This window comes from Photorhabdus sp. S10-54 (genome assembly GCF_963878145.1).
Lineage (GTDB): Bacteria > Pseudomonadota > Gammaproteobacteria > Enterobacterales > Enterobacteriaceae > Photorhabdus > Photorhabdus kayaii.
On sequence record NZ_CAWNXG010000005.1, the window covers coordinates 2,442 to 60,112 of the forward strand.

Below are 57,671 nucleotides of genomic sequence, written 5' to 3' on the forward strand. Positions count from 1 at the left end.
TTATTGGTTATTTTTTATTTAATTCATTGTTTTATATTAATATTTTAATTATAAGGATATTCGCTGCCGGGATATGCTGGAATGGGTGCCCCAATTGGTGGAACTCCTGAATGCAGGGTATAATACAGCCGAGCAGCGCAATGTAGTGTTACGCTATATTTTACTGAATGGACATACGCTGGATCTCTCCCAATTTGTCCATCAACTGATTGAACAATCTCCGGAGCATGAAACGATGTTGATGACTATTGCAGAACAGCTTGAACAAAAAGGGCTTGAGCGAGGCCGAGAGGAAGGTATTGAACTAGGCCGAGAGAAAGGTAAAGTGGAAACGGCTCAAGCCTTATTACGGCATGGCGTCAGCCTGGATATTATTGTCACCAGTACCGGACTGAGCCGGGATAAAATTGAAGCGTTAAAGCATTAAATTAATCTTCTCTTCATACAGCAAAATGCCGATATTCAAAATCGGCATTTTTGTTCTTATTTATACCCTATGGATTTCAAGATGCATCGCGGCGGCAAGGGAGTGAATCCCCGGGAGCATAGATAACTCTGCGACCGGGGTGAGTGAGTACAGCCAACAAAGAGGCAACCTGAAAGATAACGGGTATAAATCCTTGAATTAATGAAGGGCTTATGGTTGCTCCCCTTGTGTTTCATTTATCCTTCAAAAAAGCAAACCATAGGCTCAACACGATCTTCTCTATTCACTCTTTTGATCATCAATTAATCGATGAAAGAAAAATAGCCAAATAACCTCATCCCTGATATTCCTAAAACCAAATAAAATCGCGCCAATACCTAAAATGGTTAACCTCTGCCATACCAACTAATAATTACCCTTCATTATTAATTAATATTCCCTCCAAAGATTCATTGCTTATAATCATTCCGCTTTATTAAATGCGAACTAAATAATCGCGAAATAAACTTTTTCAGCATAAATAATAACCGCCACAAGGCTGGTTGCTGCGGTAGCTATACCCATAATTCATGACTAATAAAAATAGTTAGCCAGGGAAATACGGCAATCCCAGTTTTTATTGGTCGTTTCTCACCGAAAAAAACCAGCGCAACGCCACAAGCAACACACATTTAATCGTCTGCCCTGAACAATTGAGCTCTATTCTAACTTTTTGCTCTTCTNCGGATTGTATTAATCAATTTCTTATGATCGAATTCAATATAATAACAATTATTTATCTGTTGATTGGCCGATTACCGATAAATAAAATTAAATCACCTAACAAAAAACAAGCAATAGAAAATGCTAATACATAAAATCACCAATACTGACTATATCAATTAATATCTATCATTATCATTAATTAATATTCCCCCCAAAGATTCATTGCTTATAATTATTCCGCTTTATTAAATGCGAACTAAATAATCGCGAAATAAACTTTTTCAGCATAAATAATAACCGCCACAAGGCTGGTTGCTGCGGTAGCTATACCCATAATTCATGACTAATAAAAATAGTTAGCCAGGGAAATACGGCAATCCCAGTTTTTATTGGTCGTTTCTCACCGAAAAAAACCAGCGCAACGCCACAAGCAACACACATTTAATCGTCTGCCCTGAACAATTGAGCTCTATTCTAACTTTTTGCTCTTCTTTCTTATTCATATTAACCTCAACTAACATCTGTTAAATATGCATAAAACTATCAATCGAAGTCTAAAAAGTCACACTTCAGGTGGAGAAAACATTAAAACAATAAACCTCGATACTATATTCCCTATAGAGGAACTGTACCATCGCGGCAAATACTTCTGACCGTCATGAAAACCTCCGAGGCAGGTGAACATACTTGATTTCCCCAGGAATAAGCTCTATTTCGTAATGCTTCCAATGATCTCGGATGTGGGTAGTCACGAGTCTCCGTGATATAGCAAGCCATTGCTTGAAGTTCCATTTCTAGAGTAGATGTAATATCTACCCATGTATCAGGAATGAACGTTCGAGGGTAAGCCCATTCCGTACTACTTGCAGTGTCAAAGGCAAAAACTGCTTTTATATACTCCTCAATGGGCCTTACTGCAACCAAAGTGGCTTTAAATAGAAGTTCATGATCATAATTTATATCACCACCATATTGGCAATAAATGATTGTCGGGCGTATTTCTTTGATTATTTCCTCCAATGGCCGGATAATTTCAATGAGATTAAATTGATCTAACCGCTGATCAGGAAAATTCAAATAACGGATATCTGTTACTCCCAATTTATTAGCTGCATTTTGTGCAAAAGAATACATATCAATCTCTTGGTCAGTGTAACGTAATGATACCCCTTCACAAAAAATCACACTTGTTACTGAAATACCCATTTTACGATACAGAGCAACTGTTCCTCCACATCCTAGAATCTCATCATCAGGGTGTGCTGCAATAACAAGAACTCTAATATTTTTATTGACTAATTTCACAGAAAAAATTCCTTGGGAAATTTGAATGGTAATATTTATAAATTAATAATTTTTTATTTTGTTACCGATTAATCAGATTTACCTATTCTTAAATTAATATTTCATTAATCTAATTCATATCATAGACTATACAAAATAGATATATTCATATTCAAATAGGCCATATATGATGTAACATTTGACATTAACAATCAGTATTAAGAAAACTATGTAAAAGCAAGGTTTAGCCCTCTATTCATACAGATAAGAGTATCCTAATAGGATATTTTCAGATCACCGATGTAGAAAATAACAGGATTTCATTTGGTAATAAATATATTACCTTAACGAGTTATTTATAGGAGTCTAAATATTTTATTTCCTTATCAAAAACACGTTCCAAAGAGATTATAAGTTCATTAATACTACCTTCAAACTGCAAACCAAATTTAGTCATATTTTTCTGTACTCAATTCCATCCTGATAGTATTTCGTCTCCATTCTCTGGTGTTGTCTTGCTCCTGAAATGACGCTCTCTCGCCATGAGAATCCCTCTAAAACAACCATAAAATTTTCTAAATATGTAATGATTTTTTAAAAGTAATTTATCAAATTTATTTTCCTTCATATATAAAATCTGTTTCTTCGCATGATTAAAAACAATAATATATTCTTTCATATAATCCTTACTCAAAAGATAAGGAATTATCATTGAATTATTTATTTTATACCCCGTTCTAGATAGATAAAAACCGTTGATTTTAAATTTATCTCTGTTATGCAAGTCTGAAATAAATGAAAGAATGGTTTCATTATCATAAGGGTCCCACATTAGCAATTTATTTATCCCAACCCGTTTAGACACAACATATTTGGTATGATCAAATTTCTGATAATAGTCCAATTCATTTGAAAAAAATATGAATTAGATTCTAAAATAAAAAGTTCATTTAATGGAATTTCATTTAATTCTTGTAGATAATATACAGTTGTATCTATATGAAAAAACTCTTTTAAAAACATAAAAAATATATGTGGCGCAGCACTTCCAGAAAATATTTCTGTAGGCAAATGATAAGAAATATCTACGTTAAAAGTATGAAGTTCATCAGTACATATATTGTGATATTCCATCCAATAAACAAGTGCATTAAAGAAACAATCGTATGGACCTAAGTGTTCAAAATAATTACCTATAAAATCAATATGCTTACTCATCTATCCACCCTGAATCTTCATTTCATTCTGCTAAGTTAATATACACTTGATCGTATAATCTCCCCATTATATGACGATCAAAAGTTGCTCCGCGCTTTCTGGCATTTTCTCCCATTTTCATACGCAGAATCTCATCTTGAATAAGAAGTTGACAAAAATCTCTTGCCTGTTTATATCCAGTACATAAAAAACCAGTTTCTCCATGAATAATCTGTTCTGAATTTCCCCCTTTTTTTTCAGCAATAATTGGAATACCTGAAACCATCGCTTCTGAAATTACATTAGCAAACCCTTCTAAACTATCATCAGGTGTAAGATAAAGGAATATATCACATATAGAAAGCATTTCTCTTATTCTACTTCCAGGCCAAATATTAATCATATTTTGCGCTTGGCAGATCATTATTTCTTCATTTAATTTATCAATAAGAATAGGATCACCATCACCAACTATAATAAAAGTTGCATCTAGATTGAAATCGACTAAATTAGCTATATAGTTTTTTGGTATCTTATTTTCATAAATAGTACTATGTCGCCCAATAATAATTCCTTCCGTTTTTTGTCTATTTAAAATAAATTGTTGCACATCAATATAACTTTTAATCACAATTCTTCTGTTTCTTCCGATATGCTCCTGAAATCTGTCAATAAAATCGCTTCCTGAAACATAAACATCTGCTTGAATATCTTCAACTGGCGCAGGATCTTGTACTGTTACAATAACATGACAGTTATGAGGTATCCGGCTCTTAGGTATCATCTTAAATCCGGGCCACCAATGGTAATGAATAATATCAGGTAACTCCTCTATGATTATTTTGATAAGATTTCTTTGTGCGTAATCTATGAATTTAATCTGTAACTCCTCAAGCTCAGATTCATACTGGTTTAAAGTACTAACCACTATATATTCAAAGCATAACGATGTAGATCTTATGATATTAATGAGAGCTCGTTGAGCCCCTCCAACCTTCATATGTTGTATTAAATGTAGTATTTTCAATTTTTTAGGTAAAATTTTTTCTTCTTTCTTCATTACAATTCACCTTTTTATCTAATCATCTTATAATAAGTTCTCTTAGATTTTTCCACTTCTGTTCGAAAGCCATTTTCTAAAGATAAACAAAATCCCTCCAAACTAATTTCTCCAAACGTAAATTCTTTATAGATGACAGGGACAATTGTTGGATATTTTTTCATAAAATATTCAAAATTCTTATTAATATCTCTTATCCTGTCATTTCCAACTATATGCTCCAGATGATATACTACCGCGTCAGATCTATATTTATAACGATTACCATGTAAAGCTAAACGATACCCTAACTCAACATCTTCTATTCCCCATCCTATAAAGCCTTCATCAAATCCACCGACTTCTACTAGATCACTTTTCCGTGCTGAAACATTACGTGCTACAAAGCAAATCCACCTAGCCTGATCATTCTTTTGATATTCACTATCAAACAATCGTAACGTTTGTTTTCCATAGAAATCTCTGCGAGCTTGTTTCAATAACCCTTCCATATCTCCATGTAATGCCCTAACAAGAGAATACCTTACTGAATCTCTCATGAGATTGGACCAATACACATTATAACGATCACCTACAACAACTAAGCTCTCTTCATTACGATGCTCATAAATATGTGCTCTAACAAATGTAGAATTCACGATTACATCATCATCTGTAAGAATGATAACTTCACCTTTTGCAGCATGGATACCAACGTTTCTAGCGACAGCAATTCCTTGATGTACCGTTTTTATATATTGAATTGCCAGATAATTTGCAAACTTATCTATTATTACGCGTAAGTCAATATCAGAGCCATCATCAATAATAATGACCTCAAATGGGACCTCAGTTGGTTCTTGATTTACAAGGGACTGTAACGTAATTTCCAGACGCTCTGGCTTATTCCTCGTAATAATAAGAACACTTGCATATATTTGATACATTATACATCCCTCCTTTCTCAACTACCTGTGCTGGAATATGATTTTAATCCCAATCGCCAAATTATCCTTGATAGAATTAAGAAAAAAATCGAAATGAAAACTGACATTATCCCTAATTCCCATCCAATATTTCCAATTAACGCCATAGCAGCAGGATTCGCAATTAATGCCAGAGGAACTATTATCTTAAAAATAAAACCAAACCCTCCATTAAAGATATCAATAGGAAAACGAGCAATAATAATATTATTTAAAAACAAGGAATCTCGGTGTTCATTACCAGGCCACCAAAACGAAGTAACAGTCCAAATAAACCAGATACTGTAATACGTTATCATTCCAGTCAGTAACAGCAAAATATATAGAAGTAAATCGATAAAATGAAAACTCACTGAAGCAGAATAATATCCATACACGACAATAAATACACCGCTGATTGTGTTTGTTAATTGTGGAAAATCAATTCTCCTAAAAGATGCATAAAATTGAGAATCAATTGGCTTGGTCAGATAAGTATCAAGTTTTCCTTCTATAATATCATCCTGGAGCTCCCCCATATTGTTTATCAATAATCCCATCATCACAGAATCAATAATAACGTAGGTACCCAGTAATATAATTATATCTTCCCATGACCAACCTACAATACTATCAACATGTCCATAAATGGCTTTAAAAAGAATAATAGGAACTGAAATCCATAATAATGACGAAAAGACGGCAGCCACAAAATTAGGACGAAATTCCATATCTTGTTGCAGACTTAACACAAGAATCTTTTTCATCAGCTTTAAATATCGAAACATATTACCCTCCTACCTCTACATACTTTTTCAATCCTTGCTTCCAAACTATTCTTCCTAAAAATAAGAATATAAGACACCAAATAGCCTGTGTAAATAATCCGAATATCACATTAATTTCATCCATATCAGTAAGTAATACTCTTAGTGGGAAGTATGCAAGATATGGAAAAGGAGTTTTATCAATGATTGTAACAATATGTGAGGGCAGAATATCTATTGGGAAAAATATTCCAGCCAAACTCATAATAATTATTTCCTTCACAAACAAAATCATATCTGCTTTTTGAGTCCAAAAGACATAGCAACCAATCGTCCAAGATACTAAGAACCACAATATACAAGACAAGATAATAGACAAAAAACCAGAAAATAGATTATAAATAGATATTTGGAAATCAAAATAACTTCCAAATATAACCGTCAACAATACGAGTGGAACAACGCCTAAAATAATATTAACCAATCGATCCCCAATCATTTCCCAAAAATAATAAAGTTGCACATCTACAGGCTTTAGTAATAATGTACTAAGGTTTCCTTCGTGAACTTGTTCATGCAACTTCCAATCAATTGCATACCATACAAAATAATTAATAAGCCTGGCACCGATAAAATACATAACCAGCTCAGAAAATGTATATCCTTCTAATGTGTCACCATTTTCATAAATAGCCTTCCACAAGAAAATCATTGCAATAGCTGGAATTAACGCTTCAATAATCATATAAAATACACTAAAACGATATTCAATACCCTTTTGACAAGTGATATAAAAAACCTGTAAATATTTTTTTATCGACAATTTATTAACCATATAGACCTCCATCTCAATTCTTGAGGTTTTTTATTTTCATTCTTCTTTCGAATACACCTTAGCAATGATATCTTCCATTGATAACTCTTCTACATTCAGATCTTCAACTAAGAATTTTTCCAGAATATTTGCTACTGTTTGTGACACCCTTTCACGATCAATTCTCAGTGTAACTTCTAAATCCTCCTGATTCGTAATTTCACCGAATAGTTCAAGCTCTCCATTAGTGACCGAGCTCTTTAATTTCATCTTTATATATTTATAGCGACTAAATGCATTAATGATATCAATCGTTTTCCCATCATAGATAATATTTCCCTGATGAAGAATAATCAATCTATCACACAATTCTTTTATATCTTCAAGATAATGACTCGTTAACAAGATCGTCGCCTGGTAGGTCTTATTATACTCCCGTAAAAAAGATCTAATATTTTTTTGCGCAAAAATATCTAAACCAATTGTTGGTTCGTCCATAAACATAATTTCCGGATTATGCAATGTTGCACCAATTAATTCCATTTTCATCCTTTCTCCTAACGATAGTTTTCTCGTTTGTATTTTTAGCAATTCTGTAACATCCAATAATTCTGAAAGTTTATTTACTCTGTTATTAAAATCATTTGTAGAAATATTATAGATATCTTTAATCAGACCAAAATAGTCCATAGGCGGCAAATCCCATATCAATTGAATTTTATTTCCCATCACCATAGAGATTTTATTCCGGTATTTCAAAGAACGTTCCCAAGGTATTTCCCGCCAAACTGTAGCCGTTCCACTTGTTGGTGTAAGTAATCCACTTAACATTTTAAGTGTAGTTGTTTTTCCAGCTCCATTGAGACCAATTAACCCTACGAACTCACCTTTGTTAATTTTTAAAGAAATATTATTAACAGCATTATTATATTCATATTTCCTATTAATTAGTGACTTAATTGAACCAACAAAACCAGGTTCTTTCTCATGATACTTATACACTTTGGTTAAATTTTTTACATCTATTATTGTCATGATTTCTATAATGAATGTTTCTCGTTTACAAAACTGCCGTTAATGTTGACATTGACGAATAGGTTGTAACCCTATCATCTGTAGCATGACCTCTTACGAACCTTGATGAAATCTTCTAACTCACACCTTTATTTATCTGACGAGTTTTAATCCCACCAAAAACAAGTCCCGGTCTTACCTATCTTTAACACCATCTACGGCTGATCATGAAACTTTCCTGCATTCACCCTTTATTAAGTGTTAATGTTTACCTGATATCAGATTAAAAGATTCTAACATCGACGTTATCTTTCTGATACATCTAAAGTTATGGGTAATGATCTTCCATACTATTCTCCCTGATTTATTGCCATCTATTGTGAGCGATTGTAGATTATACCTATTAAATAGAGCCATCTGTTAGCAAAACAGGCTAATTAGCTGTTCCAAATAATAAATCACATAAAGAGAACCAGTCCGAATTGTGTGATCTGGCTAATCGCAAAATCAAAGAAAATTACTAACAGGAAAACCAACGACTCTTGATGCAAAAAACGATTCATAAAACCCAGGATAAACACCATCATGATGATATCCTGTACCAATGTAGTACAAAATATCCGGTTTTTATGAAGGTGAAGCGGACATTCATCTTCCCTCAAAATCAATGCTAACTAACAGTTGCATGGACAACAGAAATGCATCCCTCTAGGAAGATTCAGAATGATTTATCAGCCAGTATATTCGCCATAGGGTAACCGTGTTGAACAGCTGTAACAAACATTCTAAGATAATTATCCAGAATCATCAGTGTCGCACCGTGTGGCATATTCCAATGTACCACCTTGGAGCAAAATATTTTTTGAATCAAAGCCATAATTCATAAGTAAATCGAATATTGATAGATTAGGAATAAACCCCTTATTCTCATAGCATTGTGTATAAATGGGACAATTCCATTCTATTGGCCTTATACTTATACCGTTCTTTTCAAAAAGTTTACGATCTAAGTAATTTTCATATCCATATTTACCCGCAATATATTCTGTTGCTCCTACGATCTTACAAATATCAATTAACAAATCGTTTTTCATACTATAGAATCTCAGTTCTGAAGATTTTATAACCTTTACATTTGATTTCAAAAAACCAATAACCCATTTCAGCATCGCATAATTTATTTCAGATACATGTATCCACTCTCTTCGGTATATCTCCTCTAAAAACGGAAATATATCATCAAAATACATTGCTGAATTATAGTTATAGTAAAATCCCTTTAGATGTTTATCTCTCCACCTATCGCCATAAATAGATATTTCTTTAATTATCTTGCCACTTTTTTTCTTTATAGGAATCGTCAGAAGAAAAGATCCATTAGCATTCTTTAATTTATTTCTATTTACCCAATCATTCTTGGAATAATTAATATGGTCTAAAAAAACAAATACCTCACTAGTTATAATTTTATAAATCAATGGCAACCAAGGGAGGTAATGTGGCTGATGTATTGATATACGCATTTTTCTAACACTTTCTAATTTTCATTACATTTTCTTTCAATATAAACAACGAGACCATGAAAAGAACCAATTAAATTAACGCTTAATTCCTCATCAGGAATCTGAATATGAAATTCTTGTTCTATTCTAACCAATAATTCCAATGCTGCAATAGAATCAATATTAAATTGCTCTATTAAATTATCTACTTTTATTTCAGGAATACTTTCTATCTCAAGAATTTCTTTAAGCATTTTAGCAAGTTTTAATTCAATATAATTTTTTGTTATCATAATAATCACCTGTCTTCATTTAATTTTTCTTAAAATTTTTCCCATTGAAGAAGTTGGTATTGAACTTCTCACTTCTATATTTTGGGGTATCTTATGTATTGATAATTTTTCACGACATAAAGCAAATAACTCTTTCTTATCAATCTCTTGATTAACTGTCACAAATGCAATAGGGACCTGACCTCTCTTTACATCTAATATTCCATATACAACCGCTTCATTTACATTAGGATGTTCTTTCAGCACAAATTCAATTTCAAACGGGTTAACCTTTTTTCCTCCAACATTGATTGTTAAATCTTTCCTTCCCACAATACAGAATCCAGCTTCATTTATAACTGCCAAATCTCCAGTCGGAAACCATTGACCAAAATAGTTTTCTGTAACTTTTCCATTATCTATTATACAAACACATAAAGCATTTGTTTTAACCAAGATCTCATAAGCAAATTGTCCTCTAAAATCATATGATTCACTATAATCTAGTTTTATTTCTACTCCCGTAATAAGGCGATAGGGATACGTAAATAAATTCCCATCGTTGTATTTATTATTCTCAATCATGATCGCACCTGTTTCAGACATACCATAGACATTGCTTATTTGAATATCAAGCAATTCTATTTTATTTTTCTCCTCTAATGACATGGCCGAACCACCTGACAACGCAACTCTAATATTACTAAATTTCTGATTACTATACTCACATAACAACCGATAGTGGGTAGGCAACCCAATAAAAATCGTACTGCTTTTCAGCAAACGCTCTAACTTGGAGACCAATATAATTGGATCTGTGTAGGTTATTTCACAACCATTCAACAGAGGCTCTATCATTCCAAACATGAAACCATACGAATGACATAATTGGGCAGAACAAACAATACGGTCACACTCTTGGATTCCTAATGTAGAAACTATTTGTTCTGCTTCCGTCAATATTTGTTCTTCTGTTCTCATAATTCCTTTTGGACTACCAGCTGAACCCGACGAAAAAAACATCACACTTCCTTTTATATCATGCTTATAACCCGTTTGAAACATCGTAGATTGGCGAAAGTCAGTCAAGTACATGCCAAAATATCCATCATGATCAGTCAAAGAAAAAGTATTATCTGTTTTAAAAAAATCATTTTCATCAAAAATAATATATTCTGGTAAAAATGAGCCTATTTTATGATATTCTTGGGCAGTCATCTTAGGATGAAATAACATCATTTTTGCCTTTATATTTGATAACGCAAGCACACTAATTACATTTAATATGCTATTTACCAGAACAAGGCCCACAGATGTATCTCGAGTAATTCCATGATAATTTAAATATCTTGCCAATTTATTTACGTATTCATTCAATTGACCATAAGTCATAGCTCCTTTTTTGCTATTAATAGCAATTCTATTATATCTAACACTAGCAACTTTTAAAAAATGTTGATATATATTATTGTTCTCATTCATCAATAAACCTCTTTATATATTCAAAAAGATCATCAGGTTCATTAATAATGATCGTTTTCATTTTCCCCGGTGATTGTAATAACCCTTGATTCCAACTAACCAAAATAGATGAAACATTTAGCTTATTAGCAATCTCTATGTCAGTTAATGTGTCACCTATGTACAAACTTCTTTCATTACCCCCTTTTAACTCTTCAATGGCTTTTATCAAGCCTTCTTCAAATGGTTTAGGACGAACCACATCATCAGCTGTTATAACACTTCGAAAATAACGAGTAAGATTTTTCTTTTCCAACAAGGCCATAGTGGTTTCTCTTTTCCTGCCTGTAAATAACCCAACTTGACTACCCCTATGGTTTAAGAATTCCAATATTCTATCTATTCCCTCAAATTGCTCTACTCCATATAATTTAAGATTAGCGATAAACTTCACAGTGTAGAGCTTTAACGCCTTACCATTGTCCACCTTCCCTAATAAAGCAGTTAATGTTTCCATTTCGGTCACTTTATTTGCACGAATAATATCTAATTTCCTATATTGTTTTCCTGTTACTTCTAATAAAGTCTCATAACACGTCTTCAAATGAATATTCCACGTATTCACTAACGTTCCGTCCAAATCAAATACAATACACGGTTTGTCATTCCTACTATTCATTCAATACACCTTATAACCCTTATAGTCTTACCTACCATTAACAGAAAACCCCAAATAGAATATTTACGGCTGAGATTATAAGACACCCGATATAAATTAAATATTGTATTTATAGTCTGTTCCCAACTAGCGAGTATTTTCCCCCGCATCAGCTTCGCTTTTAACGTATGATAAAATTTACATCACTGCATTATTATAACAAACATCCCGTAATACTCATTGGACAGACCGTACTGTAGGGGCTACGTCCTCAATTATTGGGTAAAATCATATATTTTTGTCTTCGGCTTTAATTTCAGAATCACGAATAGTCGCTGATTTTAAATACACAGCACAAGCAGATTCAATGAGAGGTAAAGTAAGTCCAGCTCCTGATGCTTGCCCTAATCTCATCCCCAAATTTAGCAAAGGTGATTTCTTTAATTCTTGTATTACATATTTATGACCTGGCTCTGCAGATAAATGCGATATAATCATATATTCTGACACAACTTGTGACATTCTATAGGCAAGGAGTCCAGCTACACTGCTAATAAATCCATCAACAACAACGGGGATCTTATTAATCGCAGCACCCAATATCACACCGACGACACCAACAACCTCAAATCCCCCTAATTTAGTAAGAATATCAATTGGATCATCAGGATTTGCCATATTAATCAGTAGACTCCTTTTTACAATATCTATTTTGCGATCTTGAACATCCAAAGCTATTCCTGTTCCTTGTCCTACAGTTTCCTCTGGAGACATCCTACACAACACACTTGTCATTGCACTGGCTGATGTCGTATTCCCTATACCAATCTCCCCTACTGCAATAATATCACTGTGAATGAGCAATTCTGAGGAAACAAGTTGGATTCCCTTTAAAATCCCCTCAATTACTTGTTCCCTATGCATAGCAGGTCCTTTGGCTATGTTATTCGTAGCATATCCCAACTTCATATTAAGGATAGTCGAACATGATTTAACAATCTCAGTAACCCCCATATCTACAGGTACCAAAGATGCACCTACAGTATCAGCAATCGCATTAATGGGAGCCTTTCCTTCACCAATTTTCTGTAATAATTTTCCTGTGACACTTGATTTAAAAACGGAAATGGACTCTTCGGCAACTCCATGATCGCCAGCCATAACAACAATAGATTTTTTAAAATTATATGGATTTATTTCTTCCTTAATTGATAAAATCTGCTTAGCAATTATGTCGAGAAGCCCTAAACTACCAGATATCTTTAAAGACTTTGCTTCTTTTAACATAACTCTTCTTTTAGCCATATGATCAACAGATTTTATCTGTTTCACATAATCTTTCACCATATTTTCTTTTATCATTCAATCATACCTGGCAATTTTTTATATCTTTCGTTTAGACAATAACTTATTACATACATCCATAATCCCATTAACAAAAAAAGTATTATTGAAATTTTTCAACACTCTCTCCCTCGCGCTTTTAGCCATTTTTCTGGCCAAATCTGGCTCTTCAATAAAACGTAGAATTCCACGAAAGATATCTTCTGGGTCCAATATTCGTTTTCCGTCCTTCAAATACACTGGTATCTTTATCCCATCTATTCCATCCCTAACTAGCTCATTTAATGAATCAACGCTTGTACAAACAATCGGTTTACCAATCCCCATAAATTCCGCTGCTACATAACAAAACGATTCCCATATAGATGGAACCACTGCGATGTCTGCTATCTTAAAATATACCAAGGTATCTTTTCTTGGTATATCACCCAAGAATATAACTTGTTCATCTAATTTAAATTGATGAACTAATTCCTGTAGATAAAGGAGCTCTGGCCCAATTCCGATAATTAACAGCCTTATATTTGAAACCTTTTGTTTCAATAGATAAACTGCCTCAATCAGATAATTCATTCCTTTTACAGGTACTAAGCGACCACATGCAACAATCAAAATTTCTTGAGCGCTGGCTACCTTCTTTCTCTTTTTTACATACTCCTCTACAGTTAATGGAGCCATTTCCTCAAACGTAATTCCTAAATAAACTACACTTTGGTTATTAGATTCAAGATTGTAACTTTCATTTATGCTATTAGATATTGAGTTACTAACAAAGACGTTATAATCCGACATTCGTAACGACTTTTCTTCCAAATCAAATAAACTATTGTGACTTGCTGATGTTGCATTTGAGACCATATGAAATGTGTTTTTATCATATAGAGTAATTTTCCTAAAATCTTGTGATAGAATATTAACAATTGGACAATTATATAACTTTGACATTATCCTTGCTTCTGGGAAACAAAACAAATCTGGTAATAGTATTATATCAGGCACACCCAATTTACTTACTAAATAATTCGCTCCTTTTAAAAGGCGATGATGTGATCTGATAATGGTATCCGATAAATTTGAATGATTTGTATATATTTCTTCATTCGCTACTCTATAGATATGAAGATTATCATATATTTCATAAGAATTAATTTCTTTTGTAGTATTCGTTATGACTCCAACTTTCACATTACACGATGATGAAATACCTTCAGCTAAAGAACATGCAACGATACTGGTTCCACCTATTGTAAAAGGAGGATACTCTCTTGATAAAATGAAAATAGTCATCAGTTTTTTATTCATTCAACCGTTCCTTCTGTTCCAATAAATCAAAATACATTTCTATTTGTTTATTAGATACCTGATATGCGTTTTCACCTTGATACACATGCTTATACCAAGCAACCGCTTCAAAAATCACTCTTTTAAAATCAAAATACGGTTTCCATCCAAGCTTTAAATTCGCTTTATCGGTGTTTAAATGTAGGATATACTTCTTCTTACAAATTATTATCTTAGTATTATATTTAAATTAAATTCCGCAATTATTGCTTATTGAAAATATAAAAAGTTAGATAATTATTAATACTTCTTCCAATATTTATATAATAAATTATTAAAATTAATTAATATGCAGAATGAATGACAAAAGCTGTTACTATGATAATAGTATTGTCAGCACAGTGAAAATTGCAGACTAAAACCAGAACAATTTAAATAATATTATTTTATTTAGAGGAAGTGTATCTCAGACGAGGAGACTGTAATTTAAATTGTCTAACAAACTGCCTCTCTCTCAATCAAATTACAGGTTCCAAACTATGATGAAAAATCGGGCAATACAAATTCCCTTTCTCAAGGAACCAACACTTATTTTTTTCTTATCATTGTACAATACCATTATGCCTAATTATATCTATTGAATTTATAGAGTATAATCATTGGATAATTTCTATAGTTAATTATGACTAATCATAATCGACTGTATTAAAAATATTTCTCCATTAATAATTTACAAATAATGAACTTTTCTTTTATAAACAAAGTGAGCTCATACCTATACTTAACATTCATAACATTCATAACATTCATAACATTCATAACATTCATAACATTCATAACATTCATAACATTCTCTTAGAATACAAGATATTCCATATTCAGAATCAACAATAAGGTATTTATCATCTACAACACATAATATTAAGGCTGAAACTTTATAGAATTTTCTTGATTCTCCTTTAAAAACACTTTGAAATTATATTTTAATGATAACTCATTAAAAGATCGAGATTATTAAACTGTTAACGCTACCGCCCTTGCTAACTAAAGCATTCCTAAAAATACCCAAAGATTTCTTACTCTCTTGGAATTTTTTTATTTCAAAGACAATAATTCTGTTCTTATCCATATATTCTTCTTCGAGATATTATCGAAATTTAGAACACTTTTAATATAGTAAATTATTATCATTTATTAAAAACCAATGCAATAACTCTACTTGGTTATAAATTTCACATAAAATGGGTTTTAAGTGCTAGATAGTGCCACTACAATATATCAATGCTTGAAATCCAATAACGGTCAAAGCTGGCTCTTAACTTTCTTATTCACTCCTTTCATTACTGTGCTACTAGCTCAGGTAAACTAATATCTGCTCCTAACATCCCTTATATACAACATTCATTGCCGGATTGTATTAATCAATTTCTTATGATCGAATTCAATATAATAACAATTATTTATCTGTTGATTGGCCGATTACCGATAAATAAAATTAAATCACCTAACAAAAAACAAGCAATAGAAAATGCTAATACATAAAATCACCAATACTGACTATATCAATTAATATCTATCATTATCATTAATTAATATTCCCCCCAAAGATTCATTGCTTATAATTATTCCGCTTTATTAAATGCGAACTAAATAATCGCGAAATAAACTTTTTCAGCATAAATAATAACCGCCACAAGGCTGGTTGCTGCGGTAGCTATACCCATAATTCATGACTAATAAAAATAGTTAGCCAGGGAAATACGGCAATCCCAGTTTTTATTGGTCGTTTCTCACCGAAAAAAACCAGCGCAACGCCACAAGCAACACACATTTAATCGTCTGCCCTGAACAATTGAGCTCTATTCTAACTTTTTGCTCTTCTTTCTTATTCATATTAACCTCAACTAACATCTGTTAAATATGCATAAAACTATCAATCGAAGTCTAAAAAGTCACACTTCAGGTGGAGAAAACATTAAAACAATAAACCTCGATACTATATTCCCTATAGAGGAACTGTACCATCGCGGCAAATACTTCTGACCGTCATGAAAACCTCCGAGGCAGGTGAACATACTTGATTTCCCCAGGAATAAGCTCTATTTCGTAATGCTTCCAATGATCTCGGATGTGGGTAGTCACGAGTCTCCGTGATATAGCAAGCCATTGCTTGAAGTTCCATTTCTAGAGTAGATGTAATATCTACCCATGTATCAGGAATGAACGTTCGAGGGTAAGCCCATTCCGTACTACTTGCAGTGTCAAAGGCAAAAACTGCTTTTATATACTCCTCAATGGGCCTTACTGCAACCAAAGTGGCTTTAAATAGAAGTTCATGATCATAATTTATATCACCACCATATTGGCAATAAATGATTGTCGGGCGTATTTCTTTGATTATTTCCTCCAATGGCCGGATAATTTCAATGAGATTAAATTGATCTAACCGCTGATCAGGAAAATTCAAATAACGGATATCTGTTACTCCCAATTTATTAGCTGCATTTTGTGCAAAAGAATACATATCAATCTCTTGGTCAGTGTAACGTAATGATACCCCTTCACAAAAAATCACACTTGTTACTGAAATACCCATTTTACGATACAGAGCAACTGTTCCTCCACATCCTAGAATCTCATCATCAGGGTGTGCTGCAATAACAAGAACTCTAATATTTTTATTGACTAATTTCACAGAAAAAATTCCTTGGGAAATTTGAATGGTAATATTTATAAATTAATAATTTTTTATTTTGTTACCGATTAATCAGATTTACCTATTCTTAAATTAATATTTCATTAATCTAATTCATATCATAGACTATACAAAATAGATATATTCATATTCAAATAGGCCATATATGATGTAACATTTGACATTAACAATCAGTATTAAGAAAACTATGTAAAAGCAAGGTTTAGCCCTCTATTCATACAGATAAGAGTATCCTAATAGGATATTTTCAGATCACCGATGTAGAAAATAACAGGATTTCATTTGGTAATAAATATATTACCTTAACGAGTTATTTATAGGAGTCTAAATATTTTATTTCCTTATCAAAAACACGTTCCAAAGAGATTATAAGTTCATTAATACTACCTTCAAACTGCAAACCAAATTTAGTCATATTTTTCTGTACTCAATTCCATCCTGATAGTATTTCGTCTCCATTCTCTGGTGTTGTCTTGCTCCTGAAATGACGCTCTCTCGCCATGAGAATCCCTCTAAAACAACCATAAAATTTTCTAAATATGTAATGATTTTTTAAAAGTAATTTATCAAATTTATTTTCCTTCATATATAAAATCTGTTTCTTCGCATGATTAAAAACAATAATATATTCTTTCATATAATCCTTACTCAAAAGATAAGGAATTATCATTGAATTATTTATTTTATACCCCGTTCTAGATAGATAAAAACCGTTGATTTTAAATTTATCTCTGTTATGCAAGTCTGAAATAAATGAAAGAATGGTTTCATTATCATAAGGGTCCCACATTAGCAATTTATTTATCCCAACCCGTTTAGACACAACATATTTGGTATGATCAAATTTCTGATAATAGTCCAATTCATTTGAAAAAAATATGAATTAGATTCTAAAATAAAAAGTTCATTTAATGGAATTTCATTTAATTCTTGTAGATAATATACAGTTGTATCTATATGAAAAAACTCTTTTAAAAACATAAAAAATATATGTGGCGCAGCACTTCCAGAAAATATTTCTGTAGGCAAATGATAAGAAATATCTACGTTAAAAGTATGAAGTTCATCAGTACATATATTGTGATATTCCATCCAATAAACAAGTGCATTAAAGAAACAATCGTATGGACCTAAGTGTTCAAAATAATTACCTATAAAATCAATATGCTTACTCATCTATCCACCCTGAATCTTCATTTCATTCTGCTAAGTTAATATACACTTGATCGTATAATCTCCCCATTATATGACGATCAAAAGTTGCTCCGCGCTTTCTGGCATTTTCTCCCATTTTCATACGCAGAATCTCATCTTGAATAAGAAGTTGACAAAAATCTCTTGCCTGTTTATATCCAGTACATAAAAAACCAGTTTCTCCATGAATAATCTGTTCTGAATTTCCCCCTTTTTTTTCAGCAATAATTGGAATACCTGAAACCATCGCTTCTGAAATTACATTAGCAAACCCTTCTAAACTATCATCAGGTGTAAGATAAAGGAATATATCACATATAGAAAGCATTTCTCTTATTCTACTTCCAGGCCAAATATTAATCATATTTTGCGCTTGGCAGATCATTATTTCTTCATTTAATTTATCAATAAGAATAGGATCACCATCACCAACTATAATAAAAGTTGCATCTAGATTGAAATCGACTAAATTAGCTATATAGTTTTTTGGTATCTTATTTTCATAAATAGTACTATGTCGCCCAATAATAATTCCTTCCGTTTTTTGTCTATTTAAAATAAATTGTTGCACATCAATATAACTTTTAATCACAATTCTTCTGTTTCTTCCGATATGCTCCTGAAATCTGTCAATAAAATCGCTTCCTGAAACATAAACATCTGCTTGAATATCTTCAACTGGCGCAGGATCTTGTACTGTTACAATAACATGACAGTTATGAGGTATCCGGCTCTTAGGTATCATCTTAAATCCGGGCCACCAATGGTAATGAATAATATCAGGTAACTCCTCTATGATTATTTTGATAAGATTTCTTTGTGCGTAATCTATGAATTTAATCTGTAACTCCTCAAGCTCAGATTCATACTGGTTTAAAGTACTAACCACTATATATTCAAAGCATAACGATGTAGATCTTATGATATTAATGAGAGCTCGTTGAGCCCCTCCAACCTTCATATGTTGTATTAAATGTAGTATTTTCAATTTTTTAGGTAAAATTTTTTCTTCTTTCTTCATTACAATTCACCTTTTTATCTAATCATCTTATAATAAGTTCTCTTAGATTTTTCCACTTCTGTTCGAAAGCCATTTTCTAAAGATAAACAAAATCCCTCCAAACTAATTTCTCCAAACGTAAATTCTTTATAGATGACAGGGACAATTGTTGGATATTTTTTCATAAAATATTCAAAATTCTTATTAATATCTCTTATCCTGTCATTTCCAACTATATGCTCCAGATGATATACTACCGCGTCAGATCTATATTTATAACGATTACCATGTAAAGCTAAACGATACCCTAACTCAACATCTTCTATTCCCCATCCTATAAAGCCTTCATCAAATCCACCGACTTCTACTAGATCACTTTTCCGTGCTGAAACATTACGTGCTACAAAGCAAATCCACCTAGCCTGATCATTCTTTTGATATTCACTATCAAACAATCGTAACGTTTGTTTTCCATAGAAATCTCTGCGAGCTTGTTTCAATAACCCTTCCATATCTCCATGTAATGCCCTAACAAGAGAATACCTTACTGAATCTCTCATGAGATTGGACCAATACACATTATAACGATCACCTACAACAACTAAGCTCTCTTCATTACGATGCTCATAAATATGTGCTCTAACAAATGTAGAATTCACGATTACATCATCATCTGTAAGAATGATAACTTCACCTTTTGCAGCATGGATACCAACGTTTCTAGCGACAGCAATTCCTTGATGTACCGTTTTTATATATTGAATTGCCAGATAATTTGCAAACTTATCTATTATTACGCGTAAGTCAATATCAGAGCCATCATCAATAATAATGACCTCAAATGGGACCTCAGTTGGTTCTTGATTTACAAGGGACTGTAACGTAATTTCCAGACGCTCTGGCTTATTCCTCGTAATAATAAGAACACTTGCATATATTTGATACATTATACATCCCTCCTTTCTCAACTACCTGTGCTGGAATATGATTTTAATCCCAATCGCCAAATTATCCTTGATAGAATTAAGAAAAAAATCGAAATGAAAACTGACATTATCCCTAATTCCCATCCAATATTTCCAATTAACGCCATAGCAGCAGGATTCGCAATTAATGCCAGAGGAACTATTATCTTAAAAATAAAACCAAACCCTCCATTAAAGATATCAATAGGAAAACGAGCAATAATAATATTATTTAAAAACAAGGAATCTCGGTGTTCATTACCAGGCCACCAAAACGAAGTAACAGTCCAAATAAACCAGATACTGTAGTACGTTATCATTCCAGTCAGCAACAGCAAAATGTACAGAAGTAAATTGATAAAATGAAAGCTCAATGAAGCAAAGGTTTTGTTGCTTCCTAAGTAACATTTCAAAATAATAGATCATCTGAAGGGAATTCAGTTAAATTTTTGCGTTCTGAACATCCAATATTAACGTAAATATAAGCAATCGATGTTTTGATAAAATGGTTATTATTATGCGAATGTAAGTTAAATACTGATTTAAATAAATAACTTTCATTGAGTAGTTGTTGTAAATATAATATTTTCTCGTTTTTTATTTTCTAGTATTTTATTCTTTAGGCGCTTATATTAATGCATTCGGTAAAGATTTGCCTGAGGAAATCTGAAACAATGTTTTTTGTAACTTGGTAGAAATACTATACCTTGACAATGAGTGGTAATGACTAACTGATAAGACAGAGAAACAGATTGTGGCAAAGAAAGAAAAACAGCCTCACCATGACGCGTTATTCAAACATTTTTTAACGCAGCCCGATACGGCCAGGGAGTTTTTATCCCTTTATCTGCCCGAAGAGGTCCAGTCGTTGTGTGATTTAGCCACATTGAAACTGGAGCCCGGCAGTTTTGTGGACCGGCATTTACGTCAACTGCACAGTGATGTGCTGTATTCGGTTGAAACGGTCCGGGGACAAGGTTATATCTATTGTCTGATTGAACATCAGTCCACCCCTGACCCACTGATGGCCTGGCGGTTGATGTATTATGCCATGTCAGCCATGGCGGCTCACCTGAAAAAAGGCCATACTGAGCTCCCTTTGGTGGCGCCTCTGCTGTTTTATCATGGTGAGGTTCGGCCGTATCCTTATTCAAACCGGTGGCTGGATTGTTTTACATTGCCTGAACAGGCTGCTCGCTTATACCGCCAGGCATTTCCGTTGGTGGACGTCAGTGTGCTCAGCGATGAAGACATCCTGACACATAAAGGGGTTGCCCTGATGGAGCTGGTGCAAAAACATATTCGCTGCCGGGATATGCAGGAATGGGTCCCCCAATTGGTGGAACTCTTGAATGCGGGGTATAATACAGCCGAGCAGCGCAATGTTGTGTTAAGCTATATTTTACTGAATGGACATACGCTGGATCTCTCCCACTTTGTCCATCAACTGATTGAACAATCTCCGGAGCATGAAACGATGTTGATGACTATTGCAGAAGAGCTTGAACAAAGAGGGCGCGAGCAAGGTATCAAGCAAGGTATCAAGCAAGGTATTGAGCAAGGCCGAACAGAAGGCCGAACAGAAGGTAGAGAGGAAGGTAAACTGGAAACGGCTCGTGCCTTATTACGGCATGGCGTGAGTTTGGATATTATTGTCACCAGTACCGGACTGAGCCGGGATAAAATTGAAGCGTTAAAGCATTAAATTAATCTTCTGTTTCACAGTAAAATGCCGATATTCAAGATCGGCATTTTTGTTCTTATTCAAGGTGATGGCTGTACAGGGGACTTTTACGTTTGCCCGGCGAAGCTGAAACTGGTCAGACTGAAGCAACTATCTCCGAAGCATGAAACGATGTTGATGACTATTGCAGAAGAGCTTGAACAAAGAGGGCGCGAGCAAGGTATCAAGCAAGGTATTGAGCAAGGCCGAACAGAAGGTAGAGAGGAAGGTAAACTGGAAACGGCTCGTGCCTTATTACGGCATGGCGTGAGTTTGGATATTATTGTCACCAGTACCGGACTGAGCCGGGATAAAATTGAAGCGTTAAAGCATTAAATTAATCTTCTCTTTCACAGCAAAATGCCGATATTCAAGATCGGCATTTTTGTTCTTACAGGATGATGACTATACAAGGGACTTTTACGTTTGCCTGGCGAAGCTGAAACCTATCAGACGGAAGCAACTTTATCGGGGCCCTAAGAGCGTGGGGAACGCGATTAAGTGAGTTGTTTGCGGAAACAAATGACTCATTCTGTTTCGTTAAAACCTCAATGTTCATATGCCTGATGTGACCGTTTATTACTGATTTTGGTATCCAAACAGAGTTCATGAATTCCTTTGTTGTAAGGTATCAAAATTTACAAATTCTGGTACCGGGGAATTTGCTACATAATGCAATATTAAAAGCCATGATATTCTGAAGTTGTTATTGCGACTTTAAAATGTCACTTCTGGAATAAAAGAGTGGGGTGATTGGCTTTATCTTCTGAGGCGACCCCTTGTTGTTTTAATGGAGACTGTAATTAATCTTTATGGAGTTTTATTTGCTGTGGTTATTTCAATGCCTATTGCACTTTTCTTGATGTCAGTTAACTTATTTATATTTATGAAGAAATATAAAAATATAGCACATCGTGATAAATATTTTTCTGATTATGTGGATTGTTTTCTTTTTATATTATGATGAAATTTAGTGTATATTAATCAGATTGCTTACTTATTGGGATGTTTAGATAATGACAAAACAGAAAATAGAGGCATTATTAATGATAAAGAGTGGATTTAATTCTCGTGAGATAAACTTAATAAAATCAGTTGAAAAAAGAGATGGAATACCGATAGCAGATGAAATTAATTTGTTAGGGAATAGGTTTTATACCCTATGGATTTCAAGATGGATCGCGACGGCAAGGGAGTGCAGCCAACAAAGAGGCAATTTGAAAGATAACGGATATATAAGTCGTTTATAAATAAGGTTTCATAATTCCGCTACACGTAGCTTCCTTCAACCCATTGTTATACATAGGGTTGTTAGTAGATAAGGTGTAGCACCATTTTGGAAAGTTATTTATTTATGAAAAGATATAAACGACTTATACCTTAATCTTTTATTCGTTATATGAATCATATGCTGACTCGCTTATTGGCTTGACCGCAAGGTACCCCCATTTTGAAATAATAATCACTGCTTCTATTACGATCTCTGTTTAATATGAAGTCCATCTTTAATAAGCCATTTCATCCCAAATACTATATCCACTTGTGCGTGTAGTTTGATCCTGGCAAGCCAGAGTTTGATATTTAAAATGGTTTTTCCTACTGTTTTTAAACGTCATTTCAGAGATGGAAGTTAACTAATTTAATTAATAGACAACCTTATGACCATAACTTTCCAAAATGTTTTTCACTCTCTCCATTGTCTCTTTTGCTGGCGGTTTTACACCTTCCAACTGATATTTTTCCCCCATAGTTGTCCATTTATGTTTACCCAGTTCGTGATAAGGCAGAAGCTCGATTTTTTCAATATTTTTCATATCTTTGGTAAATTCACCTAGCTTATGAACGGATTCATTATCATCGGACCAACCCGGAACCACAACGTAACGAATCCAGGTTTTCTGGTTACGTTTAGCCAGATAGCGGGCAAACTCCAAGGTGCGATGATTGGAGACACCGACTAATTTCTGATGAATCTCATCATTAAGTTGCTTCAAATCGAGCATAACGAGATCTGTGGCATCCATTAATTCATCAATAACCGGACCATAGCGGCGGACAAATCCATTAGTGTCAAGACAAGTATGAATACCTTCGGCACGACAGGCTCGGAACCAGTCACGTACAAATTCAGTTTGAAGAACGGCTTCACCACCCGATGCAGTAACCCCGCCACCGGATGCGTTCATAAAATGACGATAGGTTGTCGCTTCTTTTATCAATTCTTCAACAGTCACGTCTTTGCCGCCGTGGGTATCCCATGTGTCGCGGTTATGGCAATAGAGACAACGCATCAGGCAACCTTGAAAGAAAACAATAAACCGGATACCGGGGCCATCAACGGTGCCACAGGATTCGAAAGAGTGGATACGACCAAGTACGGACATAACAGGTTTACTCCAAAACTGGCAGGATAAACGAATAGAGGCCCTAAAATTCAGGGCCTTTGCTAACAAATTATTACATAGATTGGGTAAAAGTACGGGTAATTACATCCTGTTGTTGCTCTTTAGTCAGTGAGTTGAAACGTACGGCATAACCTGATACCCGGATGGTGAGCTGAGGGTATTTCTCAGGGTCTTCCATGGCATCGAGCAGCATGTCACGGTTCATCACATTGACGTTCAAATGCTGACCACCTTCAATTTCTGCTTCATGGTGGAAATAACCATCCAGCAAACCAGCCAGATTAGTTTTGCGTGTTTCATCATCTTTGCCTAACGCGTTTGGTACGATAGAGAAGGTATAAGAGATACCATCTTTTGCATAGGCGAAAGGCAATTTAGCCACAGAGGTCAAAGAGGCGACGGCACCTTTTTGATCACGACCATGCATTGGATTGGCACCGGGTCCAAATGGTGCGCCAGCACGACGTCCGTCAGGGGTGTTACCGGTTTTCTTACCATATACCACGTTAGAAGTGATAGTCAGAACGGATTGTGTCGGTACCGCGTTGCGATAAGTATTCAGTTTCTGGATTTTTTTCATGAAACGTTCAACCAAATCACAGGCGATATCATCAACACGTGAGTCGTTGTTACCGAATTGTGGATATTCACCTTCAATCTTGAAATCAACCGCTAAACCATTTTCATCACGAATCGGTGTCACTTTGGCATATTTGATGGCAGACAATGAGTCAGCGGCGACAGATAGACCGGCAATGCCACAGGCCATAGTACGGTAAACATCACGGTCGTGCAGTGCCATCAGTGCCGCTTCATAGCTATACTTATCATGCATATAGTGAATGATGTTTAGTGCAGTAACATACTGTTTTGCCAGCCAATCCATAAAGTGATCCATGCGGGCCATAACCTTGTCGTAATCCAGCACTTCATCTTTTATTGGCTCTTCTTTCGGGCCAACCTGCATTTTCAGCTTTTCATCTACACCGCCGTTAATAGCGTACAGCATCGTTTTAGCCAGATTTGCGCGGGCGCCGAAGAATTGCATCTGTTTACCCACAATCATAGGGCTGACGCAACAAGCAATAGCGTAATCATCGTTGTTGAAGTCAGGGCGCATCAAATCATCGTTCTCATATTGCAAAGATGAGGTATCGATGGAAACTTTTGCCGCGAATTTTTTGAAATTTGTCGGCAGTTTTTCGGACCATAGGATGGTCATGTTGGGTTCTGGTGATGGGCCCATTGTGTATAGGGTGTTCAGGAAGCGGAAACTATTTTTAGTCACCAGCGTGCGACCATCTATTCCCATACCTGCCAGAGATTCTGTTGCCCAGATTGGGTCACCGGAAAACAGTTCGTCGTATTCAGGTGTCCGCAGGAAACGAACCATACGCAGTTTCATCACCAGATGGTCAATTAATTCCTGAGCTTCAACTTCTGTCAGCTTACCCGCTTTCAGGTCACGTTCGATGTAGATATCCAGGAAACTGGAAACGCGACCGAAGGACATTGCGGCACCATTTTGAGACTTAACCGCTGCCAGATAAGCGAAATAAGTCCACTGTATCGCTTCCTTAGCGTCAGTGGCGGGGCCAGAAATATCATAGCCGTATTTAGCCGCCATCTCTTTAATCTGGCCCAGAGCGCGGTGCTGTTCAGCGATTTCTTCACGCAATTGAATAATCATTGCCAGATCTTCACCGTTTTCCAGTTTTTCCTGCAATGAATTGAACTGAGCTAATTTATCATCACGCAAGAAATCGATACCGTATACTGCAACACGACGGTAGTCACCAATAATGCGACCACGGCCATAGGCATCAGGCAGACCTGTCAGAACACCAGATTTTCGGCATTTAAGAATATCTGGTGTGTAAACATCGAAAACGCCTTGATTATGCGTTTTGCGGTATTCAGTGAAAATCTGTTTCAATTTAGGATCGAGTTCACGGCCATAAACTTTACATGATCCTTCTACCATTTTGATGCCGCCAAATGGGATTAGGGCACGTTTTAATGGGGCTTCCGTTTGCAGGCCAACAATGGTTTCCAGATCTTTTTCGATATAACCTGCGTCGTGGGAGGTAATAGTAGCAGCAACATCAGTATCAAAATCAACCGGCGCATGAGTGCGGTTTTCGATTTTGATACCTTCCATGACTTTTTCCCATAAGGTATCGGTCGCTTTTGTCGAACCTGCCAGGAAAGATTCATCACCCTCATATGGCGTATAGTTTTTTTGGATGAAGTCACGAACATTGACTGCGCTTTGCCAATCACCCAGGTTAAAACCTTGCCATGCTACAGAGAACTTTTTATTTAATTCAGTCATGATACTTCTACCTTTGTAATAATCGAACTTTTAAGAAATCAGGCGAGAGAGCTAATTAATGTTTTTGCTCACTACGCAGATAAATTGACCAGTAAGTTAAACCCACAAAAATGGCGCCACCGATAATGTTACCAATAGTGACTGGAATTAAATTGTTAGTAATAAAGTGTGCAATGGTGAGTTGAGAAAATTGTTCAGGCGTTGCCCCTACGTTAATCCAAAATTCAGTTGGTGCGAAATGTTTAATAGCAACACCAAGCGGGATTAAAAATATATTCGCAATACTGTGCTCAAAGCCGCTGGCAACGAACATACTTACTGGCAAAATCATGGCGAATATTTTGTCCATTAAACTACGTCCGGCATAACTCATCCAAACAGCGAGACAAACCATTAAATTGGCGAGAATGCCTAAAAATAGCGCTTCAATAAAAGAGTGATGCATTTTATGGTTTGCTGTTTGCAAGACATTCAAGCCCCATAATCCGTCGGCAACACGGTATTGACCGGCAAACCAGATAATGGCGACGAAAAATAGCGCGCCAATCAAATTACCGAGATAAACGTTAATCCAGTTTTTAATCATTTGATACCAGGTTATACGCCCGGTGGCTTTGGAAATAATCGTCAACACAGTAGAAGTAAATAAATCTGCTCCGCAAACGACTACTAACATTAATCCAAGGGAAAAACAGATACCGCCGACTAATTTAGCTAGCCCATAAGGGACAGATGTGGTTCCTGTAGTCGCGGTAATATAAAAGACGAATGCAATGGAAATAAAAATTCCGGCAGTTATTGCTGACAGATAGGTAATGGCAACAGGTTTAGTAGTTTTATAAACACCAATGTCATTGGCGATTTGTGTCATTATCGCAGGTGGTAATAGGTTAAAGGGGGTGTCAGCTTTCATACCAACATTCTCTTTATCATTAATAAGTTACGGTACGTAATGATAGTAACAAAGGCGTGAAGGGGAGAATTTGATATAGATCATAATTCCCTGAGAGTGGACTCTGTTTTGGGGAGTGAAAATGGTTTAAATTCAACTTAACCTGTTGATTTTAATAAAATAAAAAAATTTTAAAAATTATAATATTTTTTTATTTAACCCATTGGTAGGAAGTTTGGTAAGTAAAATTACAGGCCAAATTGTCATTTACTTGTTGTTGCAAATAAATTTAATTTAACCTGAATTTTACTTTTAATTATAAATTGTCTTTTCTACAATTTTATTTTGCGTTCCAGAAATCGCATTTTGCTTTTTGCAGCTTCTCATAAGCAGCCAATAAAGCCTGATGAGCGGGCAGTGATTTTAAATCTGCATCAACTGACCACAGACCATAAAAACAGTGTTCACCAGAAATAGCTGCTGATGCTGCTTCAACAGCATCTTGCCCATACATTTTTACGAATGCTTGATAATATTGTGTAGGCGCTTTATCCGCTTCCAGAGCAAGTAAAAGTAGTGTTTGCAAACAGCGATAATAATTAGCGCGTTCGGCCGTAAAGATTGAGGCGTTAAAATCTTGAGTCCATTCTACCCAAATTAAAGCCTGTTCCAAATCACCGCCAGCCAGCGCCAACATGGATTTTAGTTCACCAATCCGTAAATTGCTCCAGCCATTATCTTTACCCACCGCAATGCCAAACAACTCACGGATACGGGTAAAATCATCCAAACCTTCTTCATCTAATTGCTCAATCAGTGCCAGATATTCTTCGGCTTGCCACTGGCTATCCGGTAATGCTAATAAAGCTTCCCGCAAATGCGTTCCCATCGTGTTATTAGCAAGATGTAAATCTTCCACAGGATAAATATCAGACATTCCCGGAACCAAAATACGGCAGGCATAAACACCAAGGTGTTCGTAGTCAGCAATATAAACTTCGGCATCCAATTGTTTGAAGATAGTCATCAAAGTGGCGAACTCTTCTTCTGTCGTGCCGCTGAAATTCCAGTCATCGAACGCATAATCAGCATCTTGTTTGAATAAATCCCAACTGATTAAACCGCTCGAATCGATAAAGTGAGTTTCCAGATTGGTATGTTCTGCCACTTCTTCATTATCGAAAGTCGGCGCATTGAACACATCCAGATCTTTCAAACTGCGTCCTTGTAATAATTCGGTCACAGTACGTTCCAGTGCTACACCAAATTCAGGATGTGCACCAAAAGAGGCGAAACAAGTCCCGTTATTGGGATTAAACAGCACTACGCAAATAACCGGGAACTGTCCACCGAGAGAGGCGTCATAACAATAGAGTGGGAAACCTTCATCCTGTAATTTGCTGACTGCGGCGACAACGCCGGGATAACGGTTCATCACTTCCTGGGGAATTTCTGGCAGGCTGATGCCTTCGGCGATAATACGATTTTTCACATAGCGTTCAAAAATTTCAGATAATCCCTGAACTCTGGCTTCATTCATAGTGTTGCCAGCTGACATACCATTGGAAACATAAAGATTGCCAATAATATTCATCGGAATATAGACGGTATGATCATCAGACTGACGAGTAAATGGCAGCGAGCAGATACCACGCTCTTCATTACCTGATTGCAAATCGACTAACTGACTGGCGCATAACTCATTTTCAGGATTATAAAATTGGTGTAACCGGTCATCCAGAATGCCTGCTGGTAGAGAATCATCTTCCGGTAAAGCAAACCATTTTTCATTCGGATAATGGACAAAATCACCGTTAGCGATAGCTTCGCCTAAATAGAAGTCAGCAAAAAAATAGTTAGTTGACAAGCGTTCAAAATACTCCCCTAAAGCAGAAGCTAAAGCGGCTTTCTTGCTGGCACCTTTGCCATTGGTAAAACAGAGAGGGCAATCGCGGTCGCGGATATGAACCGACCAGACATTAGGAACCGGGTTCAGCCATGAAGCTTCTTCGATATTAAAACCAAGGTGTTGCAGTTTTTGCTGAAAACGGTTGATTGAGTCTTCCAGTGCGGCGTCTTTGCCGGGAATAAAGGTTTGCGTCATGGTATTCACTTATGAGTGCTCGTTATGGGGCGCTCATCATACGAGTTTTTTTTCAGTAGCTAAAGTCTGGTATGTATCACAGATTTATTGTTATCATCATCCATAATCTAACAGGATATTTTTTATTAAGGAAGAAGCATGAAAAAGATGAAACACACAGCTTTAGCCAGTTTATTGGCATTAATTAGTGGTTCTGCTTTTGCTTTACCAAATATTACGCTTTTGGCGACAGGAGGGACGATTGCGGGTGGTGGGAAGTCTGCAATCCAATCCAACTATGTTGCTGGAAGAGTTGCTATTGATGAATTAGTCAATGCTATTCCTGAGATCAAAGATATCGCCAACCTAAAAGGTGAGCAGGTGGTGAGTATTGGTTCGCAGGATATGAATGATCAGGTGTGGTTGACGCTAGCGAAAAGAATCAACGCTGATTGTGGCAAGACCGATGGTTTTGTTATCACCCACGGTACTGACACAATGGAAGAAACTGCTTACTTCCTCGATCTAACTACCCACTGCCAGAAACCGATTGTCATGGTTGGTGCGATGCGCCCGTCTACGGCGCTTGGTGCCGATGGCCCGTTAAATCTGTATAACGCTGTGGTGGTTGCCGGTGATCAAGCATCAGCCAAACGTGGTGTGTTGATGGCAATGAATGATGCGGTTATCAGTGGGCGCACTGTGGTGAAAATGAGCACCACCGAAGTTCAGGCATTCCAGCCAGTTAATGCGGGTGCTGAGGGCTTTGTTCATAATGGCAAAGTCAATTATTACGCTGACGCTAAGCCGAGAGCGAGTAAGGCGATTTTTGATGTCAGTAAACTGGATAAACTGCCTAAAGTAGGCATTGTCTATAACTATGCCAATGCGTCTGATCTGCCGGCGAAAGCTCTGTTGAGAGATGGTTACCAAGGTATTGTCAGCGCTGGTGTGGGCAACGGTAATATGTATAAGGCGATTTTCGATACTTTGGCTCAAGCGGCTAAAGATGGGGTTGTGGTCGTCAGATCAAGCCGTGTACCGGTGGGATATGTTACTCAGGATGCGGAAGTGGATGATAGCAAGCATGGCTTTGTCGCTTCTGAACGTCTGAACCCACAAAAGGCCAGAGTGCTTTTACAATTAGCTCTGACTGAAACGCGTGATCCGGTAAAAATTCACGAGATGTTTGTGAAATATTGATTTGTGATTCAGAGATAACAATAGAGCGCACAGGTGCAGCTTGTTTTGTTGCGCTTCATGATCACCGGGTAGTGGGATATTATACTCTGGCTGCTGCCGGTATCCAGTTGACCAACCTCCCTACGGTTACTATTAAGAAACTGCCACGATACCCAACAGTGCCGGCAGTACGGATGGGGAGGTTGGCCGTTGATCAGGCATTTAGAAATCAGGGACTCGGTGGAGCATTGCTAGCTGATGCTATTGAGAGGACCATTCGTGCCGAAATTGCGTCTTATGCGCTGCTTGTTGATGCAAAAGATGATAATGCAGTGCGATTTTACCGACATCATGGCTTTATTGCTTTACCCGATTCGTCATTTCACATTATTCCTTCCTCTCATAGCTGTAGATAAAAAAGGTAAAAAATAAGCGGCTCACCTGTAATAGCGCTGAATGAACAAGTTTATTGGCTATTTTTGCGATAGTTTTGTTCAACGTTTGAATAACCATTGCAGCAATGAAATGGGAATGGTACAACCGATATATCAGATTATTTATTGTTATCAATCATTGTTATTTCGTCAGAATAAGGTGAGGTAAATGAATCAGGTATATAATTTCAGTTCAGGTCCCGCTATGTTACCGGTCGAAGTATTGCGTAGAGCTGAACAAGAGCTCTGTAACTGGCATGGTATTGGGACTTCAATTATGGAAATTAGTCACCGAGGTAAGGAATTTGTCGCAGTGGCAAAGGAAGCTGAAAATGATCTGAGAGATCTATTGTCAGTGCCTGAAAACTATAAAGTATTGTTCTGCCATGGTGGCGCCCGTGGTCAATTTGCCGCTATCCCAATGAACCTGCTGGGTGATAATGTTAAAGCTGATTATATTGATGGTGGTTACTGGGCTGAATGTGCAGTCAAAGAAGCAGAAAAATATTGCACGCCGAATGTAATTAATATCAAAACCGAAATTAATGGCTTGAAAGGCGTTAAGCCAATGAGTGAATGGTTATTAAGTAATGATGCGGCTTATGTCCATTATTGCCCGAATGAAACCATTGATGGTATCGCAATTCATAAAGAGCCAGATTTTGATGATAATAAAATTATTATTGCGGATTACTCTTCCTCTATTCTTTCCGGGCCGTTAGATGTTAGCCGTTATGGTATGATTTATGCTGGAGCGCAGAAAAATATTGGTCCGGCGGGGCTCACACTGGTTATTGTTCGTGAAGATTTATTAGGCAAAGCCCGTAAAGAAACCCCGTCTATTCTTGATTATACGGTGCTGGCAGAGAATGACTCCATGTTCAACACGCCGCCAACGTTTGCCTGGTATCTCTCTGGTTTGGTCTTCAAGTGGATGAAAGAGCAAGGCGGGGTACAAGAGATGGCAAAACGTAACCGTGCTAAGGCTGAGTTACTTTATAATGCCATTGATAACAGTGATTTCTACCATAACCAAGTCGTCCTTGAAAATCGTTCCCTGATGAATGTGCCGTTCAAGACGGCTGATGCCTCACTGGACAGCAAATTTCTGGCAGAAGCAGATGCACAAGGGTTGCAGGCATTGAAAGGTCACCGGGTTTCCGGCGGTATGCGTGCTTCTATTTATAATGCAATGCCTGTCGAAGGGGTTCAGGCTTTAGTTGATTTTATGGCTGATTTTGAGCGTCGTAACGGCTGATTTGTCAACTTTACCGGGAACAATGGTTCCCGGTCTATCTCAGGGTAGAAAAAAATATTTCCTCAAACGTAACAATGACTCACTTATAATTAAAAATAACCTAATTGAGAATCGGAGAGCCTGTTATTTATGCAATCCCTGATGCTACAACCTATTTCTTCCATTAGTGGAACTATTAACCTGCCAGGATCAAAAAGTGTTTCCAACCGTGCGTTATTACTGGCAGCCTTTGCTAAAGGTACTACCTGCTTAACTAACTTGTTGGACAGTGATGATATTCGTCATATGCTCAATGCCTTGGCTGCGTTGGGTGTCAGTTATCGTTTATCTGATGATCGTACCCGTTGTGAAGTTGACGGTATTGGTGGATTGATTACCCATAAAGGGCCGGTAGAACTGTTTCTGGGTAATGCCGGCACAGCAATGCGTCCCCTAACCGCCGCGTTATGCTTGGGAAAAAATGACGTCGTTCTTACCGGCGAACCTCGGATGAAAGAGCGCCCGATTGGTCATCTGGTGGATGCTTTGCGCCAAGGGGGCGCAGAAATTGATTATCTGGAGCAGGAAAATTATCCGCCGTTACACGTCAAAGGGGGTTTTGTTGGCGGCAAAGTGACGGTAGATGGCCGGGTTTCCAGCCAATTTTTGACCGCATTGCTGATGGCTGTACCATTGGCGGAAAATGATTCTGAGATTCATATTCAAGGGGAATTGGTTTCCAAACCTTATATTGATATCACTCTGGCATTGATGAAAAGTTTTGGTATTACCGTAAATCACGATCAATATCAGATTTTCCATATTAAAGGCCAACAGCAATACGTTTCTCCGGGCCACTATTTGGTTGAAGGTGATGCCTCTTCTGCTTCCTATTTTCTGGCGGCCGCAGCAATTAAAGGTGGTACTGTGCGGGTGACCGGAGTTGGTAAAAATAGCCTTCAAGGGGATATCAAATTTGCCAATGTGCTGGAGAAAATGGGGGCGAAAATTCGTTGGGGTGATGACTTTGTTGAATGTGAACGAGGCTCTCTCACTGGCATTGATATGGACATGAATGAGATTCCTGATGCAGCTATGACCATTGCAACCACTGCGTTGTTTGCGGCAGGGGAGACCGTCATTCGCAATATATACAATTGGCGGGTAAAAGAGACGGATCGGCTGCATGCGATGGCAACTGAATTGCGTAAAGTCGGTGCAGAGGTGGAAGAGGGGAGTGATTACATTCGCATCACACCACCACCAAGATTGTTACCTGCTGAAATTGGTACCTATAATGATCATCGAATGGCGATGTGTTTCTCATTGGTGGCGCTGTCCGATACACCGGTTACCATTCTCGATCCAGGTTGTACAGCAAAGACCTTTCCTGATTATTTCAATCAATTGGAGAGATTAAGCCAGCGAAAGTCATAATTATCGATTATTATGATTTAATAAAGCGTATTTCTTTGATCAAAATCTATCTACATGGCATGCGCTTATTTCGTTCACTCTGTGAGTGCGTATAATAAACGGCAGATATTGATTATTTTATTGAGTAAATATTCAGCATCTGGTGAAGTGTTAACTTGCCATGCTAAAGGAGAACAATAATGGTGGCGATAGCCCCAGTAATAACTGTTGATGGGCCAAGTGGTGCAGGTAAAGGAACATTATGCCAGGCACTGGCAGAGGCCTTAGGCTGGCAACTGCTTGATTCAGGTGCTATTTATCGAGTATTGGCACTGGCAGCGATTCATCATCAGGTGGATATCCAGTCTGAAGACGCGTTAGTTCCTCTGGCTGCTAATCTTGATGTGCGCTTTGTCCCTAGAAAAGGGAAGCTCAGTGTGATGCTTGAGGGCGAGGATGTCAGTAATGAGATCCGGACCGAGACGGTCGGCAATACTGCCTCGCAGGCGGCTGCTTTTCCACGAGTTCGTGAAGCCTTGTTACGGCGTCAGCGTGCTTTTCGGGTTGCACCGGGCTTGATTGCAGATGGCCGTGATATGGGAACTGTGGTGTTTTCTGATGCCCCGGTAAAAATATTCCTTGATGCCAGTGCAGAAGAACGTGCGCACAGACGTATGCTACAGTTGCAGGAAAAAGGCTTTAGTGTTAACTTTGAATGTCTTTTGTCCGAGATACAGGAACGTGATTACCGTGACCGTAACCGGGCAGTTGCGCCGTTAGCGCCGGCTGGAGATGCATTAATATTGGATTCAACCAGTATGTCTATCGAAGAAGTTATCGACAAGGCGCTAAATTATGCGAAAAAAATTCTCTCAATTACCTGAGCGATTTTAAGTTTTTAGCTTATAATTGATGACGACCTACTAAAAACTAGGTACGCGGGTAGAGAATTTTTCCGCAAACCAGACAACCTTGTTACAGGGAATCGTAGCAGGGCATGTAAAACAACCCCATTCGGCGGGAAGCTAAATGGACGTTAAATTAAAATCTTGAAGATCATTAACATGACAGAATCTTTTGCTCAACTCTTTGAAGAATCCCTGCAATCTATTGAAACTCGTCCAGGTGCTATCGTTCGCGGCATCGTTGTTGCTATTGATAAAGACGTTGTATTGGTCGATGCAGGTCTGAAATCAGAATCCGCTATTCCTGTAGAACAGTTTAAAAATGTTCAGGGTGAGCTGGAAATCCAGGTCGGTGATGAAATTGATGTTGCGCTAGACGCTGTTGAAGATGGTTTTGGTGAAACTGTTCTGTCTCGTGAGAAAGCAAAACGCCATGAAGCGTGGCTGATGCTGGAAAAAGCTTACGAAGACGCAGAAACAGTTACCGGCATCATCAACGGTAAAGTAAAAGGCGGTTTTACTGTTGAACTGAACGGTATCCGCGCATTCCTGCCTGGTTCTCTGGTTGATGTTCGTCCAGTTCGTGATACAACTCACCTGGAAGGTAAAGAGCTTGAGTTTAAAGTCATCAAACTGGATCAGAAACGCAACAACGTCGTGGTTTCTCGTCGTGCTGTTATCGAATCTGAAAACAGTGCAGAACGTGATCAACTGCTGGAAAACCTGCAAGAAGGTATGGAAGTTAAAGGTATCGTTAAGAACCTGACTGACTACGGCGCATTTGTTGATCTGGGTGGCGTTGATGGCTTGCTACACATTACTGATATGGCTTGGAAACGTGTTAAACATCCAAGTGAAATCGTCAATGTGGGCGATGAAATCGCAGTTAAAGTACTGAAATTTGACCGTGAGCGTACCCGTGTATCTCTGGGCCTGAAACAACTGGGCGAAGATCCTTGGGTAGCAATCGCTAAGCGTTATCCAGAAAGTACTAAACTGACTGGTCGCGTAACTAACCTGACTGATTACGGTTGCTTCGTAGAAATCGAAGAAGGCGTTGAAGGTCTGGTACACGTTTCAGAAATGGACTGGACCAACAAAAACATCCACCCATCTAAAGTGGTTAACGTTGGTGACGTTGTGGAAGTTATGGTTCTGGATATCGACGAAGAACGTCGTCGTATCTCCTTAGGTCTGAAACAGTGTAAAGCTAACCCTTGGCAGCTATTTGCTGAAACTCACAACAAAAATGACCGTGTTGAAGGTAAGATCAAGTCTATTACTGACTTTGGTATCTTCATTGGTCTGGATGGCGGCATTGATGGCTTGGTTCACCTGTCTGACATCTCCTGGAACGTTGCTGGAGAAGAAGCAGTTCGTGAATACAAAAAAGGTGATGAAATCGCGGCTGTTGTTCTGCAAGTTGATGCAGAACGTGAGCGTATCTCTCTGGGCATCAAACAACTGGCGGAAGATCCATTCAATAACTACCTGTCTGTGAACAAGAAAGGTGCTATTGTGACTGGTAAAGTGACCGCGGTTGATGCTAAAGGTGCGACAGTAGAACTGGCTGACGGCGTTGAAGGTTACCTGCGTGCATCAGAAGCTTCTCGTGACCGTGTTGAAGATGCAACGCTGGTTCTGAATGTGGGTGATGCAGTTGAAGCCAAATATACTGGTGTTGATCGCAAAAACCGCGTTATCAACCTGTCTGTTCGCGCTAAAGACGAAGCTGACGAAAAAGACGCTATCGCTTCTGTGAACAAGCAAGAAGACGCAAACTTTGCAAACAATGCAATGGCTGAAGCTTTCAAAGCAGCGAAAGGCGAATAATTCAAGTGAATAACGGTGGATAACACGTAAGTGTTATCCAAGTGCGGTAGTTTAGGGAGGTACTCATGACCAAGTCTGAATTAATTGAAAGACTTGCTGGCCAGCAATCTCATATTTCGGCCAAAACCGTTGAAGATGCAGTGAAAGAAATACTCGACCATATGGCAATAACATTGGCAGATGGTGAACGTATAGAGGTACGCGGATTCGGCAGTTTTTCTCTTCACTACCGTGCTCCGCGCGTAGGTCGTAACCCTAAAACCGGTGATAAAGTGGAGCTGGAAGGTAAATACGTTCCCCATTTTAAACCTGGCAAAGAGTTGCGTGATCGCGTGAATATCTACGATTAAGTTTGAAGATAACAAGTTATTGCTTATTCTAAACAGTGTTTCGATGCTGTTTTAGATTTATCACAAAGTGCTGGCCTTTTGGTCAGCACTTTTTTGATCTAATCAAGACTCATATAAAAAGAGCTGATTTTTATACTGAGAAAATCTACCCCATGAATCCTGCTAATCTGATGTTGTGTCCTTAGAAACTATTTGTATGCAAAACCAGTATCGTCATTGGTTGCAAATTTATTCGTGATATTTGCTTTTGATAAAAAATTGTATATAAATTGTTATAAATCATGAGGTATTATCAGCATCAGGCAACTTAATTTCGATAAATTTCGGAATATTCCTATATATCTTTAAGCGAAATCTATTGCATCGTTGAACACTTATTAATCCATAAGTGGTGAAAACATGATGATTTCAGTTAGAACTACTCTTCATACGGTGAATTAATGGAGAAGTGAATAGATGGCAATAGGATATTTCCTGCTGGTTGGTGATAAAACAACTTGTGGCGGCCAGATTATTACTGGTGACCACACTATGACATTTGACGGGTGAGCAACTGCTCGTGAAGGGGATAAGGTTACCTGTGGTAAACATCCCGGCACTTACATCATTGCCGGTGGTGTAACAGATATGTTTGACATGGGGCGTAAGCTGGCGGGCACATTGGATAGCATTAGTACTTGTCCCTGTCGGGCCCGATTTATTAATTCAGTGATGGACAGTTACGAGAAACAGGAGCAGCTTCGTCAACAAGCGCCTGCTCATATGGCAGCGCAAAACTTCTCATCACCGGTGAAGGAAATGGGAAATATCCAATCCTCACCACCGCCTGTAACACAGGCTCCTCCTCCGATCCCGTTATTTGCCAAATCCCGTCAGCGAGGTAAAGGCTGTACCGATGCCGGTACAGAAACTGAACCGGTAAATAACTTTGGTAGGATGGCGATATGTCAGGTTCCGTTATCTCCTGCTCCGGTAATGGTATCAAAACCTGAACAGCCCCCGCAGAGTAATAAACACCCACCTAAACCGGATAAACCGCAGGATAAAAAATTACCGTGGTATAAACGGTGGCTTAGCGGCAGCAAAGATAAGGCCGAAGCTGCTGCTATCGCGGTGACTGCAACTACCCGTAGCGCTATAGCGGATAGTGAAGCATTGGTGATGCGTTACATTGGCGGTGGTATTACCAGCGCCGGGCGTTGGCTGGCGGTACCAAATCCGTTGACAGTCGGATTAATGGGGCTGTTTTATTCATCCGGGTTAAATGAAGGCGAGGAAGATTACTTAAACTAGCATCATCTTAGTGAGATTGCAGAACAGCTTGGTAAAGCGCCGACCCGTGTTCGTTTTCGATGGATTAGAGATGAAAAAAGCGGCAGGATGACAGTTCAGGGGTATCACGTCAGCCCGGAGAGTGGTCTGGATAAAGTGCCGGTTCGTATGATGAAACTGAATCCGGCTACCGGTAATTACGAGTTCTGGGAACAAGGAGAAAATCGGCCAACGATTTTATGGATGCCAAACGAACAGGAATTTAAGGTTCCTCCCCATACTGGGAATGAGGAACAGCCGTTTATCTCGTCGCAGATAACGATATTACCGATTCCGGATAAAGTGGGTAGCGATATTGAATCGTTGCCGATACCGGAAGACAAGGATTTTCGCGATTACATTCTGGTATTTCCAGCCAATTTAGGTGTTAAACCGATCTATGTGATGTTTAATACCCCCCGAAATCAACCGGGAGTGGTGACTGGTCGAGGGCAAAAAGTTGAGGGTAATTGGTTAAGTCTTGCAGGACAAGATATGGGAGCGCCGATTCCCAGTCAGATAGCGGATAAGTTGCGAGGGAGGACATTTAATAATTTCGATGATTTTAGAAGAGCGTTTTGGAAAGAGGTTGGTAATGATCCTGAGTTGGTAAAGGATTTTTCTGATGTAAATAAAAAAAGAATTAGAGTATGCGCCATTTTCCATTCCAACTGAACAAATAGGTGGAAAGAAAAAATTCGATATCCACCATGTAAAACCAATTAAAGATGGTGGAGCTGTCTATGATATTGATAATTTACGAGTGGTAACACCGAAAAAACATATTGAGTTCCATTCTAACAGAGAGGGTATGTAAGATGGAACTGAAAAATAAACTGGAAGATTATACTGAAGCTGAATTCTTATCCCTATTGAATAAAATATGGGCGGTGGATGTTTCAGAGGAAGAACATGATAATTTAATAGATCATTTTGAAAAACTTGTAGAACATCCAAACGGAAATGGACTAATTTTCTATCCAGAGAATGGAGTTGAAGATAGCCCGGAAGGTGTGCTCAAAGTTATAAAAGAATGGCGAGCCGAAAACGGTAAACCGGGCTTTAAAGAATAGCAGTCGGATAAGTGATGAAAAGGGTTTTTACAATCCTTTTCATCACGCAGATTAATACCTTGTGGATAATATACCAACATTGAATCGCTGCCGGTGTTGGAATTATATCTTAGTATTTCCAGCCGATTTTGGCATTAAATCGAACTAACAATATGAAATACATCATGTTCAGTTTATTAAAGATGATGCTTCTGTTTATGGACTCAATAACCTGCGAGTAGTAACTCCGAAGCGACATATTGAAATTCATAAAAATGGTAAATGAATATGAAAAAGATATCTGATTATACAAAAAAAGAGTTCCTTGATTTTGTCATAGGCATTTGTACCGATACATACTCCATAGAGAAAGATCATATATACCCGTTATCCTTCAAGTTGCCTCTTTGTTGGCTGCACTCGCTCACTCCGGTCACATAGTTTCCTATGCTCCCGGGGATTGACTCCCTTGCCGTCGCGATGCATCTTGAAATCCATAGGGTATAGTTGCTGTCATGGAATTTGAGCGTCTATCAGAACAGCCTGCTGGGTCTGATCTTCTATATTACCCAGAGTATGGGAAAAGTGGTCCTAGTGCCATAGTGCATGAAATAAAAGAATGGAGAGCTAGAAACGGTAAACCGGGCTTTAAAAAATAGCGGTCTGAAACACCCAATAGGGCGTTCGTTCTTATAAAGTTATTGGTCTAACTGTAAGTGAGATCTTAATCTAATATATTGATTTTTATGATGTTCAGCCATTCTTCTTAACTCTTCATCAAGAAACATATCCGGCAACTCGTAATCATCCCTGTGTTCAGAGAGATTAACTTGAAGTGATTCAAGAACTTTATGGAGTTCAATCCAATACTTCACAAGACAGTGATGCTGGGATCGTTCTTGTAGCAGATAACCAAAGTCTTCAACATATTTTCTGGCTGTTAGAAAATCTTCATGCTCAAGTTTTTCTAACAGAAAGTAATAAGCAGGGATCATCAGGCTTCTGATGCGCTCTTTCTCGACCTCAATATCGTCTTTGACTTTATTCACAATGTTGGCGAGGCGAGATCGAATACAAGCCGATAGGATTCAAAACGCGGACGAACTCATGAGAGCCTGGCGCTGCTAAGTATAGTTTGTCGCCAGATAAATCGTCGTATTCAAAACCTGCTGGCCGGTCAATGATATCAACAAGGTTACATTCATCATTGTTATCAGGGTTAGAGAACAATCGGCCTTCATGCTCTTTAATCGTCTTTGTGTCCTTATCGGTCAGGAGGCATATTGCAATAGATGGGAGATCAAGTGGGTTGCTATAATGAGGTTCAACGTTGAATGCTCTGGCGATATTTTCAACATTGTTTCGTTTTGTTACATAATCGACATCAACAGAAGTTATGAAAACTTCGTTAGGTAAATTATTTTTCGAGTATTTATGAAGGTATGTATTTACCCAGTAGCGCACGGCTTGACCACCAACAGTGATTGCTGGCCCTGCTAAGCTATCAGCGTTTTGGATTAACTCTTGATTGAGCAAATAAATTTGCTCAGAAGGCGGTATGTGTTCAACAGTCATAAAAAAGAGCCAAATATTATAAACACTTGGCTCAATATATCATGTTCGGTACAGGGGAAGAATCAGAAGTTCGGAGCCATATCTGCAACGGAGCTACCTGATGGCACACTTAAAGTTGGCCTTTGTATAAAGGGCTGTGGAGTTGCATGACCACTCTTCTGCTCTTTTACACGTTGAGCGTAGGCAACATGTTGTGCTTTTTTGATATCAGGTGCATTCATCTTGAAGTTCTCCCTACGAGGGAATTAATTTAAGAGATCTTTGCACAAAATATATGCCAAAGTCACAGCAACTTCAACTAAGTTTGTTGGATCATGTTTTTAATGGCGTAAACGCCTTATCGGATAACACAACGGAACGGGGCAGGAAATTGAGAATATTCTAGCCGTAGTTCTTGAATTTAATGCGTGTGTCGAGAATCGTTACCGCTCCGGTATCCTCTGTTCAGTACGGATAAGATGTCCCATAGCTTGATACAACCCTTCTCGTTTAATTAACAATAAGTAATGAAACCAGAGCAGTTGTTTTGAATAAGGTTTCATAATAGTGCTACACCCATTTTTTGTCTTCCTGGTTTTTGCTGTGATGAAAACGATTTCAACAAGGCATCAACATAATTAAGCAACTGCCACATAAATTGACAACTATGATTTCGCGTCACTGTCTCATGGAGCGATTGCCATAACCGTTCTATCTTATTTAGTACTACAGCCGTACTTCTTTTTTCAACAGAAGAAACGTTCATAAGAAAGCTTCAATTCATGCGATTTTCCTGCGTCATGAACATCAGAAAAAACACGGATTTTGTCACCGACATTGATGATGGAAAGTGGGTTTTGGTGTTGCTTTCCTCTTGGTGCCACCATATTATAAAACCAGATTTTGTTGCGGAGTTAATGGCATGAAACCATCAATAGTCTTAGCCGCCAATCGGGAGGCTATCCGTCGCGTAGTAGAATCTCATCGTGCTCGTAATGCCCGTGTTTTCGGGTCTGTTATACACGGTGATGACACCGAAGACAGTGACTTGGACATCTTGATTGATCCGACGCCGGAAACCACCCTCTTTGACATTGGCGCGATCCGGCATGAGTTGTTGCAACTGCTCGGTGTGCCAGTGGATGTGCTGACTCCGAAGGCACTACCAGAGAAATTCAGGGCGACCGTTCTTGCCGAGGCTGTGCCTGTATGAGCCGTGATCAGCAGCGTCTTGTCGACTATCTGGCGCACATCCTAGAAGCCATCAAGCGTATCGACAGCTACACGGAGGACATGGATGAACTGGCGTTCCTAAACAACCAGTTGGTGCAGGACGCCGTGATCCGTAACTTTGAGATCATCGGCGAGGCCAGTAACAACATTGGGAAGCACTATCACAATTTCGCCGTTGCTAACCCTGAATTGCCATTGTCGTTCGCTTACCATATGCGTAATGCTTTGGCTCATGGCTACTTCAAGGTGGATCTTGAGATTGTCTGGAAAACTATCCATAGTGCTCTACCGGGGCTTTACCAGCAAGTTCTAGAAGTGATGCCTAAGGATCTCCACGAAATTTAGTTTGATTAAAAACGTTATTCGAGCCTCAGGCATGGAATTTCCTGATTTAATGAAAATTCAGATTAAATAATGTTATTGAATATGAGAAGAAATAGATTCCAAGCATAATGAGAATAACACCGCTGGTGTAATTAATAAACTTGATAACACGATGACTGAGCATTTTCCTGGAGAAAAATATAACAGCATTAATAAAGGCAACCCAAACAATAACGCCAATAATGGTCCCTATTGCACCAATAGCTAAACTATATTTATCTGATGCAATATTGTTGAGTTGTGCACTGACAGACAGCCAAAAAATAACATTATATGGATTTAATAGTGTTAACAATACACCATCAAAAAATTGCCTATGATAGGGTTTTGAGATGATATTGATATTTTCCTCATTTTTCCTATTTATGAAGCTGGTAATACCAAACCAAATGACCATTAATGCCCCTAAAAAACCTAAAATAGGCATAAAAATAGTATTGGAAAATAATTGTAATATACCAAAGCCCAAAAGTAACAAATAAATTATATCGGCAAAACAAGCACCTAAACCAAAAACTACTGCGTGAAGACAACTGATATTCAAATGTCTACGCATAATTTCTATATTTATAGGGCCAACGGGAGCCGCAGCTCCCAATCCTAAAAGAAAAAATGTTCCTAATGTACCAATTACATCAACCATATAATTAATTCCATAACATGAGATGTTTATTTAGTGATAATCCAATGAAGCTTTGTAATGATATTCTGCACCCTTCGGAAAAACTACGAATAGCATGGGGTTTCCTGGTGTTTATTATAATCAAATCTCCTTGTTCTGGTTTAATAAGGATGGATGGCGGAAGTGTGCCTCGCCAATCGTTTTCTGCATTATCTTCGATTAACTCGGTAATAGGGATTTCAGGAACATCCCACAGCTCAAGCTCTCCTCCATTTGTAGGCATTTTTATATAGATATTCACTGAGAATTGGCCCAACAAATTGACCGATTGTTGTTGAAGGCCATCAAAATGGGGTTGTTTTTCAACCATAAAAGAGCGTTCCGGCCTGCTCATCACTCTGGCAATACCCACATGCATCTTTTTACCTTCAAAGTTTGCAATGCTGGCCCCGGCGGACCATATCTCGTCCAGTTCTAAACGAAATTTATCGAAAGGCGCTAACATTGGAGCACAGAAATTTCTGACATTTCTGATGGCAGGTAACGCATTTTCAAAATATTTTTTATAGCTATCGCTATCTTTGGATTTGCCAAAAGTTGTATTGTAAGACGGACCAATTCTATCAACACCATAATCAACTAAAACAACTTCATCTCCTTTTTTCAAATCATGAGGGTGACATTCCAGATTTTCGTGGGAGAGGAGAAAATCAGAGAGCTTGTTTGCAATAGAACTATCAACATATTTCTTTATATGGATTGCTAACACTTCATCATTAAATAATTTAGTAAGATGATGTTCTTGCAGAGAGTCAGATACAATTATTTTGTTTTTCATAAAAACCACCTCATTGTATTTAACATGATTTTTTGATTATTTTCCATATAAAAATAGAATGGAAATATTAATTTAGTATTATTTAAATCTAATCAATGCGATCTTAATCACAAAACAAAAAGTAGACAAGCAGTTAAGTAGTTTCACTAATTCGGTGATCAATAACTTAGGTAATATCTGATAATAATTATTTTTATTGTTTTATACTCGTCATCTTTCAAGTTGCCTCTTTGTTGGCTGCACTCACTCACCCCGGTCACATTGTTATCTGTGCTCCCGGGGATTCGCTCCCTTGTCGTCGCGATCCATATTGAAATCCATTGGGTATACATATAGTTGGATTAATTGTTCTATTAATCTATACCCGTCATCTTTCAAGTTGCCTCTTTGTTGGCTGCACTCGCTCACCCCGGTCACATAGTTTGCTATGCTCCCGGGGATTCACTCCCTTGCCGTCGCGATGCATCTTGAAATCCATTGGGTATATAGGCTTGGTTAATAATTTCAAAAATGAATTTGATATTTAATTATAATAATAAGTGAATAATGTAACTTATCGTGAGTTTATAATGTTTATTTATGTCTGTAATGAGAATGCAGACAAAACATTACGAAATATTTTATTTGATATCAGTATCGCAATGTTGCATTTGCGATCAATATAACATTTTGTGGGTAATTAGCAGGTGGCAGTTTCTGTATTTGCGAAGCTGTTCGCATATATTTTTGAAATGACTGTTAACCTGAAATTAATCTGCGAAGATGTTTGATAATTTTTCTTGTGCTTCTGGCTGCTTTGTAAAAAATAAGGAATACTCTTCTGGAAAAATAAAAGGGTAAGGATGAATAAGGATGTGGTTTTCAGTTGTGATAAATAAGATAACAACAAATTGGAAACAACCTATACCAATCATTAGCGTGAATCAGGCTGCAATAGCTATTATTGTCGGTATTGTACCCTTGCTTTTTTTGCCTGAGTTACCACAGAAATGGCAGGTTATGACATTGCTATTACTGGCGCTATTCTGCTTATTCTTACCATTTTGTCTTTGCCGGATGGTTTCAATTTCGTTACTGGCATTTCTTATTGGGTGCTGGCAGGGAAATCATTTGCTCGAACAGATAATCTATTTTAGTGAAAAAGCGCATTTATCACGGGTTATTATTGAAAGTTTATCATTAGATAATGAAGAGAAAAGCAGGGTTATCCTGCGTATTATTGAGAATGAAAACAAAGTTATTTTTCCGCCACTGTATGTTTCCGCTTATTGGGATATTTCGCCTGAATCTCTGTGTGCTGGTCAAGAATGGCGGCTGAAAATGAAATTACGGCCAGTTCATAGTCAGCTAAATCAAGGTGGATATGATAGCCAGCGTAGGGCATTAGCTATCCGCCGACCTTTAACAGGGAAAGTCATTCATGCTGAATTAATTGACGGGAAATGTAACTTACGTCAGCGATTGGTCAGTCATATTGCACCGGATATTCGTGAATTGAAGCATAGTGGCATTGCGATGGCATTAGCATTCGGAGAGCGTCAGTGGTTAAGTAAGGAGGATAATTTATTATTACAACAAACAGGTACGGCTCACCTTATGGCCATTTCAGGGTTGCATATTACCGTTGCCAGTATGTTTGGTTGGGGGATGGCAAGATTATTGCAATTCTTTTTTCCTATACGTTGGATAGGGCACAGATTTCCATTGATTATCGGTTGGATAGTGGCAATAAATTACGTCTGGTTATCGGGTTGGGGCATTCCGGCTATTCGTGCATTACTGGGTTTAACGCTCTGGCTATATTTACGTTACAGAAATATTCTCTGTTTCCCTTGGCAGTGGGCATTGTGGACAGCCGCAATGATTCTCTTATTTGATCCCCTGACTGTGCTTTCTGATAGCTTCTGGCTCTCCTTCTTTGCTGTGATGGCGATAATGTTCTGGTTCTTTTGGGCGCCGTTGATTGAGCCATTTCGTTATGGTTGGAAATGGCTATGGCTGCGCGGGTTATATATGCAAATGGGTATGATGCTGATGCTTATTCCTCTCCAGCTATTATTATTTCATGGTGTCAATTTTGCCGCTTTATTTGCTAACTTCTGGGCCGTGCCAATCATCTCTTTTATTACTGTTCCGTTGATTATGCTGGCATTAATAAGTAATTTTTGTTCTCTTATTCATGCGTTATTATGGCAATTAGTCGATTACTCTGTAACCTTCTCTTTAATTCCTTTGCCAGTTTTGCAACAGTCATGGAGTGAAACGGGTCGTTTTCCTCTATTAATAACGTTTATTGGCTGGTTTGTTGTCATCATTTGGCGATTTGCTTGGTGGCAATCATATAAGTTACTGATTGGCATTTCTTTAGGGATAATGCTCTGCTATCTGAGGCGCAACGAAGAATATCTGTGGCGATTTTCTATGCTGGATGTTGGGCACGGGCTTGCGGTTATCATTGAAAAAGATGGCAAAGCACTGATTTTTGATACCGCTAATCGTTGGGAAACTGGCAGTATGGCAGAAAGGGTGATAATCCCTTATTTGCGTTGGCATCGATTAACGCCAGAGCAGATTATTATCAGTCATGATCATCTTGACCATACCGGTGGGTTAGAATCCTTACAACAAAAATATCCAGGTATTGCTGTGAGAAGTTCTTTAATTAATCAGCAACATCTTCCATGTATACGCGGTGAACAGTGGCTCTGGCAGGGGTTGAGCTTCCGTGTATTATGGCCGCCGGTAAGATCATTACACGCAGGTAATGACGAATCTTGTGTCATTCGGGTAGAAGATGGCAAACATAGCTTGCTTTTAACCGGAGATCTGGAAAAGCAAGGGGAATATAAGCTATTGGGAATAGAAAAAGAGAATTTAAGATCGACCGTATTGCAGGTTCCACATCATGGTAGTAACACGTCATCTACAGCCGCTTTTATTCATACCGTCTCACCACAATATGCACTGGCCTCTGTTGCACGTTATAGCCCGTGGCGACTTCCTTCGGTTAAAGTACAGCGACGTTATCGTAAAATTGGGGCAGAATGGCGTAGTACCGCAGTATCCGGGCAGATAACGGGTTATTTTTATGGCGATCACGTTGAAATGATGAGCTATAGGCAACAAATTATGTCACGTTGGTATCATCAGTGGTTTGGTATTCGTAGTGATCATGAGTAGAATAACCCGCTATTTCTTTTTGTGTTGGTAACTCAATAATGAATGATAAAGACCTTTCTACCTGGCAGACATTTCGCCGACTATGGCCAATTGTCTCTCCGTTCAGAATTGGGCTGATAGTTGCTGCGGTTGCACTGATCCTTAATGCTGCCGGTGATACGTTAATGCTTTCATTGCTTAAGCCTTTACTTGATGAAGGTTTCGGCAAAGCAAGCAGTGATGTACTGAAATGGATGCCACTGATTGTGATTGCTTTAATGATTATGCGAGGGCTATCCGGGTTTGTATCAAGTTATTGTATCTCTTGGGTCTCCGGTAAAGTGGTAATGCAGATGCGTCGCCGTCTGTTCAGCCATATGATGGGGATGCCGGTGTCATTTTTTGATCAGCAATCTACAGGGACGCTGCTTTCCCGTATCACTTATGATTCTGAGCAAGTGGCCTCCTCCTCTTCCAGTGCACTGATTACTGTGGTCAGGGAAGGGGCATCCATAATCGGCCTGTTTATTTTGATGTTTTACTATAGCTGGCAATTATCTCTGATCCTGATTGTGATTGCGCCGATTGTGTCATTGGTGATTCGTGTGGTATCGAAGCGATTTCGCAGTATTAGTAAAAATATGCAGAATAGCATGGGGCAAGTCGCAGCCAGTGCTGAGCAGATGTTGAAAGGGCATAAAGAAGTGCTCATTTTTGGCGGGCAGAAAGTAGAAACTGAGCGCTTTAATAAAGTCAGTAACCATATGCGTCAGCAAGGCATGAAAATGGTTTCTGCTTCATCAATTTCTGATCCCATCATTCAGCTTATTGCCTCGTTTGCTTTGGCTTTTGTCCTGTATGCAGCAAGTTTCCCGGATATTATGGAAACACTGACAGCGGGTAAAATTACGGTCGTATTTTCATCAATGATTGCGTTGATGCGTCCATTGAAATCGTTGACTAATGTTAATGCGCAGTTCCAGCGAGGCATGGCCGCTTGTCAGACTCTGTTTTCGATTCTGGATATGGAACAGGAAAAAGATGACGGTAAGCTGGAGCTTAAAAAAGCGAACGGTGATATTGAATTCCGTAATGTGACTTTCTGCTATCCAACCAAGGAATTACCGGCGTTACAAAATATTTCCATGTATATCCCGGCGGGAAAAATTGTTGCTTTGGTAGGGCGTTCTGGTTCTGGTAAATCCACAATAGCGAATTTGCTGACCCGTTTTTATGATGTCAACGAAGGTAATATTTTGCTGGATGGGCATGACTTGCGGGAATATACGCTCTCTTCCTTGCGTGGACAGGTTGCTCTGGTATCGCAGAATGTGCATCTATTTAATGACACGGTAGCGAATAATATTGCTTATGCCAGTGAAAACCGATACAGCCGTGAAGAGATTGAGAAAGCCGCTGAGATGGCTTATGCAATGGACTTCATCAGGAAGTTAGATAACGGCTTGGATACGATGATCGGTGAGAATGGTGTGCTACTTTCTGGCGGCCAACGTCAGCGTATTGCTATTGCACGTGCCTTGTTGCGTGATTCTCCGGTTTTGATTCTTGATGAGGCAACCTCGGCGCTGGACACGGAATCTGAACGGGCAATTCAGGCTGCACTGGATGAATTGCAGAAAAACAGAACCTCGCTGGTTATTGCACATCGTCTATCAACCATTGAAAACGCGGATGAAATTCTGGTGATTGAAGATGGGCATATTGTTGAACGGGGTAACCATCTCTCTCTGTTGGAGCGAAATGGTGTCTACTCACAACTACATCGGATGCAATTTGGTCAATGATTGAGCGCATATGGTCAGGCCGCTCATGGCTTTATTTGCTGTTATTACCTTTTTCAGCCCTTTACGGGCTGATAAGTGGCTTACGGTGGTTGAGTTATAAAACAGGGTTGAGGCAATCCTGGAAAGCGCCTGTGCCTGTTGTGGTGGTGGGTAATCTAACTGCCGGCGGTAATGGTAAAACGCCGGTGGTTATTTGGCTGGTGGAGCAGTTGCAGCAAAAAGGTTATCGGGTTGGTGTTGTTTCCCGCGGTTATGGGGGGAAAGCAGAAAATTATCCTCTGTTGGTGACTGAAAATGTCACCACGGCTCAGGCCGGTGATGAACCAGTATTAATTCATCGTCGTACTGGCGCACCAGTGGCTATTGCGCCAAAACGGGTTGAGGCGGTGAGAGCATTACTGGCAGACACGCCATTGGATATCATCGTGACTGACGATGGTTTACAGCATTATGCTTTGCAGCGGGATTTTGAAATTGCGGTTATTGATGGCATGCGCCGTTTTGGGAATGGTTGGTGGCTTCCGGCTGGCCCAATGCGTGAACTATCTGGGCGGTTGAACAGGGTTAATGCCATTATCACCAACGGTGGTACTCCTCAGCCAGGCGAATTATCCATGACATTAGCTGGCGAGTTAGTTGTGAATATGGTGAGCGGTGAAAAACGAGCCGTGAATCTGATGCCTCGTGCTGTTGCGATGGCTGGAATCGGCCATCCACCTCGGTTCTTTGCGACCTTGCAGCAGTTAGGCGCTGACCTACAAAAGGAGTACGCATTTGCCGATCATCAAACGTACACCGAAGATCAACTAAACCACCTGACTGATGCAAACCAGAATTTACTGATGACAGAAAAAGATGCGGTTAAGTGTTTTAGTTTTGCTCAGCCAAATTGGTGGTATTTACCAGTAGATGCTCGGTTACCCCATGAAAAGGGAGAGATAATGCTGAACAAGATTTGTTCGTTATTGGAGATGAATAAAAATATTAAGTAAATATACCCTATGGATTTCAAGATGCATCGCGACGGCAAGGGAGCGAATCCTTGGGAGCATAGCTAACTATGTGACCGGGGTGAGCGAGTGCTGCCAACAAAGAGGCAACTTGAAAGATAACGGGTATAACAAGAGTTAACGATGATACCAAGCTTATGTTATTCTGAGTTGCACTAAATTAAAGCTCCATAATTGGAGGATGTATGGATCACCGTTTACTCGAAATTATTGCCTGCCCTGTATGTAACGGAAAACTCAGTTACGATAAAGAGAATTTTGAACTCATTTGTAAGTTGGATCGACTCGCGTTTCCTGTACGTGATGGCATTCCCGTCCTGTTAGAGCACGAAGCCCGTGAATTACCTCTGGATGAGGAAAAATAAGACATGTTCACCGTTATTATTCCTGCTCGCTTTGCTTCAACCCGTTTACCCGGTAAACCTTTAGCCGATATTCACGGCAAGCCGATGATTGTCCGTGTCATGGAGCGGGCGAAGCGTTCAGGTGCTGCACACGTCATTGTGGCAACAGATAATCACGACGTTGTTGATGCTGTTGTGGCAGCCGGTGGAGAGGCTTGTCTGACCAACGAAAATCACCATTCTGGTACTGAACGGTTAGCTGAGGTTATCAACAAATATCAATTTTCCGATGATGAAATTATCGTTAATGTTCAGGGGGATGAACCATTAATTCCCGAAGAGATCATTAAACAGGTTGCAGAGAATTTGGCGGGTTGTAAAGCGGGAATGGCAACGTTGGCTGTACAGATTCATGATGCGGAGGAAGCTTTTAACCCTAATGCTGTGAAAGTCGTTATGGATAAACAGGGTTATGCGCTCTATTTCTCCAGAGCAACCATTCCCTGGGAGCGTGACCGTTTTATTCAATCACGAGAAACGATTGGGGATAATTTCCTGCGTCATATTGGTATTTATGCCTATCGTGCGGGTTTTATCCGTCGCTATGTGCAATGGGAGCCGAGCCCGTTGGAGCAAATTGAAATGCTGGAACAATTGCGGGTACTTTGGTATGGCGAAAAAATTCATGTGGGGATTGCATTAAAAGCGCCGGGAGTGGGCGTTGATACGCCGGAAGATTTGGCAGCAATCAGAAAAGTGTTTACTGAAATTTGATTGGTTGTTTGAACTTATTTTTTGATTAACGAAAGCGCGTCATTCATTGTTGTTTATTTCTATATTGTTTCTATCGCGCTTTCGTTTCTCCATCTATTTTTACTTTAAGAAGTCGCTTGAGAGTTGTTTCTCGGCTGAGAATGCTCTGATTTTTGTGGGTGTTCCAGATCCTTCGACGGCTTAATACGTTGCCAGAGGGTGCCTAAAGTTTCATACCACACTCGTTCTGAATGAGATAGAAAATAAGCTGAGGGCAGATATTTTTCCCAAGGATGTAATGGTGAAGTGATCGCTAATTGGTTAGCTGGGCCGGGAATGGGGTTCAACCCATGTTGTTTAAAGAAAGTGATTGCTCGCTGCATATGATTGGCGGAAGTTACTAAAATAAAGGGTTGGTTACCAATCAGTTTCTTAACTTCATTGGCTTCTTGCTCAGTATCCATTGGCTTTGTTAGTGCAATCGTATCTTCTGCTGACACGCCGAGCGATTGGGTTACGATAGCGGCAACTTCAGCGCTACTTTTAACATTCGCCCCTTTGCCGCCGGTAAAGACCATTTTAGAGCCGGGGTTCAGGTGATATAAGCGGATACCTTCTGTCACTCGTGGCAAGCTGTTATTAAGTAAGTTTGAACTGGGTGCCCAATTTGGGTTATAAGTGAATCCACCACCAAGAACGACGATATAATCAACCGGTGGATTGTGACCAGGATCAGATTGATTGCTTTTAGCATAAACCGATTCCAGTGGTAACAGCAGCTTATCGGCAACAGGTTGCAAACTTAGCAGAAGTAGGGCGAGCCAACTGAATGTCAAAATTGTTTTTCCTGTTTTTTGCCAACGGGTAAACCACAGCAGTAATAAAGCAGCAAGTGAAATTAGCAATATTAATGGCAGAGGCATTACCATTGCGCCAAGGTACTTTTTAAATAAAAATTGCATTTATTTGCCTTAATTTGGTTGAATTATAGCCATGTGGTTTACAGATTGTTGTCAAAAGTGGTTATATCAACGAATGCTGTGCCAAAATAGCAGTTAGCGTAATAAAATCTCAACAGATAAATCAGATTTATTCCATTAGTGAGGCAGTTTTTCATGCGGGATCGCAATTTCGATGATATTGCAGACAAATTCTCTCGTAATATTTACGGCACAACCAAAGGTAAAATCAGGCAAGCCGTTGTCTGGCAGGATATCAGCGAATTACTGGCTCAATTACCTCAACGTCCACTACGTATTTTAGATGCGGGTGGTGGTGAGGGAAATATGGCATGTCAATTAGCTGAATTGGGTCATCAAGTGATATTGTGTGATTTATCAGAAGAGATGATCCAGCGGGCAAGGCTGGCCGCGGAAGAAAAGGGGGTCAGCCAAAATATGCAATTTATACAAAGCCCGGTACAAGAAATTAGCCAATATATAGAACAGCCGGTAGATCTGGTATTGTTTCATGCGGTACTGGAATGGATTACCGATCAGAAATATGCAATAGAAATGTTAACGAATATCATTAATCTTGGCGGTGCGTTGTCTTTAATGTTTTACAATGCCAATGGTTTGGTAATGCGTAATGCTATTTTAGGTAATTTTCATTTGGCGACACCCAATATACAACGTCGCAGAAAACGTTCATTATCGCCTCAGAATCCATTGGCGCCGGAGCAGGTATATCAATGGCTTGATGAATTAAATATGACGATTACCGGCAAAACAGGCGTGCGTGTTTTTCACGATTATTTGCAAAATCGCCAATTACAGAGTGAAAACTTTCCAGCATTGTTAGAATTGGAACAGCGTTATTGTCGCCAGGAACCTTATATCAGTCTGGGGCGTTACATTCATGTCATGGCACGCAAGCCAGCTTTAACAGTTTAAAGGACAAATTATGAGTGAATATTCCCAGACTGTCCCGGAACTGGTGTCTTGGGCCAGGAAAAATGATTTTTCCATCTCCTTGCCTGTAGAAAGACTGGCTTTTCTGATGGCAATTGCGGTGTTGAACAGCGAGCGTCTTGATGGCGAGATGAGCGAAGGGGAGCTGGTTGATGCTTTTCGTGAAGTTTGCAAAGGATTTGAGCAGACCACAGAATCTGTCGCTGTGCGGGCCAACAATGCTATCAATGACATGGTGCGTCAGAAACTTCTTAACCGTTTCACCAGTGAATTGGCCGATAACCATGCAATCTATCGCTTAACCCCGCTTGGAATAAGTATCAGTGACTACTACATTCGTCAGCGGGAATTTTCTACCTTACGTCTTTCGATGCAACTTTCGGTGGTGGCGAGTGAGTTACACCGGGCAGCAGAAGCGGCAGAAGAAAGGGGGGATGAATTTCATTGGCACCGTAATGTTTTTGCGCCGCTGAAATATTCTGTGGCGGAAATCTTCGACAGCATCGACATGTCTCAGCGCGTAATGGACGAGCAGCAAAACTCGGTTAAAGAAGATATTGCGGCGTTGCTGAATCAAGATTGGCAGGCAGCCATTGCCAACTGTGAGCAACTGTTATCCGAAACATCGGGTACGTTGCGGGAACTCCAGGACACACTGGAAGCGGCTGGAGATAAATTACAGGCTAATTTGTTGCGTATTCAGGAAGCCAATATGGACAGTGGCGGATCAGAACTGGTTGATAAACTGGTGTTTGATCTGCAAAGCAAACTGGACCGTATTATCAGTTGGGGTCAACAGGCGATTGATTTATGGATCGGCTATGATCGTCACGTTCACAAATTTATCCGTACTGCGATCGACATGGATAAAAATCGTATTTTCTCTCAGCGTTTACGTCAGTCAGTTCAACACTATTTTGATAATCCGTGGACCCTCACCATTGCTAACGCCGAACGGTTGTTAGATATGCGGGATGAAGAATTGGCGTTACGTAATGAAGAAGTAACGGGTGAACTGCCATTAGCGCTGGAATATGAAGAATTCAGTGAAATAAACGAACAACTGGCGGAAATGATTGAAAAAGCGCTGTTGATATATCGGCAGGAACAACGCCCGTTGGATTTGGGCGCCGTATTAAGGGACTACCTTACTCAGCATCCGCTTTCTCGTCACTTTGATGTGGCGCGTATTCTGGTGGATCAGGCTGTACGATTGGGTGTGGCAGAAGCGGATTTCTCTGGGTTGCCAGCGGAATGGTTAACGATTAATGATTACGGAGCCAAGGTACAGGCACATGTCATCGACACATATTGAACAATTTATGCCAGTTAAACTGGCACAGGCGTTAGCCAATTCACTTTTCCCAGAACTGGATAGCCAACTTCGCGCGGGTCGTCATATCGGGATAGATGATCTTGATAACCATGCTTATCTGATGGATTTTCAGGAGCAATTGGAGGAATTTTACGCCCGCTATAATGTGGAGTTGATCCGTGCGCCGGAAGGTTTCTTCTATCTGCGGCCCCGTTCAACCACATTGATCCCGCGCTCGGTATTATCAGAGCTGGATATGATGGTAGGAAAAATTCTTTGTTATCTCTATCTCAGCCCGGAACGTCTGGCTAATCAGGGGATTTTTACTGCTCAGGAGCTGTACGAAGAGCTGATCTCACTGGCCGATGAGGGCAAGTTGATGAAGTTTGTCAACCAGCGCTCCTCCGGTTCCGATTTGGATAAACAGAAATTGCAGGAAAAAGTGCGTACGGCACTGAACCGTCTGCGCCGTTTGGGCATGGTCTATTTCCTGCCGAATGACAACAACAAATTTACCATTACTGAGGCGGTATTCCGTTTTGGTGCTGATGTACGCAGTGGCGACGATCCTCGTGAAGTCCAACTGAGGATGATCCGTGATGGTGAAGCAATGCCGGTTGAAGGCGGCTTGTCGCTTGATGACAGTGAAAATGATGAAACACCGGATAACTCAGCAGAAGGTGCGGGAGATGAACAACCATGATTGAACGCGGTAAATTTCGTTCACTGACGCTGGTTAACTGGAATGGTTTTTTTGCCAGAACATTTGATCTTGATGAATTAGTGACCACCTTATCAGGCGGTAATGGGGCGGGTAAATCCACCACGATGGCGGCTTTTGTCACCGCGCTAATCCCTGATTTAACCTTGTTGCATTTCCGTAACACCACCGAAGCTGGTGCAACTTCCGGTTCTCGTGATAAAGGTTTGCACGGCAAGTTGCGTGCGGGGGTCTGTTACTCAACGCTGGATGTCATTAACTCTCGGCATCAGCGGGTCATCGTTGGGGTGAGGCTGCAACAGGTAGCGGGGCGTGACCGTAAGGTCGATATCAAACCTTTTATGATTCAAGGGTTGCCAACCGCTATTCAACCTACGCAGTTATTGACTGAAAATGTGGGTGAAAGACAGGCGCGAGTATTGCCACTGAATGAACTGAAAGATCGCCTTGATGAGATGGAAGGTGTGCAGTTCAAACAATTTAACTCCATCACCGATTACCATGCGCTGATGTTTGATTTGGGTGTGATCCCCAAACGCCTGCGTTCAGCAAGTGATCGCAGTAAATTCTATCGTCTGATCGAAGCTTCCCTGTATGGTGGTATTTCCAGCGCCATTACCCGTTCCTTGCGTGATTATTTATTGCCGGAAAACAGCGGTGTTCGGAAGGCATTTCAGGATATGGAAGCGGCGCTGCGTGAAAACCGTATAACGTTGGAAGCTATCCGGGTAACTCAATCCGATCGCGATCTGTTTAAACATTTGATCACCGAAGCGACTGCTTACGTTTCCGCTGATTATATGCGCCATGCTAATGAGCGTCGCACTCATTTGGATCAGGCACTGGCATTGCGTGGAGAGCTATTTGGTAGCCATAGGCAACTGGCAACCGAACAGTATCGCCATGTCGAAATGGCGCGGGAACTGGCGGAGCAGAGTGGAGCTTCTGTTGATTTAGAAGCTGATCATCAGGCCGCCAGTGATCATCTGAATTTGGTGCAGACAGCCATGCGCCAGCAAGAAAAAATTGACCGTTATCAGGGAGATCTGGAAGAACTCTCTTACCGTCTGGAAGAGCAAACTGAGGTTGTTGAAGAAGCAGCGGAACTTCAGGCTGAATATGAAGCCAGAGCGGAAGCGGCAGAACAGGAAGTCGATGAGCTGAAAAGCCAGTTGGCAGATTACCAGCAAGCACTGGATGTTCAGCAAACCCGCGCTATTCAGTATCAACAGGCATTACAAGCGCTGGAACGCGCCCGTGAGCTTTGCCGGCTACCGGATCTTTCCGCTGATAATGCGGAAACATGGTTAGAAACTTTTCAGGCTAAAGAGCAGCAGGCGACAGAAGCCCTGTTGGCGTTGGAACAGAAATTAAGTGTTGCAGATGCGGCCCATAATCAGTTTGAACAGGCGTATCAATTAGTCAAAAGTATGGTTGGTGAAGTCAGCCGTAGTGAAGCATGGCAGAGCGCCCGTGAATTGCTGCGTGATTGGCCGGCGCAGCAACATCTGGCGGATCGTGCGCAACCATTGCGAATGCGATTGGCTGAACTGGAACAGCGCTTGAACAACCAACAAGATGCTGAGGATTTATTAAGCGAGTTTTGTAAGCGTCAGGGGCGACAGTATCAAGCCGAAGATTTGGAAGCGCTGCAAAATGAACTTGAAGCCCGGCAGGATGCGCTGAGTCTGAGCGTCAATGAAAGCGGTGAACGCCGTATGGAGATGCGTCAGACGCTTGAACAACTAAAACAGAAAATTCAGTCATTGACTGCCCGTGCGCCGGTCTGGTTGGCTGCACAGGATACCTTGCATCAACTGTGTGAACAGAGTGGTGAAACACTGGCAAGCAGCAATGACGTAACGGAATATATGCAGCAGTTGCTTGAGCGCGAGCGTGAAACCACGGTAGAACGTGATGAATTTGCGGCGCAAAAACGTGAGTTGGAAAAACAGATCGAGCGTCTCAGCCAGCCGAGCGGAGCGGAAGACAGCCGGATGATTGCATTGGCGGAACGTTTCGGTGGAGTTTTGCTGTCAGAAATTTATGACGATATCACCATCGATGATGCGCCGTACTTCTCCGCCCTGTATGGGCCTGCCCGCCACGGCATTGTAGTGCCGGATCTTTCCTTGGTACGTCCACATCTTGAAACGCTGGAAGATTGCCCGGAAGATCTCTATTTAATTGAAGGAGATCCGCAATCCTTTGATGACAGCGTATTTGATGCCGAAGAACAGACCAACGCGGTACTAGT

Annotated in this window: 54 protein-coding genes and 5 pseudogenes (1 of these 59 only partly in view); 27 read left to right on the top strand and 32 right to left on the bottom strand. The window is 39.2% G+C overall.

The annotated features are described in order from the left end of the window. Positions 1–52: 52 nt before the first annotated feature. A pseudogene (locus AACQ83_RS04030) lies at positions 53–427 on the top strand (Rpn family recombination-promoting nuclease/putative transposase); the annotation flags it as partial. A gap of 1,320 nt (positions 428–1,747) precedes the next feature. Here AACQ83_RS04030 and AACQ83_RS04035 read toward each other — a convergent pair. The 20 genes from AACQ83_RS04035 to AACQ83_RS04130 all read right to left on the bottom strand — a co-directional run bounded on the left by AACQ83_RS04035 (position 1,748) and on the right by AACQ83_RS04130 (position 20,925). After that, the gene (locus tag AACQ83_RS04035; protein ID WP_112876647.1) at positions 1,748–2,437 is read right to left on the bottom strand and encodes a PIG-L deacetylase family protein; all 690 of its coding nucleotides are present in this window, start codon (positions 2,435–2,437) and stop codon (positions 1,748–1,750) included. Positions 2,438–2,885: 448 nt separating this feature from the next. Next, positions 2,886–3,254, bottom strand: coding sequence for a hypothetical protein (locus AACQ83_RS04040; protein WP_146747885.1), 369 nt, complete (start codon positions 3,252–3,254; stop codon positions 2,886–2,888). Between the two features lie 5 nt (positions 3,255–3,259). Next, positions 3,260–3,634 carry a hypothetical protein gene (locus tag AACQ83_RS04045; protein ID WP_112886937.1) on the bottom strand — a complete coding sequence of 125 codons (375 nt, stop codon included), beginning with the start codon at positions 3,632–3,634 and terminating at the stop codon, positions 3,260–3,262. 22 nt (positions 3,635–3,656) lie between these two features. Continuing rightward, on the bottom strand, positions 3,657–4,673 hold the full coding sequence (locus tag AACQ83_RS04050) for a glycosyltransferase family 4 protein (RefSeq protein ID WP_112876644.1): 1,017 nt from the start codon (positions 4,671–4,673) through the stop codon (positions 3,657–3,659). Between the two features lie 14 nt (positions 4,674–4,687). Beyond that, a complete protein-coding gene (locus AACQ83_RS04055; protein ID WP_112876643.1) occupies positions 4,688–5,599 on the bottom strand; it encodes a glycosyltransferase in 912 nt (303 codons plus the stop codon). A 17-nt stretch (positions 5,600–5,616) separates the two neighbouring features. Then, the gene (locus AACQ83_RS04060) at positions 5,617–6,405 is read right to left on the bottom strand and encodes an ABC transporter permease (protein WP_112876656.1); all 789 of its coding nucleotides are present in this window, start codon (positions 6,403–6,405) and stop codon (positions 5,617–5,619) included. 1 nt (position 6,406) lies between these two features. Then, the gene (locus tag AACQ83_RS04065) at positions 6,407–7,219 is read right to left on the bottom strand and encodes an ABC transporter permease (protein ID WP_240000688.1); all 813 of its coding nucleotides are present in this window, start codon (positions 7,217–7,219) and stop codon (positions 6,407–6,409) included. 36 nt (positions 7,220–7,255) lie between these two features. Next, positions 7,256–8,233, bottom strand: coding sequence for an ABC transporter ATP-binding protein (locus AACQ83_RS04070; protein ID WP_112876654.1), 978 nt, complete (start codon positions 8,231–8,233; stop codon positions 7,256–7,258). Positions 8,234–9,006: 773 nt separating this feature from the next. After that, positions 9,007–9,735: a WbqC family protein gene (locus tag AACQ83_RS04075; RefSeq protein ID WP_112876653.1), complete on the bottom strand. Its 729-nt coding sequence runs from the start codon at positions 9,733–9,735 to the stop codon at positions 9,007–9,009. A gap of 14 nt (positions 9,736–9,749) precedes the next feature. Then, positions 9,750–10,007 carry an acyl carrier protein gene (locus AACQ83_RS04080; protein WP_112876652.1) on the bottom strand — a complete coding sequence of 86 codons (258 nt, stop codon included), beginning with the start codon at positions 10,005–10,007 and terminating at the stop codon, positions 9,750–9,752. Between the two features lie 15 nt (positions 10,008–10,022). Then, entirely contained in the window at positions 10,023–11,468 is a 1,446-nt protein-coding gene (locus tag AACQ83_RS04085; protein ID WP_112876651.1) for a class I adenylate-forming enzyme family protein, read from the bottom strand. After that, a complete protein-coding gene (locus AACQ83_RS04090; RefSeq protein WP_112876650.1) occupies positions 11,461–12,126 on the bottom strand; it encodes an HAD family hydrolase in 666 nt (221 codons plus the stop codon). The genes AACQ83_RS04085 and AACQ83_RS04090 overlap by 8 nt, the downstream gene beginning before the upstream one ends. Positions 12,127–12,393: 267 nt before the next feature. Continuing rightward, the gene (gene cobT / locus AACQ83_RS04095; RefSeq protein WP_112876649.1) at positions 12,394–13,467 is read right to left on the bottom strand and encodes a nicotinate-nucleotide--dimethylbenzimidazole phosphoribosyltransferase; all 1,074 of its coding nucleotides are present in this window, start codon (positions 13,465–13,467) and stop codon (positions 12,394–12,396) included. A 21-nt stretch (positions 13,468–13,488) separates the two neighbouring features. After that, on the bottom strand, positions 13,489–14,751 hold the full coding sequence (locus AACQ83_RS04100) for a glycosyltransferase family 4 protein (RefSeq protein WP_112876648.1): 1,263 nt from the start codon (positions 14,749–14,751) through the stop codon (positions 13,489–13,491). Positions 14,752–16,735: 1,984 nt separating this feature from the next. After that, positions 16,736–17,425 (bottom strand): PIG-L deacetylase family protein, encoded by a 690-nt coding sequence (locus AACQ83_RS04105; protein ID WP_112876647.1) that lies wholly within the window; start codon positions 17,423–17,425, stop codon positions 16,736–16,738. A 448-nt stretch (positions 17,426–17,873) separates the two neighbouring features. Next, positions 17,874–18,242 carry a hypothetical protein gene (locus AACQ83_RS04110; RefSeq protein WP_146747885.1) on the bottom strand — a complete coding sequence of 123 codons (369 nt, stop codon included), beginning with the start codon at positions 18,240–18,242 and terminating at the stop codon, positions 17,874–17,876. A gap of 5 nt (positions 18,243–18,247) precedes the next feature. Beyond that, on the bottom strand, positions 18,248–18,622 hold the full coding sequence (locus AACQ83_RS04115) for a hypothetical protein (protein WP_112886937.1): 375 nt from the start codon (positions 18,620–18,622) through the stop codon (positions 18,248–18,250). Positions 18,623–18,644: 22 nt separating this feature from the next. Further along, positions 18,645–19,661, bottom strand: a complete 1,017-nt coding sequence (locus AACQ83_RS04120; RefSeq protein ID WP_112876644.1) for a glycosyltransferase family 4 protein — start codon at positions 19,659–19,661, stop codon at positions 18,645–18,647. Between the two features lie 14 nt (positions 19,662–19,675). Next, positions 19,676–20,587 carry a glycosyltransferase gene (locus tag AACQ83_RS04125; RefSeq protein ID WP_112876643.1) on the bottom strand — a complete coding sequence of 304 codons (912 nt, stop codon included), beginning with the start codon at positions 20,585–20,587 and terminating at the stop codon, positions 19,676–19,678. Between the two features lie 17 nt (positions 20,588–20,604). Next, positions 20,605–20,925 carry an ABC-2 family transporter protein gene (locus tag AACQ83_RS04130; protein WP_240000689.1) on the bottom strand — a complete coding sequence of 107 codons (321 nt, stop codon included), beginning with the start codon at positions 20,923–20,925 and terminating at the stop codon, positions 20,605–20,607. 434 nt (positions 20,926–21,359) lie between these two features. Here AACQ83_RS04130 and AACQ83_RS04135 point away from each other — a divergent pair, with 434 nt between their 5' ends. The 3 genes and pseudogenes from AACQ83_RS04135 (at position 21,360) to AACQ83_RS04145 (ending at position 23,578) form a co-directional block, all read left to right on the top strand. Next, positions 21,360–22,310, top strand: a complete 951-nt coding sequence (locus AACQ83_RS04135; protein WP_112876642.1) for an Rpn family recombination-promoting nuclease/putative transposase — start codon at positions 21,360–21,362, stop codon at positions 22,308–22,310. Positions 22,311–22,427: 117 nt separating this feature from the next. Further along, positions 22,428–22,664: pseudogene (locus AACQ83_RS04140) on the top strand (ISNCY family transposase); the annotation flags it as partial. A 680-nt stretch (positions 22,665–23,344) separates the two neighbouring features. Then, complete coding sequence (locus AACQ83_RS04145) at positions 23,345–23,578, top strand: hypothetical protein (protein WP_112876640.1); 234 nt, start codon at positions 23,345–23,347, stop codon at positions 23,576–23,578. Positions 23,579–23,971: 393 nt separating this feature from the next. Here AACQ83_RS04145 and pflA read toward each other — a convergent pair whose 3' ends face one another. From pflA to ycaO, 4 genes are all read right to left on the bottom strand, one after another. Beyond that, positions 23,972–24,712 carry a pyruvate formate lyase 1-activating protein gene (pflA, locus tag AACQ83_RS04150; protein ID WP_112876639.1) on the bottom strand — a complete coding sequence of 247 codons (741 nt, stop codon included), beginning with the start codon at positions 24,710–24,712 and terminating at the stop codon, positions 23,972–23,974. Between the two features lie 73 nt (positions 24,713–24,785). Beyond that, the gene (pflB, locus tag AACQ83_RS04155; protein ID WP_112876638.1) at positions 24,786–27,068 is read right to left on the bottom strand and encodes a formate C-acetyltransferase; all 2,283 of its coding nucleotides are present in this window, start codon (positions 27,066–27,068) and stop codon (positions 24,786–24,788) included. 55 nt (positions 27,069–27,123) lie between these two features. Next, on the bottom strand, positions 27,124–27,981 hold the full coding sequence (gene focA, locus AACQ83_RS04160; RefSeq protein WP_112876637.1) for a formate transporter FocA: 858 nt from the start codon (positions 27,979–27,981) through the stop codon (positions 27,124–27,126). 319 nt (positions 27,982–28,300) lie between these two features. Further along, the gene (ycaO, locus tag AACQ83_RS04165; protein ID WP_112876636.1) at positions 28,301–30,064 is read right to left on the bottom strand and encodes a 30S ribosomal protein S12 methylthiotransferase accessory factor YcaO; all 1,764 of its coding nucleotides are present in this window, start codon (positions 30,062–30,064) and stop codon (positions 28,301–28,303) included. A gap of 138 nt (positions 30,065–30,202) precedes the next feature. Here ycaO and ansB point away from each other — a divergent pair, with 138 nt between their 5' ends. From ansB to AACQ83_RS04225, 12 genes and pseudogenes are all read left to right on the top strand, one after another. Further along, positions 30,203–31,246 (top strand): L-asparaginase 2, encoded by a 1,044-nt coding sequence (ansB, locus tag AACQ83_RS04170; protein ID WP_112876635.1) that lies wholly within the window; start codon positions 30,203–30,205, stop codon positions 31,244–31,246. After that, on the top strand, positions 31,243–31,641 hold the full coding sequence (locus AACQ83_RS04175; protein WP_240000690.1) for a GNAT family N-acetyltransferase: 399 nt from the start codon (positions 31,243–31,245) through the stop codon (positions 31,639–31,641). The genes ansB and AACQ83_RS04175 overlap by 4 nt, the downstream gene beginning before the upstream one ends. Positions 31,642–31,828: 187 nt before the next feature. After that, positions 31,829–32,917 carry a 3-phosphoserine/phosphohydroxythreonine transaminase gene (gene serC, locus AACQ83_RS04180; RefSeq protein WP_112876634.1) on the top strand — a complete coding sequence of 363 codons (1,089 nt, stop codon included), beginning with the start codon at positions 31,829–31,831 and terminating at the stop codon, positions 32,915–32,917. Positions 32,918–33,046: 129 nt separating this feature from the next. Further along, positions 33,047–34,333, top strand: coding sequence for a 3-phosphoshikimate 1-carboxyvinyltransferase (gene aroA, locus AACQ83_RS04185; protein ID WP_112876633.1), 1,287 nt, complete (start codon positions 33,047–33,049; stop codon positions 34,331–34,333). 179 nt (positions 34,334–34,512) lie between these two features. Next, complete coding sequence (cmk, locus tag AACQ83_RS04190; protein WP_112876632.1) at positions 34,513–35,196, top strand: (d)CMP kinase; 684 nt, start codon at positions 34,513–34,515, stop codon at positions 35,194–35,196. A gap of 180 nt (positions 35,197–35,376) precedes the next feature. Beyond that, complete coding sequence (rpsA, locus tag AACQ83_RS04195; RefSeq protein WP_065390862.1) at positions 35,377–37,050, top strand: 30S ribosomal protein S1; 1,674 nt, start codon at positions 35,377–35,379, stop codon at positions 37,048–37,050. Between the two features lie 65 nt (positions 37,051–37,115). Next, positions 37,116–37,400 carry an integration host factor subunit beta gene (gene ihfB, locus AACQ83_RS04200; protein ID WP_011145915.1) on the top strand — a complete coding sequence of 95 codons (285 nt, stop codon included), beginning with the start codon at positions 37,116–37,118 and terminating at the stop codon, positions 37,398–37,400. 456 nt (positions 37,401–37,856) lie between these two features. After that, positions 37,857–39,528: pseudogene (locus tag AACQ83_RS24525) on the top strand (S-type pyocin domain-containing protein). 1 nt (position 39,529) lies between these two features. Further along, a complete protein-coding gene (locus AACQ83_RS04215) occupies positions 39,530–39,784 on the top strand; it encodes a bacteriocin immunity protein (protein ID WP_112876631.1) in 255 nt (84 codons plus the stop codon). Positions 39,785–39,941: 157 nt separating this feature from the next. Beyond that, positions 39,942–40,049 carry a hypothetical protein gene (locus AACQ83_RS04220; protein WP_339366759.1) on the top strand — a complete coding sequence of 36 codons (108 nt, stop codon included), beginning with the start codon at positions 39,942–39,944 and terminating at the stop codon, positions 40,047–40,049. 2 nt (positions 40,050–40,051) lie between these two features. Continuing rightward, complete coding sequence (locus AACQ83_RS24530) at positions 40,052–40,204, top strand: bacteriocin immunity protein (protein WP_158537750.1); 153 nt, start codon at positions 40,052–40,054, stop codon at positions 40,202–40,204. A 71-nt stretch (positions 40,205–40,275) separates the two neighbouring features. After that, positions 40,276–40,422 (top strand): annotated as a pseudogene (locus tag AACQ83_RS04225) (bacteriocin immunity protein); the annotation flags it as partial. A 39-nt stretch (positions 40,423–40,461) separates the two neighbouring features. Here AACQ83_RS04225 and AACQ83_RS04230 read toward each other — a convergent pair. The 5 genes and pseudogenes from AACQ83_RS04230 to AACQ83_RS04250 form a co-directional block, all read right to left on the bottom strand. Beyond that, the gene (locus AACQ83_RS04230; RefSeq protein WP_112876628.1) at positions 40,462–40,812 is read right to left on the bottom strand and encodes a hypothetical protein; all 351 of its coding nucleotides are present in this window, start codon (positions 40,810–40,812) and stop codon (positions 40,462–40,464) included. After that, on the bottom strand, positions 40,805–41,338 hold the full coding sequence (locus AACQ83_RS04235) for a hypothetical protein (protein WP_112876627.1): 534 nt from the start codon (positions 41,336–41,338) through the stop codon (positions 40,805–40,807). Before AACQ83_RS04235 ends, AACQ83_RS04230 begins: the two co-directional genes overlap by 8 nt. 62 nt (positions 41,339–41,400) lie before the next feature. Continuing rightward, on the bottom strand, positions 41,401–41,559 hold the full coding sequence (locus AACQ83_RS04240) for a hypothetical protein (protein WP_158537751.1): 159 nt from the start codon (positions 41,557–41,559) through the stop codon (positions 41,401–41,403). A gap of 317 nt (positions 41,560–41,876) precedes the next feature. Beyond that, positions 41,877–42,041, bottom strand: a pseudogene (locus AACQ83_RS04245) (IS630 family transposase); the annotation flags it as partial. 22 nt (positions 42,042–42,063) lie between these two features. Further along, on the bottom strand, positions 42,064–42,204 hold the full coding sequence (locus AACQ83_RS04250; RefSeq protein ID WP_157975307.1) for a hypothetical protein: 141 nt from the start codon (positions 42,202–42,204) through the stop codon (positions 42,064–42,066). Positions 42,205–42,239: 35 nt separating this feature from the next. On the opposite strand from AACQ83_RS04250, the gene AACQ83_RS04255 reads away from it, so the two are divergent. Next, positions 42,240–42,530, top strand: coding sequence for a nucleotidyltransferase family protein (locus AACQ83_RS04255; RefSeq protein ID WP_112876626.1), 291 nt, complete (start codon positions 42,240–42,242; stop codon positions 42,528–42,530). After that, positions 42,527–42,895, top strand: coding sequence for a HepT-like ribonuclease domain-containing protein (locus AACQ83_RS04260; protein ID WP_112876625.1), 369 nt, complete (start codon positions 42,527–42,529; stop codon positions 42,893–42,895). Before AACQ83_RS04255 ends, AACQ83_RS04260 begins: the two co-directional genes overlap by 4 nt. A 46-nt stretch (positions 42,896–42,941) precedes the next feature. On the opposite strand, the gene AACQ83_RS04265 is transcribed toward AACQ83_RS04260, so the two are convergent. Both AACQ83_RS04265 and AACQ83_RS04270 read right to left on the bottom strand, forming a co-directional pair. Beyond that, positions 42,942–43,577, bottom strand: coding sequence for a LysE family translocator (locus AACQ83_RS04265; RefSeq protein WP_112876624.1), 636 nt, complete (start codon positions 43,575–43,577; stop codon positions 42,942–42,944). Positions 43,578–43,581: 4 nt separating this feature from the next. Then, positions 43,582–44,394 carry a 2OG-Fe(II) oxygenase gene (locus AACQ83_RS04270; protein WP_112876623.1) on the bottom strand — a complete coding sequence of 271 codons (813 nt, stop codon included), beginning with the start codon at positions 44,392–44,394 and terminating at the stop codon, positions 43,582–43,584. 852 nt (positions 44,395–45,246) lie between these two features. Between AACQ83_RS04270 and AACQ83_RS04275 the strand changes: the two genes are divergently transcribed. The 5 genes from AACQ83_RS04275 (at position 45,247) to kdsB (ending at position 51,486) form a co-directional block, all read left to right on the top strand. Further along, a complete protein-coding gene (locus AACQ83_RS04275) occupies positions 45,247–47,574 on the top strand; it encodes a ComEC family protein (RefSeq protein ID WP_112876622.1) in 2,328 nt (775 codons plus the stop codon). A 35-nt stretch (positions 47,575–47,609) separates the two neighbouring features. Then, positions 47,610–49,358, top strand: a complete 1,749-nt coding sequence (msbA, locus tag AACQ83_RS04280) for a lipid A ABC transporter ATP-binding protein/permease MsbA (protein ID WP_112876621.1) — start codon at positions 47,610–47,612, stop codon at positions 49,356–49,358. Then, on the top strand, positions 49,355–50,350 hold the full coding sequence (gene lpxK / locus AACQ83_RS04285) for a tetraacyldisaccharide 4'-kinase (protein ID WP_112876620.1): 996 nt from the start codon (positions 49,355–49,357) through the stop codon (positions 50,348–50,350). Before msbA ends, lpxK begins: the two co-directional genes overlap by 4 nt. Before the next feature lie 203 nt (positions 50,351–50,553). After that, positions 50,554–50,733, top strand: a complete 180-nt coding sequence (locus AACQ83_RS04290; RefSeq protein WP_011145924.1) for a Trm112 family protein — start codon at positions 50,554–50,556, stop codon at positions 50,731–50,733. 3 nt (positions 50,734–50,736) lie between these two features. Then, the gene (gene kdsB / locus AACQ83_RS04295) at positions 50,737–51,486 is read left to right on the top strand and encodes a 3-deoxy-manno-octulosonate cytidylyltransferase (RefSeq protein ID WP_112876619.1); all 750 of its coding nucleotides are present in this window, start codon (positions 50,737–50,739) and stop codon (positions 51,484–51,486) included. A gap of 104 nt (positions 51,487–51,590) precedes the next feature. Here kdsB and elyC read toward each other — a convergent pair whose 3' ends face one another. Beyond that, a complete protein-coding gene (gene elyC, locus AACQ83_RS04300) occupies positions 51,591–52,427 on the bottom strand; it encodes an envelope biogenesis factor ElyC (protein WP_112876618.1) in 837 nt (278 codons plus the stop codon). Positions 52,428–52,580: 153 nt separating this feature from the next. Between elyC and cmoM the strand changes: the two genes are divergently transcribed. The 4 genes in view from cmoM to mukB are tightly spaced (at most 10 nt apart) and all read left to right on the top strand, a layout consistent with a single transcriptional unit that may run on beyond the window. Beyond that, complete coding sequence (gene cmoM / locus AACQ83_RS04305; protein WP_112876617.1) at positions 52,581–53,360, top strand: tRNA uridine 5-oxyacetic acid(34) methyltransferase CmoM; 780 nt, start codon at positions 52,581–52,583, stop codon at positions 53,358–53,360. A 10-nt stretch (positions 53,361–53,370) separates the two neighbouring features. Then, a complete protein-coding gene (gene mukF / locus AACQ83_RS04310; protein WP_112876616.1) occupies positions 53,371–54,693 on the top strand; it encodes a chromosome partition protein MukF in 1,323 nt (440 codons plus the stop codon). Next, positions 54,674–55,396, top strand: coding sequence for a chromosome partition protein MukE (gene mukE, locus AACQ83_RS04315; RefSeq protein ID WP_112876615.1), 723 nt, complete (start codon positions 54,674–54,676; stop codon positions 55,394–55,396). The genes mukF and mukE overlap by 20 nt, the downstream gene beginning before the upstream one ends. Further along, positions 55,393–57,671, top strand: the 5' portion of a protein-coding gene (mukB, locus tag AACQ83_RS04320) for a chromosome partition protein MukB (RefSeq protein WP_112876614.1). The gene runs 2,170 nt beyond the window's last position; only the first 2,279 of its 4,449 coding nucleotides appear in the window; it begins with the start codon at positions 55,393–55,395; the stop codon falls past the right edge of the window. The genes mukE and mukB overlap by 4 nt, the downstream gene beginning before the upstream one ends.

Excerpts from the sequence above, each read along its gene's own strand:
- AACQ83_RS04045 (WP_112886937.1), bottom strand. The coding sequence starts at position 3,634 with ATGAGTAAGCATATTGATTTTATAGGTAATTATTTTGAACACTTAGGT.
- AACQ83_RS04050 (WP_112876644.1), bottom strand. The coding sequence starts at position 4,673 with ATGAAGAAAGAAGAAAAAATTTTACCTAAAAAATTGAAAATACTACAT.
- AACQ83_RS04055 (WP_112876643.1), bottom strand. The coding sequence starts at position 5,599 with ATGTATCAAATATATGCAAGTGTTCTTATTATTACGAGGAATAAGCCA.
- AACQ83_RS04060 (WP_112876656.1), bottom strand. The coding sequence starts at position 6,405 with ATGTTTCGATATTTAAAGCTGATGAAAAAGATTCTTGTGTTAAGTCTG.
- AACQ83_RS04065 (WP_240000688.1), bottom strand. The coding sequence starts at position 7,219 with ATGGTTAATAAATTGTCGATAAAAAAATATTTACAGGTTTTTTATATC.
- AACQ83_RS04070 (WP_112876654.1), bottom strand. The coding sequence starts at position 8,233 with ATGACAATAATAGATGTAAAAAATTTAACCAAAGTGTATAAGTATCAT.
- AACQ83_RS04075 (WP_112876653.1), bottom strand. The coding sequence starts at position 9,735 with ATGCGTATATCAATACATCAGCCACATTACCTCCCTTGGTTGCCATTG.
- AACQ83_RS04080 (WP_112876652.1), bottom strand. The coding sequence starts at position 10,007 with ATGATAACAAAAAATTATATTGAATTAAAACTTGCTAAAATGCTTAAA.
- AACQ83_RS04085 (WP_112876651.1), bottom strand. The coding sequence starts at position 11,468 with ATGAATGAGAACAATAATATATATCAACATTTTTTAAAAGTTGCTAGT.
- AACQ83_RS04090 (WP_112876650.1), bottom strand. The coding sequence starts at position 12,126 with ATGAATAGTAGGAATGACAAACCGTGTATTGTATTTGATTTGGACGGA.
- cobT (WP_112876649.1), bottom strand. The coding sequence starts at position 13,467 with ATGATAAAAGAAAATATGGTGAAAGATTATGTGAAACAGATAAAATCT.
- AACQ83_RS04100 (WP_112876648.1), bottom strand. The coding sequence starts at position 14,751 with ATGAATAAAAAACTGATGACTATTTTCATTTTATCAAGAGAGTATCCT.
- AACQ83_RS04115 (WP_112886937.1), bottom strand. The coding sequence starts at position 18,622 with ATGAGTAAGCATATTGATTTTATAGGTAATTATTTTGAACACTTAGGT.
- AACQ83_RS04120 (WP_112876644.1), bottom strand. The coding sequence starts at position 19,661 with ATGAAGAAAGAAGAAAAAATTTTACCTAAAAAATTGAAAATACTACAT.
- AACQ83_RS04125 (WP_112876643.1), bottom strand. The coding sequence starts at position 20,587 with ATGTATCAAATATATGCAAGTGTTCTTATTATTACGAGGAATAAGCCA.
- AACQ83_RS04130 (WP_240000689.1), bottom strand. The coding sequence starts at position 20,925 with ATGATAACGTACTACAGTATCTGGTTTATTTGGACTGTTACTTCGTTT.
- AACQ83_RS04145 (WP_112876640.1), top strand. The coding sequence starts at position 23,345 with ATGACAAAACAGAAAATAGAGGCATTATTAATGATAAAGAGTGGATTT.
- pflA (WP_112876639.1), bottom strand. The coding sequence starts at position 24,712 with ATGTCCGTACTTGGTCGTATCCACTCTTTCGAATCCTGTGGCACCGTT.
- pflB (WP_112876638.1), bottom strand. The coding sequence starts at position 27,068 with ATGACTGAATTAAATAAAAAGTTCTCTGTAGCATGGCAAGGTTTTAAC.
- focA (WP_112876637.1), bottom strand. The coding sequence starts at position 27,981 with ATGAAAGCTGACACCCCCTTTAACCTATTACCACCTGCGATAATGACA.
- ycaO (WP_112876636.1), bottom strand. The coding sequence starts at position 30,064 with ATGACGCAAACCTTTATTCCCGGCAAAGACGCCGCACTGGAAGACTCA.
- ansB (WP_112876635.1), top strand. The coding sequence starts at position 30,203 with ATGAAAAAGATGAAACACACAGCTTTAGCCAGTTTATTGGCATTAATT.
- serC (WP_112876634.1), top strand. The coding sequence starts at position 31,829 with ATGAATCAGGTATATAATTTCAGTTCAGGTCCCGCTATGTTACCGGTC.
- aroA (WP_112876633.1), top strand. The coding sequence starts at position 33,047 with ATGCAATCCCTGATGCTACAACCTATTTCTTCCATTAGTGGAACTATT.
- cmk (WP_112876632.1), top strand. The coding sequence starts at position 34,513 with ATGGTGGCGATAGCCCCAGTAATAACTGTTGATGGGCCAAGTGGTGCA.
- rpsA (WP_065390862.1), top strand. The coding sequence starts at position 35,377 with ATGACAGAATCTTTTGCTCAACTCTTTGAAGAATCCCTGCAATCTATT.
- ihfB (WP_011145915.1), top strand. The coding sequence starts at position 37,116 with ATGACCAAGTCTGAATTAATTGAAAGACTTGCTGGCCAGCAATCTCAT.
- AACQ83_RS04215 (WP_112876631.1), top strand. The coding sequence starts at position 39,530 with ATGGAACTGAAAAATAAACTGGAAGATTATACTGAAGCTGAATTCTTA.
- AACQ83_RS24530 (WP_158537750.1), top strand. The coding sequence starts at position 40,052 with ATGAAAAAGATATCTGATTATACAAAAAAAGAGTTCCTTGATTTTGTC.
- AACQ83_RS04235 (WP_112876627.1), bottom strand. The coding sequence starts at position 41,338 with ATGACTGTTGAACACATACCGCCTTCTGAGCAAATTTATTTGCTCAAT.
- AACQ83_RS04240 (WP_158537751.1), bottom strand. The coding sequence starts at position 41,559 with ATGAATGCACCTGATATCAAAAAAGCACAACATGTTGCCTACGCTCAA.
- AACQ83_RS04250 (WP_157975307.1), bottom strand. The coding sequence starts at position 42,204 with ATGGTGGCACCAAGAGGAAAGCAACACCAAAACCCACTTTCCATCATC.
- AACQ83_RS04255 (WP_112876626.1), top strand. The coding sequence starts at position 42,240 with ATGAAACCATCAATAGTCTTAGCCGCCAATCGGGAGGCTATCCGTCGC.
- AACQ83_RS04260 (WP_112876625.1), top strand. The coding sequence starts at position 42,527 with ATGAGCCGTGATCAGCAGCGTCTTGTCGACTATCTGGCGCACATCCTA.
- AACQ83_RS04265 (WP_112876624.1), bottom strand. The coding sequence starts at position 43,577 with ATGGTTGATGTAATTGGTACATTAGGAACATTTTTTCTTTTAGGATTG.
- AACQ83_RS04270 (WP_112876623.1), bottom strand. The coding sequence starts at position 44,394 with ATGAAAAACAAAATAATTGTATCTGACTCTCTGCAAGAACATCATCTT.
- AACQ83_RS04275 (WP_112876622.1), top strand. The coding sequence starts at position 45,247 with ATGTGGTTTTCAGTTGTGATAAATAAGATAACAACAAATTGGAAACAA.
- lpxK (WP_112876620.1), top strand. The coding sequence starts at position 49,355 with ATGATTGAGCGCATATGGTCAGGCCGCTCATGGCTTTATTTGCTGTTA.
- AACQ83_RS04290 (WP_011145924.1), top strand. The coding sequence starts at position 50,554 with ATGGATCACCGTTTACTCGAAATTATTGCCTGCCCTGTATGTAACGGA.
- kdsB (WP_112876619.1), top strand. The coding sequence starts at position 50,737 with ATGTTCACCGTTATTATTCCTGCTCGCTTTGCTTCAACCCGTTTACCC.
- elyC (WP_112876618.1), bottom strand. The coding sequence starts at position 52,427 with ATGCAATTTTTATTTAAAAAGTACCTTGGCGCAATGGTAATGCCTCTG.
- cmoM (WP_112876617.1), top strand. The coding sequence starts at position 52,581 with ATGCGGGATCGCAATTTCGATGATATTGCAGACAAATTCTCTCGTAAT.
- mukF (WP_112876616.1), top strand. The coding sequence starts at position 53,371 with ATGAGTGAATATTCCCAGACTGTCCCGGAACTGGTGTCTTGGGCCAGG.
- mukE (WP_112876615.1), top strand. The coding sequence starts at position 54,674 with ATGTCATCGACACATATTGAACAATTTATGCCAGTTAAACTGGCACAG.